We start from the raw sequence: 43,626 nt of genomic DNA on the forward strand, positions 1-43,626 counted from the left end.
GATAGGTAAAATGAAGAAAAATATGACAAAAATAGACGAACATCTTCGAAACCGTATGAGAATAGTCATCTGGAAACAGTGGAAAACCAGTGAGAAAAGGATGTGGGGGTTAAAGAAACTTGGCGTACCCGAATGGATGGCAAGACAATCCGTAGGATTTGCAGACCATTATCAGGCGGTAGCAAAAACAGCCGGACTTCGCAAGATAACAAAAGAAATCCTCGCAAAGCGAGGACTCATTAGTTGTTTAGATTATTACATGAATTGAACCGCCGTATGCCGAACGGCACGTACGGTGGTGTGAGAGGGAGGAGAAAGTCCTCCCTACTCGATTATGTTTTTATTTTTCTAGTATTGCCTTGACTTCATCATATACTGACATATTTTTCTCTGTTACAAATGAGCAAGATTTGCCATCCTTACCAATTCTTCCTGCTCGTCCTATCCTGTGTATATAGTCCTCGGGTCTTTCGGGGAAGTCATAGTTGTATATGTGGCTGATTCCATTGACGTCTATACCCCTAGCAGACAGGTCAGTAGATATAAGGAATTGTATTTTGAGGTCCCTAAAGTCTTTCATGATTCTCTCCCTTTTTGCCTGGCTGATATCGCTGTGGATTTTCTTGCAATTATATTTTCTCTGGCCTAATTTTTCTTCTAGATTGTCGACCCTTGCCTTAGTTCTGCAGAATACAATTGCCATAAAGGGCTGGTCGTGGTCGATTTTGGAACAGAAGTCTTCAAACTTTTGTCTATCGTTTGTAAATATAAACTCTTGCTCTATAAGGTCTGGAACGTGGGTGTCCTCCTCGATATTTACTTCGATAGGGTTATTGGAGTACCTGTATACAAGTTTTTTGACCTTTGAATCTAATGTTGCAGATAGGAATATAGTCTGGTCATATTTTTTGATCTTAGAGAATATAAGGTCTATTTCATTCTTAAAGCCCATCAAGAGCATCTGGTCCGCCTCATCTATTACTATAGAGTCAAACTTGCTTACTGAAATAGTATTTCTATTTATATGGTCAAGCAGTCTACCGGGGGTAGCTACAAGTATATTTATAGAATTTTTAAGCTTGTTAATTTGGGCCTTTATATCCTTGCCACCGTATATTGGTAGGATGTTGACCGTATTTTTGATATTTTCATCACCTATATGACTTATGATATCTACTGCCATGTCGTTGATTTGAAGAATCAGCTCCCTTGTTGGAGCGAGTATTAGGATACTATCTATATCCTTTTTTAATATCTTGTCTATAAGGGGCAACAAGAAGCTGAGAGTCTTGCCTGTTCCAGTATTTGACTTAATCATTAGGTCTCTTTTATCGCTTGTAAGTGGTATTGTTTCTAGCTGGACCCTTGTTGGTTCTTTGATACCTATCTTTGCTAGGGCCTGAACTAAGTTTTCGTCTATATTAAAGTCTTTGAAATTCATGTATGTCTCCTTTTTTATTTACTGATATATTATTATAGCACATAACCAATAATTAAACTTAAATATATGAAATAATTAATGTTAAATAAGTTATTCAATAATTTATTAAATAAGTTACTCAATAGGTTATTAAAGAACTTGTTCAAGAAAAAATGCCTATAAAAATGTAAGAGTTAATATATTTTTTTCAAAAAAATCTTCATTAATATCAATTTAAAAATTAAAGTGTAAGACTAGAATTCTCAAAAATACATTAAAAATGAAATTTTAAATAATAAATATGTCAATATAATTACGATTAAGACCTCAAAAATTGGTTTTCACTGGGCATAAATGAAAGATAAAAATAAAATGATTCATAAAAAGGCTTGAAATTTATTGGATAAAGACTTATAATGAATATATGAAATGCAAGATTTATTTAAAAACTTGCAAAATGTAGGGAAACTAATATGGGAGGAAGTATAAAGATGTGTGTGATTGATAATATTAACGGTAGAGAATTGAAATTTGTAGATACAACTTTAAGAGACGGAGAGCAGACTGCTGGTGTTGTTTTTGCAAATAGTGAGAAGATAATGATAGCTGAGATGTTGAGTGACCTAGGTATTAACCAGTTAGAAGTTGGTATACCAACTATGGGTGGAGATGAAAAGGACGCTATTAAGCAGATTGTTAAGAAGAACCTTAAGTCAAGTATAATGGCATGGAATAGGGCGGTTGTTTCAGATATAGAACAGTCTATTGATTGTGGTGTTGATGCGGTTGCAATATCGATATCAGTATCAGATATACACATACAGAACAAGCTTAAGACTTCAAGAGAATGGGTTATAGAGAATATGGTAAAAGCTACTGAATTTGCCAAGAAAAATGGCCTATACGTATCTGTAAACGGTGAAGATGCTTCTCGTGCTGACGAAGACTTCTTGATTGAATTTATAGAGGCTGCTAAACAGGCTGGGGCTGATAGATTTAGATTCTGCGATACTGTTGGTGTTATGGATCCATTTACAATAAGAAACAAGATAGAAAGAATATATAATAAGACAAAGTTTGATATAGAAATGCACACTCACAATGACTTTGGTATGGCTACTGCTAATGCTATAGGTGGAGTACTAGGCGGTGCTAATTATGTAGGTGTTACAGTGAATGGACTGGGGGAAAGAGCTGGTAATGCAGCCCTAGAAGAAGTCTTGATGTCACTTATCCACGTATTAAAGTGCCACTCTAATATAGACACAAGAAGATTTAAAGAATTGTCTGAGTACGTATCAAGAGCATCTGGAAGAGAGTTACCAGCATGGAAGGCAATAGTTGGTTCAAACATGTTTAGACATGAATCAGGTATCCATGCAGATGGAGCCTTGAAGGATCCTAAGAACTATGAAGCCTTTGATCCTTCTGAGGTTGGTCTTGAAAGACAGATAGTAATAGGCAAGCACTCAGGTAGGGCAGCCGTAGTAAATAAGTTTAGGGAGTATGATATAGAATTAGACGATGAAGTGGCATCAAGGGTACTAGATGTAGTTAGGTCTACATCAGTTAAGCTAAAGAGATCTCTATTTGACAAGGAACTTGTATTTATATACAAGGATGTTATGAGGGATATGGAGAAAGATAGTACAGAAGCTATATAGGATGGTTCTTAAAGGATGAGATATTAGTAAATAAAAGTAAGAGGTGATTGGATTGGGAAAGAATATAGTTGAAAAAATATTAGAAAGACATATAGTTGATGGTACTTTGGAGCCTGGAACTAGTTCAGGAATTAGAATAGACAGGACGCTTACTCAGGATTCTACAGGTACTATGGCTTATCTACAGTTAGAGGCAATGAATATCAAGAGGGTAAAGACTAAAAAGTCAGTTGCCTTTGTAGACCACAATATGCTACAACAGGGTTTTGAGAATGCTGATGACCACAAGTTTATACAGACGGTGGCCAACAAGTACGGGATATGTTTTTCAAAGCCGGGCAATGGCATATGCCACCAGGTTTACCTTGAGAGATTCTCTGTACCAGGAGACACACTACTAGGTTCTGATAGCCATACTCCTACAGCTGGTGGGGTGGGCATGCTTGCTATAGGAGCTGGTGGACTTGATGTTGCACTTGCAATGGCAGGTGAGGCTTATAATATCAAGGTTCCAAGGGTTGTCAAGGTCAACCTAAGTGGAAGTCTAAATAAGATGGTCACTTCAAAGGATATAATACTAGAAGTCCTAAAGAGGGAAACTGTAAAGGGTGGTGTAGGTAAGGTCTATGAATATGGAGGACCTGGAGTATCTAGCCTATCAGTTCCACAGAGGGCTACAATAACTAATATGGGGGCTGAACTAGGTGCTACGACATCTATATTCCCAAGTGATGACAAGACAAGAGAATACTTTATAGGTCAGGATAGACTAGATGATTGGTCTGAGCTAGTTGCAGATGAAGATGCTAAATACGATTATATAATAGATATCAACCTAGACGAATTGGTTCCAATGGTAGCAGCCCCTCACAGTCCTGATAATATCAAGACTTGCGCTGAGGTGGGAAAGATTAAGGTGGACCAGGTAGCAATAGGTTCATGTACAAATTCTTCATATGAAGACTTGATGAAGGTTGCTAGAATACTGAAGGGTAGGAAGGTAGCTGATGATGTCAGTCTAGTAATAGCACCTGGATCAAGACAGGTTATGGAGATGATAGCTAGAAATGGTGCCCTTGCAGATATAATATCTTCAGGAGCCAGAATACTTGAAAACTCATGTGGACCATGTATAGGTATGGGCCAGTCTCCGGGAACAGACGCTGTAAGTATCAGAACATTCAATAGAAATTTCTTTGGTAGGTCTGGAACAAACTCAGCCCAGGTATACCTTGCAAGTCCAGAGTTGGCTGCAGTATCAGCTATATATGGATGCCTGATGGACCCTAGAGATGCTGAATTTGATATAGACTTTGATGATATAGGAACAGACAAATTCCTAGTAGATGACTCTATGATTATATCTCCAGTAGATGACGGGGATGATGTAGAAGTTGTTAGGGGGCCTAATATCAAGCCATTTCCACTTAATTCAAGACTTGAAGACTCTATATCTGGCAAGTTGATAATAAAGACTCCAGACAATATAACTACTGACCATATTATGCCATCCAATGCCAAGTTACTTCCATTCAGAAGTAATATACCACACCTAGCAAACTTCTGCTTCTCAACAATAGATGAAGATTTTGCAAGTCGTTGTAAGGAAAATGGTGGAGGCTTTATAGTAGGTGGTGAGAACTATGGACAAGGTTCTTCAAGAGAGCACGCAGCCCTAGCACCTCTTTACCTAGGAATCAAGGGTGTAATAGCCAAGTCATTTGCTAGAATCCACAAGGCCAACCTTATCAATTCAGGTATAATACCTATGGAATTTGAAGACCTAAAGGACTATGACCTAATTGACCAGATGGACGATTTTGTAATAGATGATGTATTTGAAGGTCTAAAGGCTGGTAGGTTAAAGGTAGAGGACAAGACAAAGGGAATATCATTCTATGTAAAGGCACTATTCAACGACAAAGAATTGGATATGCTGTATGCAGGTGGTAAACTTAACTCAATAAAGGAAAAGAATTCATAGGAGGCAAATATGTATAATATTACTTTAATACCAGGAGATGGGATAGGACCTGAGGTGACAAAGGCTATGAAACAGGTAGTAAAGGCCTCAGGAGTAGATATAAATTGGGAAGAGGTAATAGCTGGTGAGGCTGTGATAGAAGAGTATAGCACACCGCTTCCAGACTATGTACTAGATAGTGTAAGAAAGAATAAGGTAGCTATAAAGGGTCCTGTCACTACACCAGTAGGCAAGGGATTTAGGAGTGTAAATGTAGCCCTTAGAAAAGAGTTGAACCTCTATGCAAATGTGAGGCCAGTCAAGACTTTCAAGGGGGTCAAATCTAGATATGACAATATAGACTTGACTATAGTAAGGGAAAATACAGAAGGTTTGTATGCTGGCATAGAGCACAAGGTTGGTGACTACGCCGGTGAAACAATCAAGATAATCACAAGGCCAGCATCTGAAAGGATAGTAGAATTTGCTTGTAGGTATACAAGGGAAAATGGCTACAAGAGACTGACAGGTGTACACAAGGCCAATATAATGAAGATTTCTGATGGCTTATTCTTAGATGTGTTCAATCAGGTTGCAAAAGATAATGGAATCCTAAGAAAGGCTGACGGAGCTAGTTGCGACCTGTACTCAGATGATGTTATAGTCGATGCGGCTGCCATGAACCTGGTTATTAGGCCAGAGGAATTTGATGTTATGGTAATGCCTAACCTATATGGTGATATACTTTCAGACCTTGCCTCAGGGCTTGTGGGAGGTCTTGGTATGATACCATCTGCAAACATAGGAGATGATTGTGCGGTTTTCGAGGCTGTTCATGGTTCAGCTCCAGAGATAGCTGGCAAAAATATAGCAAATCCAACTGCAATAATCCAGTCTGCAGTCATGATGCTAAGGCATATAGGAGAAATGGAATCAGCAGATAAGATTGAAAAGTCATTAAAGGAAGTATTTGCTGAAGGTAAGCTAGTCACTGCAGATTTAGGAGGTAATGCTTCAACAAGCGAATTTGCCGACGAATTATGCAGAAAAATAAGTGCCTTATAAGATAATAATATAGCCAATCAATCACTAATATAGGGGGAGAGGTCAACAGGAGTTGATTTCTCCCCCGTCCTACTGTAAAATAATATAATAGGGAATATAATAATAGAAGTATATTTTTAGAAAGCGAAGTATATAATGACAAATATATTAAGAAATATAAAATCAATTTGTAGGATTGGTGTTGGAAATTACAATGAGGATAGTTGTGATCATTTAGATAATGCTGCATGGGTTATAGATGGAGCAACTGGCCTAAATGGAAAAAACCTAGTATCTGATACCAGTGATGCACATTGGTATTCAAATTGGTGGAATTCATATATAAAAGAAAATTTAAAATGCAATATAAGACTAGATGATTTTTTATACAAGGGGCTAGAAGATGTCAGAAGAGAGTATATAGAAATTATCTCAAATAAGGGGATAGACATATCCTCTATAAGCAAGATAGACCTACCGTCAGCGTCAATCTGCCTTACTAGGGTAATAGACAATAGGTTGGAATATATTATCTTGGGAGACTGTAGGCTATATATAGGTCAGTCAAATGAAACTATAAAAATATCTGACGAGTCTGTATCCAAGCTAGATGATGAGGTCTTTGAAAAGATGAGATCATTGGATGATTTTGGTAATATAAGTCTTGATGATACTAAATCAAGGGTCATGGACAAGATAGTAGAAAATAGGCTAAAGAATAATACTGATGAGGGATACTGGATACTTAGCTTTGATAAGGACGCTGCATATAAGGCGAGGTCAGGAAGCATAGACATTGACCAGGAAACAAGGGTTATGATCGCAAGTGATGGATATTTTTCTGCATCTGAAAAATACCACCTATATGAAGAAAGAGACCTTCTAGACCTTACATTCAAAAGGGGCATGGAGTCAATATATAGGGAGATAAGAAATTTTGAGTCTGATGAAGAGAGGGTAAGGTTTATTCCTAGGTTTAAGTCTATGGATGATTCTACCTGTGCAGTATTTGAAATAAGTCCAATAGGTAGAAGGAGGGTCCTTCACATTAGTGCCCAAAAGCCAGATTATACGGGCAGTGGTATATATATGAGCGGCATTATAAAGGGGATGGACCATTTGACTAGTGGCCAGGCCTTGATTGCTGGAGTTGATTCGAGTGATGATTTACCTTCAATGATGGAGAAATTTAAAGATATAGACCTAAGTTTTTACCCTGTCCTATATAATGATGGAATCCTTGATTTTAATGTTCCTGGCATGAGTGATAATATGCCCTATCCTAGCACTATATACAAGAATATGACAGATGATATGGCAGGTAGGATGGAAAGTTCTTTTTTAAGCAAGTTAGATCAAGCTGTTAAAGAATTTAAGCCTGACTTGATAGTATGCCACCACCTATATTTTACGACTTCATTGGTTAGGGAAAATATAAATGATATACCTGTAGTTGCAATATGCCATGGGACATGTTTAAGGCAGTTGATGAGCCACGATTTTAAGAAAGACCTTATAATAGGAGCCATACCAAAACTCGACAAAATATACGCCTTACATGATATACAGGCTGGTCTTATCAGGAATATATTTAATATTGAAGATTCTAGGATAGAGGTCTTGGGCAGCGGTTATGACAAGACTATATTTAACTGTGAATCGAGGTCGGATAAGTCATCTAGCAAGGAGATTACTCTTGCCTATGCGGGTAAGTTAGCCTATGCAAAGGGGCTAATGGAGTTTTTTGATGCACTTGAAAAGGTTGATTTTCCAGAGGAGGATCTGGTATTTTACCTAGCTGGTGATGGAAGTGACCAAGAAGAGGTTATTAATATCAAGAATAAAGGAAATAAATCTAAGTTTAGGGTTGAGTTTTTAGGTAGGCTAAACCAGTACCAACTTGCAAGTATGCTCAATCAGTCGGATATATTTGTATTGCCGTCTTACTATGAGGGGCTGCCCCTAGTCCTGCTTGAGGCTATGGCCTGTGGGAATTCTATATTGACTACGGATATAGATGGTGTCAAGGAATGGCTGGGTCAGGATATAAATACGTCGGGTATGATATCCTATGTAGGTCTTCCTGAAATGGAGGCTGTATCAAGGCCTAAGGTGGATAGACTTGGAGAGTATGTAGATAGGTTGGCGCTTGCAATAGAAGATTCTATAAGGACAAGATTGGACAAAAACTACAGGCAGGTCAATATAGAGGAAATGTCCTGGAATGGTCTAGCCAAAAAGCTATATGATTCTTGTGACTGAACTCCTAAAAAATCACATGATAATTTTGAAAACATACCGATGATAAAATATGCAGTTGTTGATAGGCGGATGGAGGAGGATATGAGGTCAAAACTTGAGGCTGAGGCTTATACAATAGTCGAATCCTACGACCACAAAAACCTATATGACGCCATTAGGTCTCATGTTGACATAGGCATATTTTCTGTGGGCGACAAACTGATAGCATCTAAAGAATCCTATGCTTATTACCAGACGGCGATAGGTGATAAGTTGCCTAAGCACTCTATCATAAGTGGAAGTAGGTATTTAGGTCTCAAATATCCGGAAGACATAGTCTATAATTTTTCTTTTTCAGGAAAGTATGGTATTGGTAAACTTGACAATATAGATCCTGCTGTAATTGATGCAGTATTAGACCAAGTGCCTACAAGTGAGTTGATAGATGTAAGACAGGGTTATGCAGCCTGTTCCATATGTTGGGTTGATGAGAGGTCTTTAATAACTAGCGATAGGGGTATTGCCAAGATCCTAAGAGCCTATGATATAGATGTGCTGGAGATAGATAAAGGACATATAGACCTTTTTGATATGGACTATGGCTTTATAGGAGGAGCTACATCTAGTTTGGAGGATGGCAGGATAGTATTCTTTGGTGATGTTTATAGTCATCCAGACGGAGAGAGAATGGTAGAATTTATAAGGTCAAAGTCTAAGGAATATCTATGTCTATCAAGTGGAAGGCTAAAAGACTACGGCGGTATGCTTGTGATTTGTGAATAAGTAATAAAGTAAAAAAGTAAAGCAAATAAAAAAGTAAAGGATGAAGTACAATGGTAAATCAAGAAATTATTATAAGAGTAGTATTATTGGCTATTGTTGGTGCAATAATAGGTTATAGTACAAATGTTATAGCGGTCAAGATGCTTTTTAGACCACTTAAACCCTACAAGATACCAGTGATCAATTATGAATTGTGGGGTCTTATACCAAAGAGAAGGGATGATATAGCCAAGAATATAGGCAAGGCAGTTGGTGAAGAGCTAGTTGACTACGACAAGCTTGTAGATGGCATGATAAGACCAGAGGACAAGAAAGAGATAAAAGCCTATATAAACTCAAGGGTAGAGTATATTATCAATGAAAAGATAAGTTTTATACCGACTATGTTTAGGCCTATGGTCCTATCAGGCATAGGTGAAGTACTCAATGAAGAGATAGACAAGGGTATGGATGATGTCATAGATAAGGTAAAGGACAAGGTCAAGTCTAGGATAGATGTAGGTCAAATGGTAGAAGAGAAGATAGGTGAGTTAGATTTGGTTCAGCTAGAGGAACTTATTATGGGTCTATCTAAAAAAGAGCTAAAGCACATTGAAAATCTAGGCCTAGTTCTAGGATTCTTGATAGGTATAGTACAAGGGATAATAACAATATTTATATAAATTAGGTGGCGCTTAATTTGACAATTCGAGATATTTAAAATAGAATTTACCATAATAAAATAATAGCGTTGATAGTAAGATCTACCCTCTCAGTCATATAACTGGGAGGGTATTTTTTACCACCAACGCTATCTACTATTGAACAATAGTTTTACTTAACTTGCTATTAATTTCTTATTCCCAATAATCTAGGTCCTTTGAATCAAGACCGACAACCTTAGAATGGAATACAGGTTCCTGACCTGCTTTTCTCTGCTTTTCGTAGTCCTTAGCAGCCTTTATAGCAACACCACCCATGATTACACAACATGGTATATTTATTAGGGCCATAAGTCCCATTGTTATGTCTGCAGATGCCCAAGCAGCATCCATTTCCATAGTAGCACCAACGAATACTATTATAGCAGCTACTACATAGAAACCTATCATAAAAGTCTTACCAGGCTTCTTGTTACCATTTAGGTAAGATAGACCTGTTTCACAATAGTATAGGTTACCTATAAGAGTAGTGAAAGCGAACATGATCATAGCTATTGTTATAAATAAAGGTCCGAAAGATCCGAATACTGACCTAAGTGACTCCTGTACCATAGGAGCTCCCGCTAATTCCTCTTTCATAGGAATACCTGATACAAGTATCATAAAGGCTGTTGCTGAACAAATAACGATTGTATCTATATATACAGATAGTACCTGTACTAGACCCTGTTTAACTGGGTGTGATACTTCAGCTGAAGCTGCTGCATTTGGAGCAGAACCAACACCTGCTTCGTTAGAGTATAATCCACGTTTGATACCGTAGATTAGACAAGAACCAGCAAGACCACCAGCAAATGAACGACCGCTAAAAGCATCAGTAAATATTAACTTTATAACTTCTGGGAACATTCCTATGTTCATTATTACTACTATTAGAGATACTATTATATAAGCAACTCCCATAAATGGAACAATAACTTCTGTAACACGGATCATTCTCTTTCCACCACCAACTATTGATATAAATACTGCAATAGCGATTATAGCACCAATAATCATTGGAGTAGTCTTTGGATTGTAGAATGAGTATATAGAGAATGTAGACTGTAGGTTATAAGAACAAAGTAGGTTGAATCCTAAACCATATGTAAGTATAAGGAATACTACGAATAGAGATGCAAGAGTCTTGTTCTTTAGGGCAGATTCTATATAGTAGGCTGGGCCACCATAGCATCCACCAGTTTCCTTGTCTCTACGCTTGTATATCTGTGCTAGAGTAGACTCTATAAATGCAGTTGCTGAACCAACAATCGCAAGAACCCACATCCAAAATGCTGCACCTGGTCCACCAAGTACTATGGCTGTAGATACACCAACTATATTACCTGTACCAACTCTTGAGGCAGTTGAAACCATAAGCGCCTGGAAAGAAGATACCTGTCCTTTTTGATCAGGCTTTTCCATTACAGCCCTCAAAGATTCCCTAAAAAGTCTTAATTGTATAAATCCTGTTTTAAAACTGAAATAAATTCCTGCTACTGCTAAAACAACTATAAGAATAGGGTAGTACATCACGTCATCGATTTTTGTTAATACTTCTAAAATAAGTCATTCCTCCTTTAATGTTTGATATGTATTAATCATTACACCTATATTATCCTATAATATTATAAAAAAATCAAGGAATATATGGATAAAAATGCAAGAAAAATTATATAATTTGCAATTAATATATAATAATTGCAATTTTATTTGAGAAAATGAGATTTTATTACCTTATAACCCCTCTGAAATAGGTTTTCATCATGATTAAATTGCAAGATGATAATACAAATATATCAGTTTGTAAATTAAAAATCTATTTTAATGAAAGATTTTATTTATATTATTCATTTGATGTATCTTTTAAATAAAGAAAGAATATATCATATGATAAACGATATTAATAAAAGTATAAAATCAAAAAAATTTTTATTATTATGCAAACTGACTCTATTTATATAATTAACTCTAGTGAACTGAAAAATAACTTTTTAAAAATTAATTTTTCTGAAGATTAAGTTTATTTATATATTGTTTAAAAATATTAAAAAATAAACAATGTGTTGACATAGAAGTTTCTTGAGATTATAATCAGCTTATAAAGTAATCAGAAGCAAATAATAATATTTAAGCTATCATAGCTTGGGAGGATTTGTATGAAAAAGTTGATGACTGGCGATGAAGCCATAGCAAGAGGAGTATATGAGGCAGGTGTAAAATACGCTGCTGCATATCCAGGTACACCAAGTACTGAAATATTGGAAAACCTTTCTAAAGTTGATTCAAAAGAGATGATTGCTGAGTGGGCACCAAACGAAAAGGTCGCCCTAGAATCTGCAATAGGAGCCTGTGTAGCAGGGGCTAGGTCTTTTGCAGCCATGAAGCACGTAGGACTAAATGTTGCCGCTGACCCATTTTTTACAGCATCTTATTCAGGTGTAAATGGTGGACTAGTGATTGTAAGTGCTGATGAGCCAGGTCAATTTTCATCTCAGAACGAGCAGGACAACAGGAATTTGGCAAGAGCTGCCTTTGTTCCTATGTTTGAACCAGCAGATAGTCAGGAGTGTAAGGTCATGGTTAAAGAGGCCTATAAGTTGAGTGAAATCCATGATGCTCCTATAATGATAAGGATGACAACTAGAGTCTGTCACTCTAAGGGCCTAGTCGAATTAGAGGACAGGCAAGATGTACCTATAAAGGAATGGAAGAAAGAGCCTACTAAATATGTAATGGTACCTGCAAATGCCAAGGTCAGAAAGCAGCATATATTCAAGAGGATGGATGACCTATTTGAATACTCAAATGAATGTGAGTTCAACCTTACTGAGTACTATGACAAGAAAATAGGTATTATAGCATCAGGTGATTGCTACCTATATGCAAAAGAAGTCTTTGGAGAAGATGCCTCATACCTAAAGGTTGGATTTTCAAATCCACTTCCTGACAAGTTGTTCAAAGAATTTGCTAGTAAGGTAGATAAAATATATGTAATAGAAGAAAATGACCCTATAATGGAAACACACATCAAGGCTCTTGGTATAGAGTGCCATGGCAAGGATGTATTTCCTAGGTATGGAGAAATGATACCTGAGGTTATAAGAAAATCGGTATACGGACAAGATGTCAAGATAGACCAAGCTGCCAAGGAAGTGATGATAAACAGGGCTCCGACTTTCTGTGCTGGATGTCCGCATAGGGGATTCTTCTATACTCTTGGCAAGAGGAAGAATGTCATGATATCAGGGGATATAGGTTGCTATACTCTTGGGTTTGGGGCTCCATACAATGCCATGGATATGACACTTTGTATGGGAGCAAGTATCAGTATGGGTCACGGTGCATCACAGGTATTTAAGATGGATCAAAACCAAGACAAAAAGGTTATATCTGTAATAGGAGACTCTACTTTCTTCCACACAGGTATCAACTCCTTATTAAATGTTGTATACAACAATTCATCCACAGTGACTTGTATCTTGGACAACAGGATTACAGGCATGACTGGTCAGCAGCAAAATCCTGGGACTGGTTATACAGCCCAGGGCAGCCAAACTAATGAGGTAGATATAGAATCAGTTGTAAGGGCCATAGGTGTAAAGAATATAAGAAGGGTAAATCCTAACAAGTTAGAAGAGGTAGAAGCTGCATTTGACTGGGCATTGGGCCTAGATGAGCCTTCAGTGATAATAACATGGTGGCCATGTGCACTTAAGGTCCAGTCAGAGGAAGACAAGAAAAACTTCCCAGGATCATTTAAGGACAAGTACAGTGTAGACCAAGATACATGTATAGGCTGTAAGAAGTGTACTAAGACAGGTTGTCCGGCTATATCTTTCAAGACTGATATTAAGAAGTCTTCAATAGATATAAACAAGTGTGTAGGTTGTAGTGTATGTGCCCAGGTATGTCCTGTAGGAGCGATAGGAAAGGTGGTTCAATAAGATGACTAAGAATATATTACTAACTGGAATAGGCGGACAGGGGACTATAACAGCCAGCAAGTTGCTTACTATAGGTCTTATGAGTGCAGGTTATGACGTAAAGATGAGTGAAGTCCACGGTATGAGTCAGAGAGAAGGACAGGTCCTTACCCATCTGAGATATGGAGACAAGGTATATTCACCGGTTGTGCCACAGGGGGAAGCGGATATAATAATGGGATTTGAGGAGTTAGAGGTCCTAAGAAATATCGACTATCTTAGAGAGGATGGTGTAGTGGTATTAAATACAGCTAGGTTCAACCCAATTGGAGTCTTATCAGGCAAGGACAAGTATCCAGAAAATACTAAAGAACTGATAGAAGCTAGGTCTGGCAAGGTATATGCCTTTGATGCAAGTGAAGAAGCCAAAAAGCTAGGCAACCAAAAAGTAATGAATATAATCCTCCTAGGAACTATAATCAAGAAGATGAATCTTGAAGAAATAGACTGGGATAAAATAATTGAAGAAAATGTTAAAGAAAAATTCATAGAAATTAATAAAAAAGCACTAAGAGTGGGTATTGAACTAGTATAATGATTAAGAGGGTCAAATAATGCGGAAAAAGTTTTTTTGAACCTTTTGAAGATTTGATACATCCACCGGTGAAGTAATGAGTACTAATCGGTATATGGTTAGTACTCATTGCTGATTATAAAATCCAATGGAGTCTGCAAGATGCAAAGGATAAAATGTGAAGGAGAATAATATGGTAAAGAATTTTGACGAAGTAATTGAGAGGGTAAGGGCCTTTAAGGAGATGAAAAGATGTGCTGTCTGTATGGCTGATGAAGCTGCCATAGGCGGGGCTATAGAGGCAGAAAAGTTGGGTCTAGCCTGGCCGATATTCGTAGGTCATGAGTCTGAAATTAAAGAAGAGTTAAAAAAACTAGGTGTTGATAAAGACTATGAAATAATAGGCGTAGATGAAGACTCAAAGGCTGCTGAAAAGGTAGTAGAACTAGTAAGAGAGGGAAATGCAGACTTTATACTAAAGGGTCACATAGAGACAGCTGTTCTTATGAGGGCTGTAGTTGACAAGGAAAAGGGCCTTAGGACAGACAAGTTGATGACACATATGTCGTTTGAACAGATGCCTACCTACCACAAGCTGATAACTATAACAGATGGTGGCATGTGTATGTACCCAGATGTAGAACAAAAGCAGAAGATAATTGAAAATGCAGTAGAAATATACCGTAACCTAGGCTATGAGAGGCCAAAGGTAGCTGTATTGTCTGCTGTTGAAAGGGTCAACCCTAAGATGCAATCGACTGTAGACGCAGCTGAATTAAAGAGAAGAAACCAAAAAGGTATCATAAAGAATTGCCTAGTTGAAGGTCCAATATCATTTGACCTTGCCTACAAGAAGGGGGCAGCCGAGATAAAGGGATTTGAGAGTGAGGTAGCCGGAGATCCTGATATCTTACTTGTTCCAGATATACAAGCGGGTAATATATTGGATAAGTCATTTAATTTTGCAGGTGGTGGAAAGATGGCAGGATTTATTGTTGGAGCCAAGTGTCTTATAGTCCTTACATCTAGGAGTGCATCAGCAGAAGAGAAGTACTATTCAATAGCAATGGCAGCCCTTGCCCAGCACTAGGAAACTGCTTACTTGAAAATTATTTTATAAAGGAGAAAAATATGAAAATACTTGTCATAAACCCAGGCTCGACATCGACTAAACTAGCCTTGTATGAAGATTGTAATGAACTGATGACTGGTTCAATGGATATCAGCTCTGATGTGCTTGCCCAGTACAAGTCTATATATGACCAGACTGATATGAGATTTGACCAGGTTATGGACTTTTTGAAGGTAAACGACATGGAGGTCAAGGATCTTGATGTAATCGTATCAAGAGGCGGTATGCTTCCTCCCCTGCATACAGGTGCATATGTCGTTGATGAAGACCTATGCTACATAATGAGAAACCATCCAGCCCAGCTACATGCTTCTAATCTAGGAGCTCTTGTAGCCAAGAAGCTAAGTGATATTGGCAATATACCAGCCTATATATACGATGCAGTTTCAGTTGATGAGATGACTGATGAGGCTAGGTTATCAGGTCTTAAAAACTATCCGAGAAGGTCTTTCTCTCATGCCTTGAATACTAGGGCTGTTGCCATGAAGTACTGCCAGGATAAGGGACTTGACTACTATAAGTCATCTATAATTGTAGCCCATCTAGGTGGAGGAATATCTATGAATTTCCAGAAAAATGGTCACTTGGTAGATGTCATATCATCAGATGAGGGTCCATTTTCTACAAATAGGGCAGGAGCTCTCCCTATATACAGCTGCATAACAATGGCTAGGGAAGAGGGGGCTGATGCGATGCAGAGTTACGAAGATTCAATTGGTGGCCTTATTTCCTACCTAGGAACTAATGACGCCAGAGAAGTTGAAGCCATGATAGCAAATGGTGACGAAGAAGCAAAGAAGGTCTACAGGGGTATGGCCTACCAGATAGCTAGGTATATAGGTTCACTAGCAGTTGTAGACAATGGTAAGATAGATGGTATAGTTCTAACAGGTGGTATGGCTAATTCGAAGCTACTTACTGGATGGATAGAGGAAAAGGTGGCATTTTTGGCTGATATTAGCATATATGCTGGTGAGTTTGAGATGAAGGCCTTGGCCCAGGGTGCCTACAGGGTGATGAAGGGGCAGGAAGAGGCTGACCACTTAAAAATATACTAGAAATATTAAATTTATACACATGAAAGATAGGTCGATGAAAGTTTTTTTAATAATTTAAATGATTGCTATTGATTTATAAATTTCATTGTGGTACTATGGATACAACATAAATAATAAGCTATGAAGAAGGAAGAGTAGGATGTAGATCATCTACAGAGAATTTGGATCACCGGCTGAAAGTCCAATGAGAAAGAGACATTTCGAAAACTACCTTTGAGCAGGATTTAGTAGGGCCTATAGGCTTCTGAAAGTGTCCGGTTGACTGCCTTAAAGTCTTATCGAGAGTCCGATTATTATCGGAAACTTGGGTGGAACCGCGAATTTTAACTCGTCCCAAATATTTATTTGGGGACGAGTTTTTTTTATTATTGATTTTATATGGAGGTATTATTATGATAAAAGTTGAATTAAAAGACGGCAGTGTCCTAGAGTTTGAAGATGGAGTATCACTACTTGACGTTGCCAAGGGAATTAGTGATGGATTTGCTAGAAGTGTACTAGTAGGTTCAGTTGATGGAAGAATGGCTAGCCTAAATGAAAAGCTAGACAAGGACTGCAAGGTAAACTTCTTTAAGTTTGATGACGCAGAGGGTAAGGAAGTATTTAGACATACTTCAGCCCATATATTTGCCCAGGCTGTAAAGAGACTTTGGCCTCAAGCCAAGCTTGCTATAGGTCCAGCAATAGACAATGGATTCTACTATGATATAGATTTAGACTATAGGTTAGTTCCAGAAGACCTAGAAAAGATAGAAGCTGAAATGAAGAAGATAGTTAAGGAAGACCTAAAAATCGAAGGTTTTGAGGTATCTAGAGAAGAAGCTATCAAGATGATGAAGGAAATTGGTGAAGACTACAAGGTAGAAATGATAGAAGACCTTCCAGCTGAAGAAGTAATATCAATGTACAGACAGGGAGATTTTGTTGACCTATGTAGGGGACCACACCTTCAGTCAACTAAGAAGGTAAAGGCCTTTAAGTTACAGTCAATAGCAGGTGCTTATTGGAGAGGTGATGAAAACAACAAGATGCTTCAAAGAGTATATGGTACTTCATTTGAAAAGAATAAGGACCTAGAAGCCTACTTAAAGATGCTTGAAGAAGCTAAGAAGAGAGACCACAGAAAGATAGGTAAGGAACTTGGACTATTTATGATACCAGAAGAAGGACCAGGATTCCCTCTATTCTTGCCAAGAGGTACAGCCCTAAAGCAGTCTCTAATGAAGTACTGGGAAGAAATCCACAGAGAAGCCCACTATGTTGAAATAGAAACTCCAATAATACTTAACAGAAAATTATGGGAGACTTCAGGTCACTGGTTCCATTACAAGGAAAATATGTACACAGTTCAGATAGATGAAGAAGATTATGCAATCAAGCCTATGAACTGTCCAGGAGCCATGTTATACTACAAGTCACAGCTACATTCATATAGAGATTTCCCTATGAGAGTTGGGGAAAGAGGTAGAGTACATAGACACGAACTATCAGGCGCCCTACATGGACTAATGAGAGTTAGAGCCTTCACTCAGGATGATGCTCATATATTCATGCTACCGGAACAGATCAGAGATGAAATAAAGGGAGTAGTTAACCTAATAGACAAGGTATATACTAAGTTTGGATTCAGTTACCATGTAGAGTTGTCTACTAGACCAGAAGATTCAATGGGAACTGATGAAGAATGGGCAATAGCAGAAGATGGTCTAAGAGGTGCACTAGAAGAATTAGGCATGGACTATATAGTAAACGAGGGTGACGGTGCCTTCTATGGACCAAAGATAGACTTCCACCTAAGAGACTGTATAGGTAGAACTTGGCAGTGTGGTACAATCCAGCTAGATATGCAGCTACCACAGAGGTTTGATGCTACATATGTAGGTAAGGATGGAGAAAAGCATAGACCAATAATGATCCATAGAGTTGCTCTTGGTTCAATAGAAAGATTCATAGGAATCCTAATAGAAAACTACGCTGGTAAGTTCCCAGTATGGCTAGCACCATGCCAGGTAAAGGTCCTATCAGTATCAGACAAGTACAATGAATTTGCAAAAGAACTAGTTGAAAAGCTATTTGATGCAGGTATCAGGGTTGAACTTGATGATAGGGCAGAAAAGGTTGGATTTAAGATAAGAGAAGCCCAGCTAGAAAAGATACCTTATATGCTAGTTGTAGGTGAAAAGGAAATGGAAAGCGGCCTACTATCTGTTAGATCAAGAGATGAGGGTGAGTTAGGACAGATGTCAGTTGAAGACTTCCTTGCAAAGGTTCAAAAGCAGATAGACGAAAGAGAAAACGTAGAAGTAGAAGTTTTATAGGATATAAAACCTAGATAAGGCTTAAAACATTTAAAGAATTTTATACACTATAAAAGGGGCTCAATAGGCCCCTTTTGTAATTGATATATTTGTTTAGTTTAATGGATATAACTTAACTAATCTAATTTTATCTTATCCAATCATATAGATTGACTCAACTTACAAGTACGCCTATTTAGCTGGTACTGGAGGAGTGTATACCCTAGTTGCAAGTTCGTCATCTATCATATATAGGTTGGCTTCATTGCCACTTGCTCTTTTGATCTTCTTTACAAGGTTTGTAAAGTTTTCTTCTTCTTCGACCTGTTCATCTACAAACCAGCTAAGGAAACTCATAGTTGCGTGTTCCTTTTCATCAAGAGCTATGTTGGCTATATTATATATTCTCTTAGTTACTGTCTGTTCATGCTTTAAACCTTCTTCAAAGATATTCAATAGGTTGTCAAACTCTGCCTTAGGCTTTTCGATGGCTTCAAGCACTACCTTACCACCCTTTTGGAATAGGTAATCGTACATTTTTCTAGCATGGTCTAATTCCTCTTGAGCCTGGATCTTGAAGAAGTTTGCAGCTCCTGGAAAATCGATCTCTTCAGCATATGCTGACATAGCCAAGTATGTGTAGGCTGAATAAAACTCAAAATTAATCTGTTCATTAATGGCATTTTCTAAATTTTTACTTATCATATTTATACCTCTTTTCTATTAACATATTAAATTGGAGTAAGATTTAATTCCAAAGTAACACTATATCTATATACTATAATATCACTTATGACCAGAATTTAATAGGTGTTTTTGGGATTTTAAGAAATAAGATAAAAGATTTTTGATAATTGAATTATTATATTAGCAGTGTGGATTCGGTGAGTGGTGATGGGAATCTAGGACTGCAGTGGATTTTTTAGAATTTATAAAAAAAGAACAGACCCTAAAGTCTGTTCTAAGTGCTGGATGTGGGACTTGAACCCACACGGTATTGCTACCAACGGATTTTGAGTCCGCCCCGTCTGCCAATTCCAGCAATCCAGCAATGTCCTCGTTTGCTACTAGAATATTGTAACATAATCTGTAGCAAAAGGCAAGAACTTATTCAACTCTATTTTTAGCATTTTTAGATGGATTGTAACCTAGTAATAAATTTGACTTTATTAGGATAGGTCTAAGCGCATTGTATATCAAGCAAGCTATTATAACAGTAGTTATAGCATTGAAGAATGTAGCACCTGCACTCCATTTTGCTAGGACACTAGCAACGTCAGCTGGCTGACCAAGTACATATATCTTGTAGAAGTATCCAACTAGTGGGTCTGCGATAACATTGAATGCCATACCACAAATAGATGACATTAGAACCCAGTTAAATATATGCTTTCTATCACTTGTCTCATTAATATGTCCAAATTTGTGGGCAAGTGTACCTACTATTAGACCTATTATAAACTTTAAGACAAATGTCTTTGGAGCGACTAGTATATAGACTGGATCCATTATATCTGCTATTGTCATACCTATAGCACCGGCAAGCCCACCATACACACCTCCTATTAATAGTGATGCAAGCACCAAAAATACGTTACCAAAATGGATTGAAGTAGCGTCTCCACCAGGTACAGGTATCTTGATCTGCAAGTAAGTGAATGATACAAAGCATAGGGCTGCTAGTATTGCACATTGAGTAAGTCTTGAAACTTTTGAGTCTTTCATAATAATACCTCCTTGACTAACCATATATAATATTAAATTTTATTATAATAAATCCTCATTTCATTCTATTATTTTATTACGCATATTGTCAATTGATGCAGGTCAATTAAGAAAAAAAACAGAAGTGTACTAGTACACAAAACTAATAACAAGTATCAAATACAAATAATAAATGTATATTTTTATAAAAATGTGGTATCATATAATTATGAGGCTATACATAGGAGGTAAAAATGCTAAATAGAAATGATGGGTGTTGGTGTGGCAGTGGTAAAAAATATAAAAAGTGCCACCTAGAATTTGATGAAAAACTAAGGGAATACAGGATGAAGGGCCATATAGTGCCGGATGAAACTATAATAAAGACACCAAGAGAGATAGAGGGAATAAAAAAGTCAGCTGAAGTAAACACAGGTATACTAGACTTCTTAGAGGATAAGGTAGTGGCTGGAATGTCGACTGAAGATATTGACAAGATGGTATATAAATATACAGTAGACCATGATGCTATTCCAGCGCCTCTTAACTATGAAGGATATCCAAAATCTTGTTGTACGTCAATAAATAACGAGGTTTGTCACGGAATACCAGATGAAAAAGTGATATTAAAGGATGGAGATATAATAAATGTAGATATATCTACTATAAAGGACGGATATTTCTCTGATGCGTCAAGAATGTTTACGATCGGTAATGTGAGCGAAGAGGCTAAAAAGCTAGTTGAGTTCACTAAAGAGTGCCTAAATAAGGGCCTAGATCAGGTAAGACCGTGGGGGCATATAGGCGATATAGGAGCTGCTATACAGGAGTATGCCCACGAGAATGGCTATAGTGTTGTTACCATGTTTGGTGGCCACGGTATAGGTAATGAATTCCACGAAGAACCATTTGTGTCTCATGTAGGTCAGAAGGATACTGGTATGCTTATGGTGCCTGGTATGGTGTTTACAATTGAGCCCATGATAAATATAGGCAAGCCACAAGTTTATATAGACAAGAAAAATGGCTGGACATCATACACTAGAGATGGTTCCTTGTCAGCCCAGTGGGAACACCAGGTCTTAGTAACAGAGGATGGTTACGAGATAATTTCTCACTAATCGACAAAGCATACTTTGTTTTGGGGGAATTGTAGTTTTGTTGGAATTGCAAGAGAGGCTTGGAGTCCAAGTTGAAATAAGAATCTGATTTAAATTTAGATCCGAGTTAAATTTAGAACCGAATTTTAATTTAGGATTGAATTTAAATGGAAAGTACAAGTTAAATATGGGGGCTATTGCCCCCTATATAAAAAATATATGAAAAGTGCTTGACATGAATAGATATATGTTATATACTAGTTGAGTAGAAAAGAAGTAGAGTCCGTTCTCACCTTATGGCAGAGCTTAATAAGGTTGTATAAGTATCAGAAGCATAGATTATAATCTATGGATAACTTATGGCGGATTTGTTCCGTCTTTTTTATTGTAAAAAATGAACTAAGCATTTTTATTAAGTTGAAAGTAGAGGTGTTCTATTATTAGTAAAGAACTAGCAATTAATGAAGAAATCAAAGCAAAGGAAGTAAGACTGATATCTGACGACAATGAACAGTTAGGTGTAGTTTCAATAAAGCAGGCTATGGAAATGGCAGCTAAGAAGAATCTTGATTTAGCAATGATTTCACCAAATGCAGAACCACCTGTTTGTAGAATAATGGATTACGGTAAATTCAGATATGAGCAGGCGAGAAAAGAAAAAGAAGCCAAGAAAAAACAGAAGGTAGTAGTTGTTAAGGAAGTTAGACTAAGACCAGGTATTGGCGATAATGATTTAAAGACTAAGTCTAATAATGCTATTAAGTTCCTACAAAAGGGAGATAAGGTCAAGGTTGAGCTTAGATTCAGGGGTAGAGAGCTAGGCCATAAGGATATAGGCAAGGAAGTAATGATGAAATTCATAGAATTAGTAAGTGAATTTGGAGAACCTAATAAGGCCCCTAAGTTTGAGGGTAATAATATGGTTGTAATTATAGATCCAAAGAAATAGATAATAATTGAGAGGAGGATTTTGTTATGCCAAAAATGAAGACACATAGAGGTGCAGCAAAGAGATTAAAGAAAACAGGAAGCGGTAAGTTAAAGAGAGCTAAGGCTTACAAGAGTCATATACTTACTAAGAAGTCTCCTAAGACTAAGATGAACCTTAGACAGTCAACTTTAGTTAGTGACGGAGATGCAAAGAGAATAGCACAGTTATTACCATACAAGTAAGAAATATTTTTAGGAGGAAGAGGAATGGCAAGAGTAAAGAAGGGTATGAATGCCCATAAGAGACATAAAAAAATATTAAAGCTTGCAAAGGGATTCAGAGGATCAAGAAGTAAGCTTTTCAAGACTTCAAACCAGTTTGTAATGAAGTCATTAAAGAACGCATATGTTGGTAGAAAGCAGAAGAAGAGAGACTTCAGAAAGCTTTGGATACAGAGAATAAATGCTGCATGTAGAATGAACGATATATCTTACTCAAAGTTCATGCATGGACTTAAGAAGGCTGATATAGAAGTTAACAGAAAGATGTTATCTGAAATGGCTATAGCTGATCCACAGGGATTTGCTCAGTTAGTAGAAGTAGCAAAGTCAAAGTTAGCTTAGTTAAAAGTGGGGTCTAGTTTAAGCTAGGCTCTTTTTATTATTGTTTTATAAATTATAAGTATATAAATTTTCGATAGATAATCACATGATAATTGTTATTTTTTATGGTTTATTGGATATAATATAATTAGCGGTATAGATTGTTTATACTTTGAAAATGTAAAGGAGAAAGGGGGCGTAAAATGACTAAAAAGGAATTGACAGATTATAAAATAATGACTATAAAGCTATTGATAAAGGCAGCCAAGTTTGTAATAGAAGAGTATGGTATAGACAACTTGACTATTAGAAAGGTCGGGGATAAGGCTGGCTACAATAGTGCTACCATTTATAATTATTTTGAAAACATAGAACATCTTAAGATATTTGTATTCTTGTTTGATTATGATGAATACATAAGCGATTTAGAGAACTATGTAGATGATAGTTTAACAAGTTTGGAGAATTATCATAATGTGTGGGAATGTTATGCAAAGCATAATATGATAAATATTGACGCTTTCTATAGCTTTTTCTTCAATAACCTAGAGAGAAACATAGCTGAGTATATAGACGAGTATTATCAGATTTTCCCAGTTAAAAAGGTAGAGCATAGTAAATTTATAGAAAAGATGCTCGAGTCTTCTTCTCTTGAAAGCAGAAATATCTATATGCTACAAGAAATTGCAAATGATGGATTCTTAGACCAAGACAAGCTTGAGTGGGTCAATGACCTTACTTCATACTCGCATGAATCAATTCTTTATAGGGTATATAAGGGTAAGATTTCTAGAGATGATGGGGCAGATATGATACTATCTTTTGTTGATAATATACTTCAAGAACACATTATTAAAAATTAGTAAATAAATAAGCCTTCAAAAGAAGTTTACTTTTGAAGGCTTATATTTTTGATTTATTTTTTTATTGTGTCTTTTACTATTTTTACTACATCTACTGATGTACTAACACCGGACTTAATCCTGTCCTTGATAACAGCAGCATCTTCTGTGATGTCCTTTGCATTTCCAACGATTGTATCAACATTGCCTGTTATCGAAGGCAAGTTTGCTACTGTAAGACCTATGCTGTTCCTGTTTTCTTTAATCAATGTGTCAACACTTCTAAGAATCTCTGCAAGTCTTTTTAAAAAGATTATAAGAAAAACCATTGCAACACACCCTAGTAGAGCAAGAATTGATAGGAATAAACTCATATCTAATGTAATTGTCATATCTGATCTCCTTAATCTACTTTTGAATCTTCTTTTCTAACTTTCTTTCTTCTTTCTGGAATTTATTGAAGGCTTCTTGTTTTTTGTCAGATGCCTTGTCCTCAAGTTCTTTCTTCTTATCGTTTAGCTTGTCTTCAACATCTTCTTTTTTATCCTTGACAGCATCTTCTATTTCTTCTTTTTTGTCATTAGCCTTATCTGCCATTTCTTCAGCCTTATCGTTTGCCTTTTCAGCTACTTCTTCAGCTGTATCAACTGTTTTATCGACTGCTTTTCCGAACTTCTTGTCAGCCTTCTGAACATTTTCAACAGTTTTTTCTACCTTGTCTTCGATTTTTCCTTCAAGTACATCTAGCTTGTTTTCAAGTGTTTCGAATTTGTTATCTAATTTAACATCTACAACATGATACTTTTCCTTAAAGTATTCATTTACGTTTTCACGAGATTCTCTTACCTTTGACTTAACTGTTGCTAGTCCGTTGCTAATCTTATAAAGTAGAGTATCTTTTTCAACTACCACATAGTCAGCAACATCAGATGATGTATCTTTTAGCTTCTGAGCGGTCTTCCTGCCAGTTTCAGTTTCTGATGCTAGCTTTGATGTTACAACACCTGCAGTAACTCCTAGAGCAGCTAGTTTAGCAACCTTAGCTAGTCTCTGTCTTCTTAATTCTCTCTGTCTCTGCTTTTTCTTCTTTTCAAAATAATTTGTAATTGTCATAATGACCTCCTGTTATAATAAATTGATAATCCGCCTTACATTGCTTATCATTTTTTTATTGATATATTATCTTATTACCCAAAAATAGATAGATTATTAATAAATTTAAATAAAAAACAAGAATTTTTAGAAAAATATATAAAAAATATATGATTTGAATTATTAAATAGATAAGGTACATGAAATATATAACAAAATGTAATTTATTTCTTTATTTAACTAAAATAAAAAGACTTTCAAGCGTGATTAATCCTTTAGAAAGTGAAAAAAGGTTGCATTTTTGTTACAAATATAGTAGAATATAAAACTGTGAAAGGTAAAAGTTACAAAGTGTTACTTATTAGCCTATTTTTATGGCTTGTAAGACTAAAACAAAAAAGGAGATTAAGGATGAAGAAAATATTTAATATAATGATGGCAATATTACTTGCTGGACAGTTTGCTTTTTATACGACTAGCAAGGTAGAGGCTGCTGAAGATAGTGGCGTGGTAATAGAAAATGAAGAGGGATGGAAGTCTGTGAATAATAGACAGATGTACTACAGTGAAAATAAGGCTGTTAAGGGATGGCAAAGAATAGGTGGTCTTTGGTATTACTTTAATAAGGAAGGACATATGGTAAGCGGAGTTCAAACAATAAATGCCAACAAGTATGTTTTTAACCAGGACGGTAGTTTAAAAGAAAAATTGAAAAATAATAGTGAATATACAAGTGTAGTTGAGGGAAATAAGACACCTGCCCCAGCAAAAAGCTCAAACAATGCTAGGGTTGCAAATGGAGTATATGATAGGAGTGGAAATCTGATTGGAACAGGTAGAAAGTACATATCTAATGCAAGTGCTTATTCTGGAGATACAACTACAGCCTCAGGCCAAAGACCTAGATGGGGAACTATAGCAGTTGACCCGAAAGTTATTCCACTTGGCTCTAGAGTTTATGTTCCTTATTATGATAAGGTATTTATAGCCAATGACACAGGTGGCATAATAAGAGGTACTATGATTGACATATTCATGAAATCACCTAAAAATATGAGGAATTTTGGTAGAAGAAATATAGAAATATATGTTCTAAACAAATAAAATATAATAAGGTAGAGAATATAGTATAAAAAACTATAATAAAAAAATTACAATAAAAAACTATAATAAATGAAAATTCTATAGTAAATAAAAAATGCTGTTGGCTATGCCTGCAGCATTTTATAATTAATGTATATTGAATAATATATATCTGACTATTTATAGCATTCTTTTTTTGAAAATATCCTTATGACTAGATACAAAGTATAGGGCGGATGTATCTTGAGTTGATGGATTTTTTATCTTGTATCTGTAATCTGATACCAATCTCATGCTGTCTCCAGCATTTAATACAACTTCACCTCCTTGGTTATTGCAAATTGAAAGATCACCTTTTTCTACTAGGATTATCTCTTCACTGTTTAAGTCAGAAAGTGGATAGTATACAGTTTCAGTTTTTGCTCTTATTTTTACCCTGTATAAGTCAAATTCAGAGCTTTTGCCACCAGCTGTTAGCAACTGAAATTCAAGGTTACTTTTGCAGGTATCTATAATTGTGGGTTGTTCATCAACCCTTCTTACAAGAGATTCTAGTGTGAATGACTCTTTGAATAATGATGATACAGATAAGTTCATTGTACGAGCTATTGATGTTATAACACTTAAACTTGGATTACCTAGACCTCTTTCAAGTTGGCTAAGTAGGGCAGTGCTTATTCCTGAACGCTTAGAAAAATCTTTGATAGTAATATTATTACTTCTTCTATAGTCGGCTAACTTAGAACCTAGTTGTGAAACATCCATATTACACCTCCTCTTATATAAGTATTATTTTTTATTTAACAAATATTGATACAATAACTTTGAGAAAATAATACATATGAGATTTTAAATTATTTTTTGTGGAACGCCAACGTATAATAAGTTCAAAAATACTTAAGATATATAATTTCGAAATATTTAGAACTATACTATCTAATCATTATTATATCACTTTTTAATATTAATTACAGTTAATTTAATAAAAAAAATCACAAATAAATAAATTTTGTTTAATGTATATACTTGTGGTAAAATATATAGTGATACATTTTAAGAAAAATAATAAATTATGTTTGTATATTCAATATTACAACTTAAAAATTATTTGTTATAATGAAAAAGTTTTACAAACAAATTAGAAAGTGATTAGTATATGATTATTTTGGGAATAGATCCAGGACTTGCTATAATTGGTTATGGTATAGTCGAATACAAAAACAGCAAGTTTAGGACCATAGATTATGGTGCTATTACAACCCCTGCCGGAATGCCGACTGTTGAAAGGTTGGATATGATATATAGGGGCATGAATCAATTGTTTCACCTCTATGATATTGATGAAGTAAGTATAGAAGAATTATTTTTTAACAAGAATATAACAACTGGTATCACGGTTGCCCAGGCTAGGGGGGTAATTCTTTTGTCTTGCGTTCAACATTCTGTACCTATCTACGAGTACACTCCACTCCAGGTAAAACAAGGTGTGTGTGGTTATGGTAGAGCGGACAAGAGTCAGGTCCAGAGGATGGTAACATCATTTTTAAATCTAAAATCTGTGCCAAAACCGGACGATGTTGCGGATGCGTTGGCTATAGCTATATGTCATGCTCATTCGAATAGGCTGAGTAAGGAATTGAATAGATTTTAGCAGATGAAGACATTTTAATATCATTAATCGTTGAACTTATGATATATAGTATATTTTTAATTTAAAGCTATAAATTATTATAAATAAAGCATAAATGAAGTCCAAAGGGTTAATATTATAATAGAAAGGAAGATTATGATAGGATACATAAAGGGGATAATCGATGAAATTGGCATTGATTATATATTGATAGAAAACAATGGTATCGGATACAAATTGCTAGTATCAACAACCACTTTGAGCCAGCTATCAATTGGTCAGGAGGCCAAGATATATACAAAGATGATAGTTAGAGAAGATGATATAAGCCTATGTGGTTTTTATAGTAAGGAAGAAGAGGAAATGTTTAAGCTTCTTACATCAGTATCAAAGGTAGGGACAAAAGTAGGTATGGGTATATTGTCGTTTGCACCACCTGCAAGGATACAGGCTATAATAATTAACTCTGACGTCACTGCTATGTCAAAGGCACCTGGAGTTGGTAAAAAGACAGCAGAGAGAATAATATTGGAGTTAAAGGACAAGGTCGGAAAAATTGTGATAGATGGACTTGATACTATGGAAAACTTACCACTTTCTGGAAAGGAAATTGCAATAGACAATTCAGAGGATGAAGCTATCAGCGCACTTATCGCCCTTGGGTACACAAGTTCTGAGGCACAAGAATCTGTCAACTTTGTCAAGCAACCTGGTATGGATGTTGAAGTGATTATAAAGAAGGCACTTGAGTATATAATGAAGACTAGCTTGAAATTTTAAGGAGGGGTCTTAGATGGATGAAGAACGCATAATAACATCGACAATGAAGGAAGAAGATTTTGAGATTGAGAATAGTCTAAGACCCAAGAGTCTGGATGACTATCTTGGTCAGGAAAAATCCAAGGAACAACTTAGGATATTTATAGATGCAGCCTTAAATAGGAATGAAGCCCTAGACCATGTCTTATTATATGGACCTCCAGGTCTTGGAAAGACTACCTTAGCGGGCATAATAGCCAATGAAATGGGTGTTAATCTTAGAATTACATCAGGACCAGCTATTGAAAGGGCTGGTGACTTGGCGGCGATACTTACCAACCTACAGGAGAATGATGTTTTGTTTATAGATGAGATACACAGGATCAACAGGTCGGTTGAAGAGGTCTTGTACCCTGCCATGGAGGACAACTGTCTAGATATAATCATAGGTAAGGGTCCATCAGCGAGATCTATAAGACTTGACCTGCCTAAGTTTACCCTTATAGGGGCTACGACTAGGGCTGGTATGCTTACAAATCCACTTAGGGATAGGTTTGGTGTGATTTTAAAATTGGACTACTATAATGAAGAAGAATTGGCGGAGATAGTCAAGAGGTCTTCATCTATACTTGGAGCAGGAATTCAAGATGAAGGAGCTATACAGATAGCATCCAGGTCAAGGGGAACACCTAGAATAGCCAATAGACTCTTAAAAAGGGTCAGAGACTTTGCTCAGGTAAGGGCAGATGGTCAAATAACGGATGATGTCGCAGTAGATGCCTTAGATTTGATAGGTGTAGACTCGTTGGGGCTTGATTTTGTAGACAACAAACTTTTGACTACAATAATAGACAAGTTCAGGGGTGGACCGGTTGGACTAGACACTCTTGCTGCCTCAATTGGAGAAGATAGAAATACAATCGAAGACGTATATGAGCCTTACTTGTTGCAGTTGGGTTTTATCAATAGGGCACCAAGGGGGAGGATAGCAATGCCTAGAGCTTATGAGCACCTGGGTATGCCGTATCCACAAGACAAGGTTAAAAAGTAGTAAAAAGGGGAGAAAATTTTGAAGACAAGTGATTTTAAATACTATCTACCAGAGGAGTTAATAGCTCAGGTACCTATTAAAGATAGGTCTAGTTCAAGGCTTATGGTACTTGATAAAGCTACTGGAGAGATAGAGCATAGGATTTTTAAGGATATAATAGACTATTTAGAAGAGGGTGACTGCCTTGTCCTAAATGATACAAGGGTAATACCAGCCAGATTGATAGGTGAAAAAGAATCAAGTGGTGGAAGGGTTGAATTCTTATTATTGAAGAGAGATGGTGAGCTTTGGGAAACTTTGGTTAAGCCCGGCAAACGTGCCAAAATAGGATCTAGGATATCTTTTGGCGGCGGTAAGTTAGTTGCAGAAGTTGTTGATATAGTAGAAGATGGGTCTAGAATGGTCAAGTTTATCTATGATGGTATATTTGAAGAAGTATTGGATGAACTAGGCAATATGCCACTTCCTCCATACATAACTGCAAAGCTTGATGACAAGGAAAGATATCAGACTGTCTATTCTAAGCATAAGGGATCAGCTGCAGCACCTACAGCAGGACTACACTTTACGGAATGCTTGTTGGAAGAAATAAAATCTAAGGGTGTAGACCTAGCATTTGTTACCCTTCACGTTGGTTTAGGGACATTTAGACCTGTAAAGGTAGATGATGTAGAGAGCCACAAGATGCATTCTGAATTTTATGTAGTCAGTGAAGAAGCTGCAGAAAAAATCAACAGGGCAAAGGAAAATGGCAAGAGGATTATATGTGTGGGAACTACAAGTTGTAGGACTATTGAATCTGTAGCAAGTGAAGATGGTAAAATGCATGCCAAAACTGGGTGGACAGACATATTTATATATCCAGGTTATAAATTTAAGGTTGTAGACAATCTAATAACTAACTTTCACTTACCAGAATCAACATTGGTCATGCTTGTAAGTGCCCTATCAAAGAAAGAATATGTTCTTTCTGCCTATGAAGAAGCTGTTAAAGAGAAGTATAGGTTTTTCTCTTTTGGTGACGCTATGTTTTTTAAGTAGGAACATAATATAGGGTTTATATTGGATATAAAGTCATTGGTAAATGAAAAACAGTTAAATACAAGTAAGAAGACATAATTAAGAAGGGGATATTAAATGTACGCAGTTAGATATGAATTAATTAAAACCTGTAAGCAGACAGGTGCAAGACTTGGAAGACTCCATACACCACATGGTGTAATAGATACACCTATATTTATGCCAGTTGGAACACAGGCAACTGTTAAGTCTATGACACCAGAGGAATTAAAGGAGATAGGGTCTCAGATTATACTTTCAAATACTTATCACCTATACCTAAGACCAGGTCATGAACTTATAAAAAAAGCAGGTGGTTTGCACAAATTTATGAATTGGGACAGACCAATACTTACTGATAGTGGTGGTTTTCAGGTATTTTCTCTAGGTCCACTTAGGAAGATAACAGAAGAGGGTGTAGAGTTTAGGTCTCATCATGATGGTTCAAAGCACTTTTTGACTCCAGAAAAGGTAATGGAAATAGAAAATGCCCTAGGCCCTGATATCATGATGGCATTTGACGAATGTGCACCTTATCCTGCTGATAGGGAGTACGTTAAAAACTCACTTGAAAGAACTACTAGGTGGCTAGAAAGATGTAAGGCTGCCCACAAAAATCCAGAGAATCAGGCCTTGTTTGGTATAGTCCAGGGTGGTATGTACAAGGACCTAAGAGAGCAATCAGCTAGGGAAATAACAGCTATAGACCTACCAGGATACGCAATTGGTGGATTGAGTGTTGGAGAACCTAAAGACCTAATGTATGAAATCTTAGAATATACAACTCCTCTTTTACCAGAGGACAAGCCGAGGTACCTGATGGGAGTTGGATCACCAGATGATTTAATAGAGGGCGTTATAAGGGGTATAGATATGTTTGACTGTGTGCTTCCAACTAGAATAGCTAGAAATGGAACAGCTATGACTAGCCAGGGTAAGGTCGTGGTCAGAAATGCATCTTATGCAGAGGATTTTACACCTTTAGATCCAGAGTGCGATTGCTATACATGTAGAAACTATACTAAGTCATACATAAGACATCTGGTAAAGACAAACGAAATACTTGGAGCTAGGCTTATTAGCAACCATAACCTACATTTCTTGTTAAATCTTATGAAGGATGTTAGACAGGCTATAATGGATGATAGGTTGATGGACTTTAGAAATGAATTCTTTGCTAAATATTATGGTAAATAAGGTAAAGATGGTTTATAATAAGGATATGTAGTAAGTAATTATTAGGAGGGATAGTATGCCACAGAATCAGATGATAATGGGTATAGGAATTTGGGTATTGATATTTGTCATATTCTATTTCCTATTGATCAGACCACAGAAAAAGAGAGATAATCAGTTAAAAGAAATGAGAAACTCTATCGAAAGAGGCGATACTGTAGTGACAGTTGGTGGAATTATAGCCAAGGTATCTAAGGTAGATGAAGACAAGGTAGTTCTAGAATTAGGTCCAAGTAGGACTAAGGTTCCATTCGAAAAATGGGCTATTGGTAGGATAGTTGAAAAAGTTTCAAATGAAGAACCAATAGAAAATGTTGAGGACAAGCTAGAACAATAAAAGCAAACTTGAAATTATATCCATATTTTGGTATAATGAATAGAGAAAATTTATTATAGTATGGAGGGTAAAGACATGGAAAAAAAGCATGTGAAGACTCTTTCAAAGGCTACTCTAAAGAAGAGTGCAGCTAAGGGTGGATGTGGAGAATGTCAGACATCTTGCCAGTCAGCTTGCAAAACTTCTTGTACAGTTGCTAATCAGGAGTGCGAAAGATAGTATACGTAAAAACAGCCTTAGGGCTGTTTTTATTGTTCATATTTTATTTTTAAGAGGAGGATAGTATGAAGATAAGAAAAAAAATAGCGAGTATCTTGCTGACGTCCATTTTACTAGCGGGCCTTTCAGTTAATGTAAATGCCTTAGATAGCAGAGATGTTAGGTCGATAGCTGGAATAGACAGGTATGCTACTGCAAGTGGTATAGCTGGTAACTTTGGACCATATGAAAATGTAATATTGGTAAATGCAGATAATAATATGCTAGCTGATGGTCTTAGTGCCAGTGGACTTGCTGGTGTTTTAAATGCACCTATTTTATTAGTTCACAAGGACTCAATACCAAATGAGACACAGCTAAGAATAGATATTGCTAAGAGGATATATATTATAGGTTCAGAAGGATCAATTAGTAGGGGCTTAGAAGACAGGTTAAGAGACCAGAGTATGGGTGGATTTTCTGTTAAGAGAATTGGTGGAGTAAACAGATACGAAACTAGTTACAATGTAGCTAGAGAAATACTGAGCATAAAAAATTCAGTAGGCAAGGTATTTGTAGCCAACGGAAGACTTGGAGAAGCCGATGCCATGAGTGCATCAGCAATAGCTGCAAGAGATGGAGAACCTATATTACTTACAAATGGTAATAATATGGATTCAAAATCTATGTCAATAGTTCTTAGAACTAATAATATATATGCAGTAGGTGGTAGCAATGTTATATCACAAAGCCTAGTATCTAGCCTAAATGCAAGAAGAATTTCAGGCAAAAATAGATACTATACAAATTCTCTTTTAATAAACCAGTTCTATCAGAACTCAAATGGTTCATACTACTTGAGTGATGGTTATAAATTAGTCGATGCTCTTACAGGTGGTCCTTTAGCAGGTAAGAACAATGCACCTATTTTCCTAGTAGGACCTAACAATAACAAGTCTATTTTAAGGGGAGCTAGCGAGTTGGTATCTCTTGGAGGTATAAATAGGTCAGTCATTAAACAGTGTATTAATGCTGCAAATAGGTAGTCATGAAGAAAAAAAAATATTACAGTAGAAAAAAATATAATAGCAAAAAATTAAATATAGACAATAACAATAGCACTGTTACCAAGTCTTGGGCCAGTGCTAATGTTGAAATTAGACTATATGCTATTTATTCCTTTGTGGTATTCTTAGCTATAGAATGGATATTCAGAGGAAGTATAGGTAAATTTTTTGGTTTTATGATGGATTATCCTCTAGCTTTTATAGTAAATTGGATATTGCTATTCCTAATATTTGCTGTGGCTATTTTTGTCTCTAAAAAGAAATTCTACTTGTATGTTTCCACATTTATTTTGATACTGTTGGTTACGGCCAGTAGGATTGTCAATGATATGAGAGGGATGCCTATATCTCCATATGACTTGTATTCATACAAGGAGGCATTTGAAGTTTCCAATATATTCCTGTCGTTTAAGGGCATAGCCTTGATAGTTATTTGTATATCTCTCGCTATTGGTATAAGTGTGATAGTATATAAAAGAGATAAGGGATATATAAGGACAAGGGTTAAAAGAAATATGTTCGTATATATTGTTTTGATGAGTATTTTTCTTATTGTAACCCCCCAGCTTAGGAGTGCAAAAATATTGGTACCCATAGCCTGGAATGTAAATATATCTTATCAACACAATGGATTTGTCTATTCTTTCTTGTCGGAAACTATATCGTCATTTAGGAGGAAGCCTAAGGGTTATAGTAGGAAGACCATTGAAGAAATCAGAAAAGAAGTTGACAAAAGGGAAAAGAATGACAAGAGGGGTTTGGGACAAAATAATCCTGACATAATTGTAGTCCAGTTAGAGGCCTTTATGGATCCAACTAGAATAAAAAATGTCACTTTTAATCAAGACCCAATGCCAAATATGAGAAAACTCATGAAAAACTATACTTCTGGACATATGAATGTTCCGGTTACTGGTGGAGGGACTGCTCGTACAGAATACGAAATCCTAAGTGGTGCGAACTTTGACTATCTAAATCCAGGGGAAATACCTTATCAGACTTTTTTGGCTGAGAACGACTCGATATCAATGGCTAGAACCCTGTCTAAAAGCGGATACAAGGCCAGTGCAATACACAACTTCAATATGAGGTTTTATAATAGAGACAAGGGCTATAGGCATCTTGGTTTTGGAAAATTTATACCTGGAGAATCTATGACCAATTTGGAACACACTCCTTTGGGCTGGCCAAAGGATTCTGTACTTACAAGATATATAATGGATGAACTTGGATCCAAGGATAGTAAAAATACAAAACCTTCATTTGTGTTCACTGTATCTACCCAGGGACATGGATCATATCCATCATCTAGGATGGCGATGCCTTATCCCATAAAAATAGAAAAGGCCAGTATGAATCCAGCCTTTAAAAATCAGGTTGAGTACTATGCCAACCAAGTATATGAGATGGACAAGTTTGTCGGTGACTTAGTTGGTGAAATCAACAAGAGGAAGAAACCTACAGTATTGGTCCTATATGGTGATCACCTACCAGGTCTTAGCCTATTTAGGACCTATCTAGAAAATGAGTACCTATATTCTTCTATATTTGCCTTAGTCAACAATTATGGTACTAGGAAGTTAGATGTGGGCAAGGATTTTCAGGCTTACCAGATGTCAAGTCTTATAATGAAGGCAGCTGGACAAAAGTATGGACCTTTTGACCTTATCAATGCCTATATGAGAAATGACAAAGACTATCAAAAAAAGCTCGAACTTGTCCAATATGATGTTTTATTTGGCAAGAAATACTTCTTAAAGGATAGTGAAGTTCCAGAGGCCAATAAAATGACAATTGGAAATGGCTCATTAAAGATTAAGAAAGTAGAGAATAGGGGAGGAGACTTTTATATAGTTGGTGAAGGCTTTAATAGAAATGCAAGGGTATATATAGACGGCAAAGAAGTTGAGGCTGATTTTAAGGATGATAAGAACATTAGACTGTATGATTCCTTCTATAGTGGAGTCAAGAAGATAGAGCTTAGGCTATTTGACAGTCATAGGAATGAAATCTATAAATCGAATGTATATAAGTTTAAATTTTAGACTTAATAGAGAGTTTGTTAGCTGTATAAAATTTAATTAATAGGCTAGGTGATGACTGCTTATATGGTCGCCACCTAGCTATTTTTATTCTATAAATAAAAATAGGATATGCTTGATAAAAAGTCTATTTTGTATTATTATATATACATTATGTGCAAGGTTGACTAGATATTAAAAGGTATTTTTAATAGGAATTATAACTTAGGAGAAAACAAATGTTAAAAAAGTTTAGGAACAAACCAACTATCCTGTACTGGTTGAGTCCAGCCCAGATTATGGTTTTTGGATTTGGAAGTATAATATTGTTAGGGGCCTTTTTATTGACCCTACCTATAGCATCAAATAAGGGTGTATGGACTCCCTTTATTGACTGTCTATTTACGGCAACTTCATCGGTATGCGTTACTGGTTTAGTTGTTTTGGATACAAGCCTGCACTGGAGCTTATTTGGTAAGATTGTCATAATTCTCTTGATTCAGATTGGTGGTTTGGGATTTATGACCATAAGTACCTTGATTGTCCTGTTTTTAGGCAAAAAAGTAGATATAAGGCAGAGGGTACTGATTAAGGAAAGTTATAATCAAGACCATATATCGGGTACTATAAAGATGGTACTTGCCGTTATAAAATATACATTTTCTGTGGAGATAATTGGTAGCATAATGCTCTCTACGGTATTTATACCTGAATTTGGGTTTTATAAGGGCATAGGGTATAGTGTATTCCACTCTATATCTGCCTTTTGTAATGCTGGATTTGACTTGTTTGGCTCAAAGTACGGTGCCTTTACTTCTATTAGCCACTATTATAACAATCCTGTGGTAGTGTTTACAATTGCTGCCCTTATTATTTTAGGCGGTGCAGGATTCTTTGTTGGAGCTAATATATTATCCGGAAAGAGTCTTAAGAAGTGGAAGCTTACTAGTAAGCTAGGTGTATTAATAATGGTATTTCTTTTGGTCCTAGGTACGGTTCTCTTGTTTACGGGTGAATATAACCATTCACTATCAGGAATGACTGGCTTGGAGAAGTTCGAGGTTGCCTTCTTCCAGTCTGTTACTGCTAGAACTGCTGGTTTTGCGACTATAGATTTGACCAAATTTAGGGAAAGTAGTCTCTTGGTAATGATATTTTTGATGTTCATAGGTGCATCACCTGCTTCTACAGGTGGTGGTATTAAGACAACTACATTCGCTGTATTGTTGCTTGCACTTAGGACATTTTTAAAGAACGAAAGTGAAATAACGGTCTTTAGGAGAAGGATTGGTGTCTATACGATAAGAAAGTCAATAGGCGTATTGGTAATGGGAATGATATTCTTGCTTGTAGGAACCTACTTGATATCTGCTACACAAGGGCCGAAATTTGGATTACTTGAGTCTAGCTTTGAGGTTACATCAGCCTATGCCACTGTTGGTCTGTCTCTTGCGGGTACAAATAACCTAAATGGACTAGGAAGATTTATACTAATAGTATTGATGTTTGCAGGTAGGGTTGGAAGCCTTACCCTTGTATCCATATTTATCAAGGAAAACAAGATGAAAAACGTAAGATATGCTGAAGAGAGCATAACGGTTGGATAGGTGACGGATGTTAAAATATGGCTAGTATAGGTATATGAATGATATAAAAAGTAGGTAAGATTAAAATTAAAAGTATATGAATATTTAGAGGTGTAAAATGAAACAATACATGGTAATAGGAGCGGGTAGATTTGGCGTTTCAGTAGCCAAGACATTGATAAGAGAAGGACAGGAAGTCATGCTTGTAGACGGAAGTGAAGAGGTTGTCCAGCAACTTTCCGAGGATATAGAAAATATAGCTATAGTTGATGTTGCTGATGAAATGGCCTTAAAAAATGCAGGACTTAACAATTTTGATGTAGCTATAGTTGCTATAGGTACAGATTTGAGGGCGTCTATAATGGCTACCCTTATAGCCAAGGAGTCAGGTGTTCCGTATGTAATATCCAAGGCTAAGGACAAGCTACAGGCCCAGGTACTACACAAGATAGGGGCAGACAAGGTTATATTTCCAGAGGTGGATATGGGTGAAAAACTAGCCAAGTCTCTTGTATTTGAAAATGTACTAGACTATATGGATATAGATGAAAATCATACTATATTTGAGATGAGAGTGCCTTCCTCATGGGTTGGTAAAAATATGATAGACCTCCAGATAAGAAACAAGTTTTCTATGAATGTTGTTGCTGTTAAAAAGGATAAGCATTTTGAAGTACCGGCGGATCCAAACAAGGAGTTTTCTCCTGAAGATATAATTGTTGTAGCAGGTAAGATCAAGGATATACAGAAGGTAGCTAAGGGTATGCTTTAAAGGAGGCAAGTATGTATATTAAGAGTAAGGACAACGATAAATTCAAGCTAACAAAATCCTTGTTGACTACAAAATACAGGAACAAGGAAGGAAAGTACATAGCTGAAGGTCAAAGAACTATAGAGCTTGCTATAGAATACGGTGCTAGCATAGAATTTGTCTTTGTTAATGAAAGATTTTATAATGATCCTAGTAAGGGTGTCTTAATAGCAAGTTTAAAAGAAAGTACCCATGTGTATATCTTGGATGATTCCTTGTTTAGGCGGGTAGTAACTACTGAAAATTCTCAAGGAATATTGGCTGTAATAAATAAAAAGAAGATGGATAGTGAAGATTTCAACAAAAATAAGCATAAGAAGATTGTTGTTGTTGATAGGGTTCAAGACCCAGGTAATATGGGGACTATAATCAGGACTGCTGATGCGGCAGGTTTTGACCTTATTATATGCATCAAGGGTACTGTAGACTATTACAATCCAAAGGTTGTAAGGTCTGCTATGGGGTCTATGTTTTATATGGATATGATGAGCCTTGACAATGAAGAAGCAAGAGACCTACTAAAGGTAAATGACATAGATATTGTGTCTTCTTATCTCGATACAGAAAATTATTATGATAAGGTGGACTATAATGAAAATACAGCCTTGGTTGTAGGAAATGAAGCCAATGGAATAAGTGACTTCTGGATAGGACAGTCTGATGTTTTAGTCAAGATACCTATGTTTGGTAAGGCTGAATCCCTTAACGTTGCTGTGTCATCTGCCCTACTGATGTACAAGATACTTGGTAGATAAGATATTTCATACTTGCAATCTAAGATATTTTTCTGTCAATTTTGATAAAGATGTTGATTTTTACAAAAACCAATGGTAAAATAAGTTTATTAGTTAGACAGGTAGCCTATAAACTAGGCTAGATTTGCCTAACATGATTATTATAATAGATATATAAAATAAAGCTATGATAGAGAAAAGTATTATCTAAAATATAATTCAGAGAGTAGTTGGTCGGTGAAAAACTATTTGTATTTGGATAAGAAGTTCCCTCTGGAGCAGCTTGGTTGAACACTAGATAAGTAGGCCAAGACGTGATGTGCGTTAAACTATTGAGTGGTTTATAGATATAATTAGGCTAAGTATCAAAGTTCATTTGTAGTCTTAGTCAAAGATACTATAGACTATTAGGGTGGTACCGCGATTTCAGACCTTTCGTCCCTATGGATGAAGGTCTTTTTTTATTAGAAAAAACGGAAAGGATGTTGAGTATGCAGGAGAAATTAAAAGAACTAAGAAAAATTGCTGAAGAAAAAATATTAGCAGCGACTTCTCCAGAAGAAGTTGAAAAATTAAGGGTCGACCTATTAGGTAAAAAGGGTGAACTTACAAAGATATTAAAGGAAATGGGTAAGTTATCGGCTGAAGAAAGACCTATAATTGGTAAACTAGGTAATGAAGTAAGGGAAATTATAACTAACAATATTAAAGAAAAGAAAGAAATGATCAGTCGTGCTATCCTTGAACAGAAGATAGAATCTGAAACAATAGATGTTACTATGCCTGGTAAGGTTCCTCAGATAGGCAAGCAGCATATTATTTCAAAAATGATAGATGAGGTTACTGAGATATTTATGGGAATGGGATTTTCGATTGCTGAGGGTCCTGAAATAGAGACAGTAAGAAATAACTTTGATGCCCTAAATGCCCCAAAAGACCATCCATCAAGAGATATGACAGATACTTTTTATATCACTGAAGACATCCTTCTTAGGACACAGACATCACCAGTCCAGATAAGAACAATGGAAGAGGCCGTAAAGACAAACGACCTACCACTAAAGATAATAGTTCCTGGTAGATGTTTCAGGTCAGATAGCCCAGATGCTACACATTCACCAATGTTCCACCAGATAGAGGTATTGGTTGTTGGTAAGGACATCACATTTACAGAATTCAAGGGAACTATGGAAAAGTTTGTCCAGAAGTTATATGGACCTGAGACAAAGACAAAGTTTAGACCACATAACTTCCCATTTACAGAGCCAAGTGCTGAAATTGACGTATCATGCTTTAAGTGTGGTGGAGCTGGTTGCCCTGTATGTAAAGGAGAAGGTTGGATAGAAATACTTGGTGCAGGTATGGTGCATCCTAATGTTCTTAGAAACTGTGGTATAGACCCAGATGTATACTCAGGATTTGCAGCAGGTATGGGAGTTGAAAGACTTGCTATGTTAAAGTACGGTATAGATGATATAAGACTTATGTTCGAAAATGACGTAAGATTCTTAGACCAGTTCTAGAGGAGGTAGTGTATGTTAGTATCATTAAAATGGTTAAGAGATTATGTAGATATAGATGTGGACGCTAAAGAGTTTGGCGACCTAATGACTATGACTGGAACTAAGACTGAAACAGTTGAGTTCTACGGTGAAGAAATAGAAAATGTAGTAGTTGCTAAAATCCTTGAAATTGCAGAACATCCAGATGCAGAAAAATTAGTTGTGACACAGGTGGATGCAGGTCAGGGCTCACCTATTCAGATAGTTACAGGAGCTAAGAATATCAAGGTTGGTGACTATATACCACTTGCTATAGATGGGGCAGTCCTACCTGGTGGCATAAAGATCAAAAACTCCAAGCTAAGAGGGGTAGCATCAAACGGAATGATGTGCTCTGCAAAGGAACTTGGAATAGATGAGAAGTTTGTGGAAGACTACAAGAAGAATGGAATCTATATCTTGGATATGGAAGACTCATATGAAACAGGCAGGGACGTAAAAGAAGTCCTAGGTCTAACTGATGCAGTAATAGACTTTGAACTTACTTCAAACAGACCGGACTGTAGGTGCATGATAGGTATAGCAAGAGAGGCAGCTGTTACACTAGGTAAAAATACAAAGTACCCTGAAATAAGTGTAAAAGAAGAAGCTGACAAGGAAATTGATGTAGATATTAAGATAGAAAGTCCAGACCTTTGCACTAGATATATGGCAAGAAGAGTAACTGATGTCAAGATCGAAAAATCACCATATTGGATGCAAAGACGTCTTATAGAAGCTGGAGTTAGACCAATCAACAACATAGTCGACATAACTAACTTTGTAATGTTAGAAATGGGTCAGCCTATGCACGCATTTGATATGAGAGAAATAGGCAATAACAAGATAGTTGTAAAAAATGCAGTAAAGGGTGAAAAGTTTACAACACTTGATAAGCAGGAAAGAGACCTTGACGAAGATATATTGATGATAACTAATGGAGAAAAGACTCTTGGTATAGCAGGTATCATGGGTGGTCTAGATTCTGGTGTAAAGGAAGATACAGTTGAAATAATGTTTGAGTCTGCTGTATTCAACAAGGAAAACATCAGAAAATCATCTAAGAAGCTAGGTCTAAGATCAGAAGCATCATCAAGATTCGAAAAGGGTGTATCAGAAGAAAATGCAGCCCTAGCCCTTGAAAGAGCAGTCCAGTTAGTTGAATTACTTGGTGCTGGTAAGGTTATGAAGGGTGTAGTAGATGTATATCCTAATCCAAAACCAGCTCAGACTATCACAGTCAATCCAACTAGGATCAACAAAAGAATAGGCGTAGATATACCTATGGACAGGTTCTGCAAGATAATGGAGGACCTAGAATTTAAGTGTGATCTAAAATCTGATCAAGAGTTAGTACTTGAAGTACCAGCATTTAGGCTTGATATCGAGCAGGAAGCAGATATATTTGAAGAAATAGCTAGAATATACGGATTTGCTAATATACCATCAATTCAGCTACAGGGCAACACTACAGCAGGTGTAAAGACTGACAAGCAGAAGTTCCTAGACAAGGTAAAGACTACAGCTATAGGCTCAGGAATGTATGAAATACTTACATACTCATTTGTCAGCCCTAAGGGACTAGATAAAATCATGGTTCCAGAAGATTCAAACCTAAGAGATGTAGTAAAACTACTAAACCCACTAGGTGAAGATACATCAATAATGAGAACTACACTTATACCAAATATGATGGATGTAATTACAACAAATATATCTCATAATATAGATACAGCATCAGTGTTTGAATGTGGTCATGTGTTTACACCAACTGATATGGCTGGAGTAGAAGAAACTAGGATATGTCTAGGTATGTATGGAGAAGACAAAGACTTCTTCACTCTAAAGGGAGTTCTTGATAGGATATTTGAAAGAGTAGGAATAAAGGATCAGAGATACATAGCAGATAAGACAAACACATCATTCCATCCAGGTAGGTGTGCAGATATCTTGGTAGGAGAAACATTCCTAGGAACAATAGGAGAAATCCACCCATATGTACTAGAAAACTACGGAATATCTAAGAGAGTGTATATAGCAGAAATAAAGTTAGACGAGGTATATACTCATAGAAACGATACAATAATATTCAAGGCCCTACCAAAGTTCCCAGCTTCATCAAGGGATATCGCCTTACTTGTAAAGGACCAAGTATCAGTAGGAAGCATAGAAGAAGTGATCATGTCAAATGGAGCAGGACTAGTAGAAGCTTGTGAGTTATTTGACGTATATAAGGGAGACCAGATAGAAGAAGGCTACAAGTCAGTTGCTTATTCAATATCATATAGAAGTCTTGAAAAGACACTTACAGATGATGAAATCAGTCCAGTACATTCTAAGATCTTAGAAGAACTTGAGAAGGAATTGGATGCAAAACTAAGAGACTAGTTTTGAAGGAAGTATGTTAATCCTTGCTTAAAAAACTGTTTATGTAAACTATAGGAAGTATGTTAGTCCTTATTAAAAAACTGTGTAAGTAAAATATAGGAAGTATGTTAATCCTTATTAAAAAACTGTTTAAGTAAAATATAGGAAGTATGTTAATCCTTATTAAAAAAACTGTCGTAAGAATATATAATATCAGTGCTTGGTCACTGAAAATTCCAAATGTGCTTTGCACCTGGAATTTTTTAATCGTGACCTTTGCACGATATTATGGATATTCTTCGCCAATGTTTTTTTGCACAAGGATAGAACATACTTCTTTGGCTCTATAATATATAGCGTTGATGGTAATAAAAAGTCCGTAAACACCGAAAGGTGAAAATGGATAAAATTACTATCATCGCTATTGTTTTTTATATAGACGAATCGTCAAATCAAATGTAACATCTATGGTAAGAGACCAAAAAGTTCTTCTATAGGTGTATTATATTTTATACATTTTCTAGGTCTATTGTTCATTAAATTTAAGTTATGATTTAAATCATCTATATCTACTTCTGATAAATCCATACCCTTAGGATAAAATGCTCTTAAAAGTCCATTACTATTTTCATTTGTACCTTTTATCATTGAATTTCCCTCTCTTTTCTGCTGGTCTTTTAAATTTTCCTTTTCTTCTCAAATTTTCCATACTGGTTTTTGGCACCTTTTTTGCGCGTATGAGTCTATATATAGTTGATGTAGATGGTATTTGATGAATCACTTTTGTACTTATATTTGATATTTGTTCAGGGGACCACTGTTCGTTAATCTTTACAGTTAAATAATCAATAACATCTTTTGATAATTTACTTTTCCTATGGCAGTCTTTCCTTCTATCAATATATTTGTCATTTGCCTTTATTGGGAAATACTTAGTATAATCTCCTCTACTATTTTTTATTTTAGATGAATTTCTTTTAATTTCTCGAGATATTGTACTAGGTGACCTTTTAAGTGCTTGTGCAATTTTCCTTATACTCATTCCTAAATTTAAAAATTGATAGATACAAGCTCTCTCTTCTATGGTAAGATG

General features: G+C 36.2%; 41 protein-coding genes, 1 tRNA gene and 2 other annotated features. Of the genes, 32 read left to right on the forward strand and 10 right to left on the reverse strand.

Annotated features, from left to right (window positions below; all coding sequences use genetic code 11):
- On the forward strand, nucleotides 1–268 hold a 268-nt coding region (locus F823_RS0105755), incomplete at its 5' end, for a hypothetical protein (protein ID WP_019595474.1).
- Between the two features lie 72 nt (nucleotides 269–340).
- Here the strand turns inward: F823_RS0105755 and F823_RS0105760 are convergent.
- Nucleotides 341–1,441, reverse strand: coding sequence for a DEAD/DEAH box helicase (locus tag F823_RS0105760; RefSeq protein WP_002845227.1), 1,101 nt, complete (start codon nucleotides 1,439–1,441; stop codon nucleotides 341–343).
- Nucleotides 1,442–1,911: 470 nt separating this feature from the next.
- Between F823_RS0105760 and nifV the strand changes: the two genes are divergently transcribed.
- The 6 genes from nifV (at nucleotide 1,912) to F823_RS0105790 (ending at nucleotide 9,777) form a co-directional block, all read left to right on the forward strand.
- Nucleotides 1,912–3,084 carry a homocitrate synthase gene (gene nifV, locus F823_RS0105765; RefSeq protein WP_002842477.1) on the forward strand — a complete coding sequence of 391 codons (1,173 nt, stop codon included), beginning with the start codon at nucleotides 1,912–1,914 and terminating at the stop codon, nucleotides 3,082–3,084.
- Between the two features lie 52 nt (nucleotides 3,085–3,136).
- Complete coding sequence (locus tag F823_RS0105770; protein ID WP_019595475.1) at nucleotides 3,137–5,068, forward strand: aconitate hydratase; 1,932 nt, start codon at nucleotides 3,137–3,139, stop codon at nucleotides 5,066–5,068.
- A gap of 9 nt (nucleotides 5,069–5,077) precedes the next feature.
- Nucleotides 5,078–6,112, forward strand: coding sequence for an isocitrate/isopropylmalate dehydrogenase family protein (locus tag F823_RS0105775; RefSeq protein WP_002842480.1), 1,035 nt, complete (start codon nucleotides 5,078–5,080; stop codon nucleotides 6,110–6,112).
- A 135-nt stretch (nucleotides 6,113–6,247) separates the two neighbouring features.
- Complete coding sequence (locus F823_RS10515) at nucleotides 6,248–8,353, forward strand: glycosyltransferase family 4 protein (RefSeq protein ID WP_002845230.1); 2,106 nt, start codon at nucleotides 6,248–6,250, stop codon at nucleotides 8,351–8,353.
- Between the two features lie 39 nt (nucleotides 8,354–8,392).
- On the forward strand, nucleotides 8,393–9,115 hold the full coding sequence (locus tag F823_RS0105785; protein ID WP_002845231.1) for a DUF6873 family GME fold protein: 723 nt from the start codon (nucleotides 8,393–8,395) through the stop codon (nucleotides 9,113–9,115).
- Between the two features lie 50 nt (nucleotides 9,116–9,165).
- Entirely contained in the window at nucleotides 9,166–9,777 is a 612-nt protein-coding gene (locus F823_RS0105790; protein WP_019595477.1) for a DUF445 domain-containing protein, read from the forward strand.
- 174 nt (nucleotides 9,778–9,951) lie between these two features.
- Here the strand turns inward: F823_RS0105790 and F823_RS0105795 are convergent, their stop codons facing one another.
- Nucleotides 9,952–11,328: an alanine/glycine:cation symporter family protein gene (locus F823_RS0105795; protein ID WP_002845233.1), complete on the reverse strand. Its 1,377-nt coding sequence runs from the start codon at nucleotides 11,326–11,328 to the stop codon at nucleotides 9,952–9,954.
- Between the two features lie 626 nt (nucleotides 11,329–11,954).
- Here F823_RS0105795 and iorA point away from each other — a divergent pair.
- The 5 genes from iorA (at nucleotide 11,955) to thrS (ending at nucleotide 18,803) form a co-directional block, all read left to right on the forward strand.
- Entirely contained in the window at nucleotides 11,955–13,742 is a 1,788-nt protein-coding gene (iorA, locus tag F823_RS0105800; RefSeq protein WP_002845234.1) for an indolepyruvate ferredoxin oxidoreductase subunit alpha, read from the forward strand.
- A 1-nt stretch (nucleotide 13,743) separates the two neighbouring features.
- Complete coding sequence (locus F823_RS0105805; RefSeq protein WP_002845235.1) at nucleotides 13,744–14,316, forward strand: indolepyruvate oxidoreductase subunit beta; 573 nt, start codon at nucleotides 13,744–13,746, stop codon at nucleotides 14,314–14,316.
- A gap of 172 nt (nucleotides 14,317–14,488) precedes the next feature.
- Complete coding sequence (locus tag F823_RS0105810) at nucleotides 14,489–15,385, forward strand: bifunctional enoyl-CoA hydratase/phosphate acetyltransferase (protein ID WP_019595479.1); 897 nt, start codon at nucleotides 14,489–14,491, stop codon at nucleotides 15,383–15,385.
- A 41-nt stretch (nucleotides 15,386–15,426) separates the two neighbouring features.
- On the forward strand, nucleotides 15,427–16,485 hold the full coding sequence (buk, locus tag F823_RS0105815; protein ID WP_002845237.1) for a butyrate kinase: 1,059 nt from the start codon (nucleotides 15,427–15,429) through the stop codon (nucleotides 16,483–16,485).
- Nucleotides 16,486–16,596: 111 nt separating this feature from the next.
- Nucleotides 16,597–16,824, forward strand: a binding site (T-box leader).
- 53 nt (nucleotides 16,825–16,877) lie between these two features.
- Nucleotides 16,878–18,803, forward strand: a complete 1,926-nt coding sequence (gene thrS / locus F823_RS0105820; RefSeq protein WP_019595480.1) for a threonine--tRNA ligase — start codon at nucleotides 16,878–16,880, stop codon at nucleotides 18,801–18,803.
- A 171-nt stretch (nucleotides 18,804–18,974) separates the two neighbouring features.
- Here thrS and F823_RS0105825 read toward each other — a convergent pair whose 3' ends face one another.
- From F823_RS0105825 to F823_RS0105835, 3 genes are all read right to left on the reverse strand, one after another.
- Entirely contained in the window at nucleotides 18,975–19,487 is a 513-nt protein-coding gene (locus F823_RS0105825; protein ID WP_004167300.1) for a ferritin, read from the reverse strand.
- 261 nt (nucleotides 19,488–19,748) lie between these two features.
- Nucleotides 19,749–19,832: transfer RNA gene (locus tag F823_RS0105830), tRNA-Leu, on the reverse strand.
- 57 nt (nucleotides 19,833–19,889) lie between these two features.
- Nucleotides 19,890–20,507 (reverse strand): ECF transporter S component, encoded by a 618-nt coding sequence (locus tag F823_RS0105835; protein ID WP_002842757.1) that lies wholly within the window; start codon nucleotides 20,505–20,507, stop codon nucleotides 19,890–19,892.
- A gap of 233 nt (nucleotides 20,508–20,740) precedes the next feature.
- On the opposite strand from F823_RS0105835, the gene F823_RS0105840 reads away from it, so the two are divergent.
- The 5 genes from F823_RS0105840 (at nucleotide 20,741) to F823_RS0105860 (ending at nucleotide 23,982) form a co-directional block, all read left to right on the forward strand.
- Nucleotides 20,741–21,607: a methionyl aminopeptidase gene (locus F823_RS0105840; protein WP_004167302.1), complete on the forward strand. Its 867-nt coding sequence runs from the start codon at nucleotides 20,741–20,743 to the stop codon at nucleotides 21,605–21,607.
- Nucleotides 21,608–22,043: 436 nt separating this feature from the next.
- Nucleotides 22,044–22,535, forward strand: a complete 492-nt coding sequence (infC, locus tag F823_RS0105845) for a translation initiation factor IF-3 (protein WP_316132792.1) — start codon at nucleotides 22,044–22,046, stop codon at nucleotides 22,533–22,535.
- A gap of 26 nt (nucleotides 22,536–22,561) precedes the next feature.
- Nucleotides 22,562–22,759, forward strand: a complete 198-nt coding sequence (rpmI, locus tag F823_RS0105850; RefSeq protein ID WP_002842818.1) for a 50S ribosomal protein L35 — start codon at nucleotides 22,562–22,564, stop codon at nucleotides 22,757–22,759.
- 24 nt (nucleotides 22,760–22,783) lie between these two features.
- A complete protein-coding gene (rplT, locus tag F823_RS0105855; protein ID WP_002842772.1) occupies nucleotides 22,784–23,140 on the forward strand; it encodes a 50S ribosomal protein L20 in 357 nt (118 codons plus the stop codon).
- Between the two features lie 182 nt (nucleotides 23,141–23,322).
- On the forward strand, nucleotides 23,323–23,982 hold the full coding sequence (locus tag F823_RS0105860) for a TetR/AcrR family transcriptional regulator (RefSeq protein ID WP_002842786.1): 660 nt from the start codon (nucleotides 23,323–23,325) through the stop codon (nucleotides 23,980–23,982).
- A gap of 53 nt (nucleotides 23,983–24,035) precedes the next feature.
- On the opposite strand, the gene F823_RS0105865 is transcribed toward F823_RS0105860, so the two are convergent.
- Together F823_RS0105865 and F823_RS0105870 are read right to left on the reverse strand one after the other, a co-directional pair.
- Nucleotides 24,036–24,353 (reverse strand): hypothetical protein, encoded by a 318-nt coding sequence (locus tag F823_RS0105865; protein WP_002842808.1) that lies wholly within the window; start codon nucleotides 24,351–24,353, stop codon nucleotides 24,036–24,038.
- Nucleotides 24,354–24,369: 16 nt separating this feature from the next.
- Nucleotides 24,370–25,074: a hypothetical protein gene (locus F823_RS0105870; protein ID WP_002842810.1), complete on the reverse strand. Its 705-nt coding sequence runs from the start codon at nucleotides 25,072–25,074 to the stop codon at nucleotides 24,370–24,372.
- Between the two features lie 390 nt (nucleotides 25,075–25,464).
- Between F823_RS0105870 and F823_RS0105875 the strand changes: the two genes are divergently transcribed.
- Nucleotides 25,465–26,157 (forward strand): 3D domain-containing protein, encoded by a 693-nt coding sequence (locus tag F823_RS0105875; RefSeq protein WP_019595482.1) that lies wholly within the window; start codon nucleotides 25,465–25,467, stop codon nucleotides 26,155–26,157.
- A gap of 159 nt (nucleotides 26,158–26,316) precedes the next feature.
- Here F823_RS0105875 and F823_RS0105880 read toward each other — a convergent pair whose 3' ends face one another.
- Nucleotides 26,317–26,901 carry a helix-turn-helix domain-containing protein gene (locus tag F823_RS0105880; protein WP_004167306.1) on the reverse strand — a complete coding sequence of 195 codons (585 nt, stop codon included), beginning with the start codon at nucleotides 26,899–26,901 and terminating at the stop codon, nucleotides 26,317–26,319.
- Nucleotides 26,902–27,292: 391 nt separating this feature from the next.
- Here F823_RS0105880 and ruvC point away from each other — a divergent pair, with 391 nt between their 5' ends.
- The 14 genes from ruvC (at nucleotide 27,293) to pheT (ending at nucleotide 42,554) form a co-directional block, all read left to right on the forward strand.
- Nucleotides 27,293–27,787, forward strand: coding sequence for a crossover junction endodeoxyribonuclease RuvC (gene ruvC / locus F823_RS0105885; RefSeq protein WP_004167307.1), 495 nt, complete (start codon nucleotides 27,293–27,295; stop codon nucleotides 27,785–27,787).
- Between the two features lie 135 nt (nucleotides 27,788–27,922).
- Entirely contained in the window at nucleotides 27,923–28,546 is a 624-nt protein-coding gene (gene ruvA, locus F823_RS0105890) for a Holliday junction branch migration protein RuvA (RefSeq protein WP_004167309.1), read from the forward strand.
- Nucleotides 28,547–28,559: 13 nt separating this feature from the next.
- Entirely contained in the window at nucleotides 28,560–29,576 is a 1,017-nt protein-coding gene (ruvB, locus tag F823_RS0105895) for a Holliday junction branch migration DNA helicase RuvB (protein WP_002842794.1), read from the forward strand.
- Between the two features lie 18 nt (nucleotides 29,577–29,594).
- The gene (gene queA / locus F823_RS0105900) at nucleotides 29,595–30,617 is read left to right on the forward strand and encodes a tRNA preQ1(34) S-adenosylmethionine ribosyltransferase-isomerase QueA (RefSeq protein WP_004167311.1); all 1,023 of its coding nucleotides are present in this window, start codon (nucleotides 29,595–29,597) and stop codon (nucleotides 30,615–30,617) included.
- A 96-nt stretch (nucleotides 30,618–30,713) separates the two neighbouring features.
- Entirely contained in the window at nucleotides 30,714–31,832 is a 1,119-nt protein-coding gene (tgt, locus tag F823_RS0105905) for a tRNA guanosine(34) transglycosylase Tgt (protein ID WP_002842759.1), read from the forward strand.
- Between the two features lie 55 nt (nucleotides 31,833–31,887).
- On the forward strand, nucleotides 31,888–32,208 hold the full coding sequence (gene yajC, locus F823_RS0105910) for a preprotein translocase subunit YajC (RefSeq protein WP_002842802.1): 321 nt from the start codon (nucleotides 31,888–31,890) through the stop codon (nucleotides 32,206–32,208).
- A gap of 75 nt (nucleotides 32,209–32,283) precedes the next feature.
- On the forward strand, nucleotides 32,284–32,427 hold the full coding sequence (gene scfA / locus F823_RS10870; RefSeq protein ID WP_002842773.1) for a six-cysteine ranthipeptide SCIFF: 144 nt from the start codon (nucleotides 32,284–32,286) through the stop codon (nucleotides 32,425–32,427).
- Nucleotides 32,428–32,492: 65 nt separating this feature from the next.
- Nucleotides 32,493–33,452, forward strand: coding sequence for a cell wall-binding repeat-containing protein (locus F823_RS10520; protein ID WP_004167315.1), 960 nt, complete (start codon nucleotides 32,493–32,495; stop codon nucleotides 33,450–33,452).
- Nucleotides 33,453–33,454: 2 nt separating this feature from the next.
- Nucleotides 33,455–35,518 carry an LTA synthase family protein gene (locus F823_RS0105925; protein WP_004167316.1) on the forward strand — a complete coding sequence of 688 codons (2,064 nt, stop codon included), beginning with the start codon at nucleotides 33,455–33,457 and terminating at the stop codon, nucleotides 35,516–35,518.
- A 215-nt stretch (nucleotides 35,519–35,733) separates the two neighbouring features.
- Nucleotides 35,734–37,101, forward strand: coding sequence for a TrkH family potassium uptake protein (locus tag F823_RS0105930; RefSeq protein WP_004167317.1), 1,368 nt, complete (start codon nucleotides 35,734–35,736; stop codon nucleotides 37,099–37,101).
- Nucleotides 37,102–37,198: 97 nt separating this feature from the next.
- A complete protein-coding gene (locus F823_RS0105935; protein WP_002842830.1) occupies nucleotides 37,199–37,852 on the forward strand; it encodes a potassium channel family protein in 654 nt (217 codons plus the stop codon).
- Nucleotides 37,853–37,863: 11 nt separating this feature from the next.
- A complete protein-coding gene (locus F823_RS0105940; RefSeq protein ID WP_004167318.1) occupies nucleotides 37,864–38,646 on the forward strand; it encodes a TrmH family RNA methyltransferase in 783 nt (260 codons plus the stop codon).
- A 157-nt stretch (nucleotides 38,647–38,803) separates the two neighbouring features.
- Nucleotides 38,804–39,071, forward strand: a binding site (T-box leader).
- Nucleotides 39,072–39,116: 45 nt separating this feature from the next.
- Nucleotides 39,117–40,148 (forward strand): phenylalanine--tRNA ligase subunit alpha, encoded by a 1,032-nt coding sequence (pheS, locus tag F823_RS0105945; RefSeq protein ID WP_002842815.1) that lies wholly within the window; start codon nucleotides 39,117–39,119, stop codon nucleotides 40,146–40,148.
- Nucleotides 40,149–40,160: 12 nt separating this feature from the next.
- A complete protein-coding gene (pheT, locus tag F823_RS0105950; protein ID WP_019595483.1) occupies nucleotides 40,161–42,554 on the forward strand; it encodes a phenylalanine--tRNA ligase subunit beta in 2,394 nt (797 codons plus the stop codon).
- A gap of 444 nt (nucleotides 42,555–42,998) precedes the next feature.
- Here the strand turns inward: pheT and F823_RS11255 are convergent, their stop codons facing one another.
- On the reverse strand, nucleotides 42,999–43,181 hold the full coding sequence (locus tag F823_RS11255; RefSeq protein WP_004167324.1) for an IS30 family transposase: 183 nt from the start codon (nucleotides 43,179–43,181) through the stop codon (nucleotides 42,999–43,001).
- Nucleotides 43,162–43,626: helix-turn-helix domain-containing protein (locus tag F823_RS10525; protein ID WP_019595484.1), on the reverse strand; the 465-nt coding region annotated here is incomplete at its 5' end. The genes F823_RS11255 and F823_RS10525, both read right to left, overlap by 20 nt.

It is taken from the genome of Peptostreptococcus anaerobius VPI 4330 = DSM 2949 (genome assembly GCF_000381525.1).
In the GTDB taxonomy this organism is placed as follows: Bacteria; Bacillota; Clostridia; order Peptostreptococcales; family Peptostreptococcaceae; genus Peptostreptococcus; species Peptostreptococcus anaerobius.

Bases quoted from the DNA above. Each gene is read 5' to 3' on its own strand.
- F823_RS0105760 (WP_002845227.1), bottom strand. From the start codon at position 1,441: ATGAATTTCAAAGACTTTAATATAGACGAAAACTTAGTTCAGGCCCTA.
- nifV (WP_002842477.1), top strand. From the start codon at position 1,912: ATGTGTGTGATTGATAATATTAACGGTAGAGAATTGAAATTTGTAGAT.
- F823_RS0105775 (WP_002842480.1), top strand. From the start codon at position 5,078: ATGTATAATATTACTTTAATACCAGGAGATGGGATAGGACCTGAGGTG.
- F823_RS10515 (WP_002845230.1), top strand. From the start codon at position 6,248: ATGACAAATATATTAAGAAATATAAAATCAATTTGTAGGATTGGTGTT.
- F823_RS0105785 (WP_002845231.1), top strand. From the start codon at position 8,393: ATGATAAAATATGCAGTTGTTGATAGGCGGATGGAGGAGGATATGAGG.
- F823_RS0105790 (WP_019595477.1), top strand. From the start codon at position 9,166: ATGGTAAATCAAGAAATTATTATAAGAGTAGTATTATTGGCTATTGTT.
- F823_RS0105795 (WP_002845233.1), bottom strand. From the start codon at position 11,328: ATGTACTACCCTATTCTTATAGTTGTTTTAGCAGTAGCAGGAATTTAT.
- iorA (WP_002845234.1), top strand. From the start codon at position 11,955: ATGAAAAAGTTGATGACTGGCGATGAAGCCATAGCAAGAGGAGTATAT.
- F823_RS0105805 (WP_002845235.1), top strand. From the start codon at position 13,744: ATGACTAAGAATATATTACTAACTGGAATAGGCGGACAGGGGACTATA.
- F823_RS0105810 (WP_019595479.1), top strand. From the start codon at position 14,489: ATGGTAAAGAATTTTGACGAAGTAATTGAGAGGGTAAGGGCCTTTAAG.
- buk (WP_002845237.1), top strand. From the start codon at position 15,427: ATGAAAATACTTGTCATAAACCCAGGCTCGACATCGACTAAACTAGCC.
- thrS (WP_019595480.1), top strand. From the start codon at position 16,878: ATGATAAAAGTTGAATTAAAAGACGGCAGTGTCCTAGAGTTTGAAGAT.
- F823_RS0105825 (WP_004167300.1), bottom strand. From the start codon at position 19,487: ATGATAAGTAAAAATTTAGAAAATGCCATTAATGAACAGATTAATTTT.
- F823_RS0105835 (WP_002842757.1), bottom strand. From the start codon at position 20,507: ATGAAAGACTCAAAAGTTTCAAGACTTACTCAATGTGCAATACTAGCA.
- F823_RS0105840 (WP_004167302.1), top strand. From the start codon at position 20,741: ATGCTAAATAGAAATGATGGGTGTTGGTGTGGCAGTGGTAAAAAATAT.
- rpmI (WP_002842818.1), top strand. From the start codon at position 22,562: ATGCCAAAAATGAAGACACATAGAGGTGCAGCAAAGAGATTAAAGAAA.
- rplT (WP_002842772.1), top strand. From the start codon at position 22,784: ATGGCAAGAGTAAAGAAGGGTATGAATGCCCATAAGAGACATAAAAAA.
- F823_RS0105860 (WP_002842786.1), top strand. From the start codon at position 23,323: ATGACTAAAAAGGAATTGACAGATTATAAAATAATGACTATAAAGCTA.
- F823_RS0105865 (WP_002842808.1), bottom strand. From the start codon at position 24,353: ATGACAATTACATTAGATATGAGTTTATTCCTATCAATTCTTGCTCTA.
- F823_RS0105870 (WP_002842810.1), bottom strand. From the start codon at position 25,074: ATGACAATTACAAATTATTTTGAAAAGAAGAAAAAGCAGAGACAGAGA.
- F823_RS0105875 (WP_019595482.1), top strand. From the start codon at position 25,465: ATGAAGAAAATATTTAATATAATGATGGCAATATTACTTGCTGGACAG.
- F823_RS0105880 (WP_004167306.1), bottom strand. From the start codon at position 26,901: ATGGATGTTTCACAACTAGGTTCTAAGTTAGCCGACTATAGAAGAAGT.
- ruvC (WP_004167307.1), top strand. From the start codon at position 27,293: ATGATTATTTTGGGAATAGATCCAGGACTTGCTATAATTGGTTATGGT.
- ruvA (WP_004167309.1), top strand. From the start codon at position 27,923: ATGATAGGATACATAAAGGGGATAATCGATGAAATTGGCATTGATTAT.
- ruvB (WP_002842794.1), top strand. From the start codon at position 28,560: ATGGATGAAGAACGCATAATAACATCGACAATGAAGGAAGAAGATTTT.
- tgt (WP_002842759.1), top strand. From the start codon at position 30,714: ATGTACGCAGTTAGATATGAATTAATTAAAACCTGTAAGCAGACAGGT.
- yajC (WP_002842802.1), top strand. From the start codon at position 31,888: ATGCCACAGAATCAGATGATAATGGGTATAGGAATTTGGGTATTGATA.
- scfA (WP_002842773.1), top strand. From the start codon at position 32,284: ATGGAAAAAAAGCATGTGAAGACTCTTTCAAAGGCTACTCTAAAGAAG.
- F823_RS10520 (WP_004167315.1), top strand. From the start codon at position 32,493: ATGAAGATAAGAAAAAAAATAGCGAGTATCTTGCTGACGTCCATTTTA.
- F823_RS0105925 (WP_004167316.1), top strand. From the start codon at position 33,455: ATGAAGAAAAAAAAATATTACAGTAGAAAAAAATATAATAGCAAAAAA.
- F823_RS0105930 (WP_004167317.1), top strand. From the start codon at position 35,734: ATGTTAAAAAAGTTTAGGAACAAACCAACTATCCTGTACTGGTTGAGT.
- F823_RS0105935 (WP_002842830.1), top strand. From the start codon at position 37,199: ATGAAACAATACATGGTAATAGGAGCGGGTAGATTTGGCGTTTCAGTA.
- F823_RS0105940 (WP_004167318.1), top strand. From the start codon at position 37,864: ATGTATATTAAGAGTAAGGACAACGATAAATTCAAGCTAACAAAATCC.
- pheS (WP_002842815.1), top strand. From the start codon at position 39,117: ATGCAGGAGAAATTAAAAGAACTAAGAAAAATTGCTGAAGAAAAAATA.
- pheT (WP_019595483.1), top strand. From the start codon at position 40,161: ATGTTAGTATCATTAAAATGGTTAAGAGATTATGTAGATATAGATGTG.
- F823_RS11255 (WP_004167324.1), bottom strand. From the start codon at position 43,181: ATGATAAAAGGTACAAATGAAAATAGTAATGGACTTTTAAGAGCATTT.